The sequence below is a fragment of the Salinicola peritrichatus genome, assembly GCF_003206715.1.
GTDB classification, from domain to species: Bacteria; Pseudomonadota; Gammaproteobacteria; order Pseudomonadales; family Halomonadaceae; genus Salinicola; species Salinicola peritrichatus.
On the sequence record NZ_PZJU01000004.1, the window covers coordinates 84,067 to 141,737 of the forward strand.

Here is a 57,671-nt window from a genome sequence, read left to right on the forward strand (position 1 = left end):
ATCGATGCGTTGACGCGTGACACGCTGCGGGCGCTATCGGCTCAGGGGCACGTGATCGCGCTGGCTTCCGGGCGCCACTACCAGGATATCGCCGCGATCCGCCGCCGGTTGGAGATCCCGGCGTGGATCATCAGCAGCAATGGCGCACACGTGCACGATGCCGACGATCGGGTGGTCAGCGAAACCCTGGTGCCGACCGAGCTGGTCAAGGCGCTGGTGGCGCTGCCGAGGCCGGAGTCGGTGCGGCTCAATCTCTATACCCGGGATCGCTGGTTGATCGACGCCGAAGCGCCGGAACTGCTGCCGTTGCATGCGATGACCGGATTTACCTACCAGGTCGACGACATGCGCGATCTTGAGCGTGAACATGTCGGCAAGGTACTCTACATCGGCGAGCCGGCCTTGCTGACGCCGCTCGAACGGACGCTGCGCGAGCGCTACGGCGAGGCGCTGCATATTACCTATTCGGCGGCCGACTCGCTGGAGGTGATGCAGCGGGGCGTCAACAAGGCCACGGCCTTGAGCCGGGCGCTGGCGGCGCTGGATCTGCCGGTGGAAAAGACGCTGGCGTTCGGCGACAACTTCAACGATATCGAGATGTTGACCCTGGCCGGCCACGCCTACGTCGTCTCCAATGCCCATCCCGAGGTGATCGACCAGTTGCCGTTCGCGGAGCGCATCGGCGCCCACCACGAGGCGGCGGTGGCGCAGACGCTGCGTCGGTTCTTCGCTCTCGATTGATTAGGGCGGTCTCAGCCTCGATGGCAAGTCTATTTTGGCCGTAGCGGCTGATTTTGGCTCGGCAAGTTCACCACTGGCCTAGCTTTAACCACCCTTTTGCTCGTTATTGTGAAGGGCAAGCCCCTCACACTCCCCCTTTTGACGCCACAGAACGGCAGACTCTGAACGCTTGATCGCTGAACTCGGGTCGGCGCGAAAGGGCATCCCTGCCCAACGCGCCTCTTGCGACATCCCTGTCGCAAGACCCGGTTCCTCGCTCATCGTTCAGCGCCGTTCTGGAGACGTCATTAAGGTAGAATTCAATGTGGTGGCTTGAGTAGTCTTTGACCGCTCGGGCGGCTCTCAATTCGTCTTCGAGGCGTCGTCCAGGCGCCGCAGTTGCTGCCATACCTCGCGCCGAAGATCGGCCAGTCGGGGCTGTTCGTCGCGTTCGAACGCGACCGGGCGGATGGTGCGCATGGCGCGCAGGCCGAGTCGCGCGGTCAGTAGCCCGGCGCCCAGTCCTTGGCCGGCACGGGTCGAGAGCTTGGCGGCCAGATTCATCGACAGCAGATCCATGCCGGCGTCGCCGATCATCTCGCTGGCGCCGGCGAACGCCATGTTGCGCAGCACTTCCCGAAATAGCCGCAGACGGCTGGCATAACCGAGCTGCAGGCCATAGAGCGCGGCGATACGATCGAGCATGGCGATGTTGCGCCAGGCCATCAGCGACATGTCGACCAGCGTCAGCGGGCTGACCGCGACCATCACCGCGGTTTCCCCCGACATGCGGGTCACCAGGCGGCGGGCGGCCTGGTCGCGTGGGCGCAGCACGTGATGGGCGAGCAGCTCGCGGGTCTCTTGAGCGCTGTGGTGGGATTGATGCGCGCGCAGGAACGCCTGCCAATGCGGGTGATCCTTGGACAGCCTCATCTGGCTGCGCAGTTCATCGGCCAGCGCCATGGGGTCGTCGGCGGTGGAACCGTTGTCGCCATCGACCCATTCGTCGTCGAGTCGCTGACGCAGACGAGCGTGTCGACGCAGCTTGCGCAGTCGCCAGAGTTCGCCGAGCAGCGCCTTGCCGCCAAGCCCGATCGCCAACAGCCCGACCGCGCTCCAGGCGCCCGCGAGCCAGTCACCGCCGAGCGTCGAGACATAGAGTGTCCGGACGGCTTCGACAGTGCCCAGACCGAGCGCGCCACCCAGCACCGCGAGCAGCCCCCAGCGCCGCTTCCTGGGCGGTGCGATGGCCGCATCCAGGGCCGGAGAGGAGGCTTCCTCGGGCTCCGCCATCGGCTCGGAGGCCTGGTCGGGGAGATAGCTGCGCGCGCCTTTCAAGGTTCCATCGGACAAGGCGTCGCCGTCGATGTCGCCAGGCGGGTCATCGAGCGTGAAACGCTGTCCGGGCCGAGGATCGCTCATCTCAGTTTGTCTCCCAATAGCCACTCCAGCGCCGCGTCCATGCGAATATGAGGCAGGGCGGTATCGCCGCTCCGTGGTGGACGGAAGGCGGTGAAGGCGAAGCCCTGACGCTGCCAGAAGTCGGGGCTGGGCAGCTTGGCCGGAACGTCGCCGGGGTAGAGCAGCAGCGGTTCGTTATCCAGGCCATGACCGCGCAGCGCGGGCAGCCGTTTGCCGTTGTCCTCGACCTCGCGATTTTCGGTGGCCCGAATCGAGGCCAGCGAAAAGCCGCGTACCGGCACGTCGGCGTAGCGCAGATCCTTGAGCGGTTCGGCCAGCAGCGCCTCGAGCAGCGCGACCAGATTGGCATGCTGATCCGGCGTCACGTGGTCGGCCTTGGTGGCGGCGATCGCCAGGCGGTCGATACGCGGCGAGAACAGCCGGTTGAGCAGGCTGCGCTTGCCGTAGTCGAAGCTCTTCATCAGCGTCGCCAGGGCGCGGGAGAGATCTTCGAAACGTTCCGGACCGGCATTGAGCGCGCCGAGCACGTCGACCAGCACGATCTGGCGGTCGAAGCGACGAAAGTGTTCGCGATAGAAGGGCTTGACCACGTGCTGTTGGTAATAGCGAAAGCGCTTGGCCAGCGTCTGGTAGAGGCTCGACGACGGCAAGGCTTCCAGCGACTGGCGATCTTCCGTATCGATACCGGGGAGCGGGAAGAATTGCAGTACCGGCGCGCCCTGTAGATCACCGGGCAGCAGGAAACGCCCCGGTTGCAGATGCGAGAAGCCGGCCGCCCGGGCCTGGCGCAGCGAGGACGCATAGAGGTCGGCGAGCTCGGCCAGGCGTGCCTCGTCGACCGTCTCGTCGGGCCGGTGCGCGGCGACGGCCCGTCGCCACTCGGCGGCAAAGCGCTGGCGCTCCGGACCCATCGCTTGCATCTGGGCCTCGCTCCAAGCGAGGAAATCATGCTCCAGCAGCGGCAGGTCGAGCAGCCATTCGCCGGGGTAGTCGATCAGGTCCAGCGTCAGGGTGGCGGTATCGCCCAGCAGGCCGCGGGCTCGCCGGGTCTTGTAGCGCAGCTGCAGGCGCAGCTCGCTGATGCCGCGGGTGGGCTCCGGCCAGTGGGGCGGTGTCGAGGCCAGCGCCGACATCGCTTCGTCGTAAGGAAAGCGCGGGATGCCCAGGTCCGGCTGCGAGACGCGCTGGGCGCCGAGCAGGCGCGATTCCCTGGCCGCTTTCAGCAGGTCGAGGCGGGCATCGATGCCGGCATGGCGCAGCTGGTTGACCAGTGACGTCAGAAAGGCCGTCTTGCCGGCGCGCGACAGCCCCGTGACGGCCAGGCGCAACTGGCGGTCGCGGCCGCGGTCGATCAGGTTCTGCAGTTCGTGGGTCAGGTGTCGGCGCATCGCCTCTTTTCCGAAGAAAGCCTATCCGCATGTTAACCGAAATGTGCGGGCAAACCGGCAAGGATAGCGATGACAACCTGATCGAGGGAAGAGGGAAGAGCTATGGGTTGCGGGCTATGAGCCACGAGCAGGGAGTTGCCAGCCGGAAGCGTCGGCCTTCATGCTACCGAAGCCGCTCTCGATGAACCACCGAAGCCCCATGGCGTGGGGCTTCGGTTGTCGGCGCGGCGAGCGTCAGTGGGCGAAAGCGAAGTAGATCGCGAACACCAGCACCAGCAGCACAATGCCCACCGGTACGGCGCCCTTCCAGGGAGTAAGGTCTACGGCCTTGACGTCCTCGTGCACCCAAGCCTCGCGACGCGGGGCGACCTTGCCGATCAACAGCATGCCGAGCACCAGTATGACGAACACGCCGGCGACGAAGTGATACTGGTTGGTGAATTCGAGAATGCCGTTGAACGGCGGCACGAAATAGCCCAGCGCAATCAATATGATGCCGCCGATCAGGCCGAAGATCGCCGCCGCTTCCGGCACCCGCTTGGTCAGCAGGCCGACGATCACCACGGCAAGGATCGGAATGAAGTAGATGGCGTTCATCGTCTGCAGGTAATCGAACAGGCTGTCCTGGCCGGCCAGCAGCGGGGCGATCGCCATCGAGGCGACAGCCATGATCCAGCCGAAGACCTTGCCCGCATTGACCACTTGCTGTTCGCTGGCGTCCTTCTTGAACACCGCCTTGTAGATACCCAGGCTGAACAGGGTCGTGGTGCTGTTGAGCGCGGAGTTGAACGACGACAGGATGGCACCGACCATGACCGCGGCGAAAAAGCCGGTCAGCCACGGCGGGAGCAAGTGGAAAACCAGGTAGCCGTAGGCCTGGTCGGCGGCGATGCCATCATCGGCGTAGAGCTGATAGGCGATGATGCCGGGCAGCACCAGGTAGAGCGGACCCAGAAGCTTGAGGAAGCCGGTCAGCAGGACGCCCTTCTGGCCTTCGGAGAGGCTTCTGGCGGCGAACGTACGCTGGATGATCTGCTGGTTGGTGGCCCAGTAGAACAGGTTGATCAGGAAGACCCCGGTGAACAGCGTGGGCCAGGGGACTTGCTGATCCGGTCGGCCGAGGGAGTTGAGCCGTCCGGGCTGTGCTTCCTGAATCGCGTGCCAACCGGCGGCGATGCCGTTGCCGTCACCGACGGCGTTGAGACCGAGATAGACGATCAGGAAGCCGCCGACCAGGAGACCGATCGCATTGATGGTATCGGAGACGGCGACCGTGCGCAGGCCACCGAAGAGCGCATAAACCGCACCGATCAAGCCGACCCCCCAGACCGTCAGCCAGAGCAGCGTGGTATTGGACTCGATGCCGGTCAGCACCGGCAGGTCGAGCATGCCCTGCAGGCCGACGGCGCCGGAGTAGAGAATGATCGGCAATAGGATGACGGCGTAGGCGACCAGGAAGATCACGTTGCAGATCAGCTGGGTGGTCGGCCCGAATCGCTCCTGCAGCAGCTGCGGCACCGTGGCGATACCGCTGCGTAGGAAGCGCGGCAGGAAGAACAGCGCCAGCAGCACCAGCGCGACCACCGCAACCACTTCCCATGCCATGACGCTCAGACCATCGGCGAACGCGGAGCCGTTCAGTCCGACCATCTGCTCGGTCGACAGGTTGGTCATCAGCAGCGACCCGGCGATCAAGGGGAAGCTGAGATTGCGTCCGGCGAGAAAATAACCGCGCGTATTGCTGAGATCGTCACGGTGCGTGATGCGCCAAGTGATCAAGGCGACCAATCCCGTGAAGAAGAGAAACGAGATTAGAGTCCATGCATGCATAGGAGTGTCCTTGTTGAATGCATCCCAGTGGCGGCTGGGGTGAAGGTAGCCGCCACGTTACCTGCGGCAGTTTTAGTTAATTAACGACGAAACGCCATTCGCCATTTGTCTGACATAGCCTAGTCAATGTGTAGGCGTTTGCGCCCGACGCTGAACCTCAGCGGACATTCGCGACGAAACGGGGAGCAAGGCCAGGGCGCACGCCGTTCAATCGTCTATCGGCAACTCCGTTGCCGTCATCGCAAGGTGGCAACTGCCACTCAGTGCAACGACGTAGGTCGCCTCGAAACGATAGAGGGTGTACCAGGCGCGACGGACAAGCGGTGTGAGCGATTGACAGCGCGTTTCGAAGCGCCGGCGCAATGCCAGGTCGTCATTGAAATCGAAGGCGGCCGGTAAGCCCCGGCGATAGAGATCCTGATACCCCCACCAGTAAAAGCCGTCGAGATAGCGGAAGATCAGCTCTTCGATCAATGGATGCGCGGCGATGGCGTTACGCGTTGCGCGGGTATAAGGAAGCGCCCCATCGATAACCAGCGGTGCCGCCTCGGGCTGTGTGGTGAGGTCGTCGATCAGGCGCATCGACACGTAATCGGCAAACAAGGCTTGCTGGCGCTGAGCGTTGCCGTAGGCATAGGAGAGCGTCAGCGGCATGCCGAGAGCGACGATGACCAGCGGCCAGCCGGCCCATGGCCAGCGCGAACGACCTATCCAGCGCAGCACGCAGAACAACAGACCCGCATAGAGCGCGCCGAAGCCGATCATCACCCGCGGCCGCCAGATGGGGTCCGCCAACGCCGCCAGAAAGCCCAGACCCGCTAATGGCAGAAAGAGGATTACCAGGATCAGCACCGGCAGCCCCGCCCATTGGCGACGCTTCGAGGTTTCGATGACCAGCCAGATGATCGTCACCGTCGCCAGGCCAAGCACTAGCCACCACGTCAGCGAGTCGAGCTGGAGCGCGGCGTAGCGCCAGAAACGCAAGGTCTGTTCAAAGATATTGGCCGGCAGCATCGCGGCGGGCGCGAGCATGCTGTGCGCCAGGCTATAGTTGCCGCCGACCAGCCAGTTCGATATCCCTTTCGAGAGGAACAGGGCGATGACGCCAATGACCAAGGCGCCAAGTTGCCTGGACCACGCCGGCCGCCCCGTCTGCGCCACGCTCAGGGCCACGTGAAAGGCGAGCAGAACGAAGTAGACGTTGGCTGCCGGTTGATAGAAAAGCAGCGCGGCGAGTACGCCGGCACCGCCCGCTGCCCAGCGAAAACGGGCCTGCCAGCGCCTGCCGTCGCGCGGATCCAGGGCACAGGCGATGCCGACCACTGCGCTGGCCAGCGCCAACGACATCGGCAGGGCGTCGAAACGGTAGGAGAGGTTCTGTAGAAAGAAAGGCTGTACGACCAGAATCAGCATTGCTACCCAGGCATAGCCGGTATCGAATGCCTCGAGACGCCGCCGCCAGAGCAGGATCGCACAGGCCAGCGCGGCTAAACCCAGCCACAGGGGAAGGGGAGCCAGATCGGCTAGGCGAGGCCCGCCGTTGAGGATCAGCATGACCAGGCTGGAGAGCGGACGACCGTTGGAAACCCAGCCCATTTCACCGTGGAAGCTGCGCCAGATATCGTCGCGGTAGAGGCGGTCGGCATGGATCAGGGGGTAGCTGAAAACGACCAGATACGCCATTATGCCCAGCCAGCGGCGTAACCGGGGTGTCATCATCATATATTGGGCCCGAATCGATACGCATGTCGTGTCATTGTTCATGGGGCCCACCGGCGGCGAGCCGGGACTGCGAGGGTAAGGGCTGTGACCCCAGTCTTTCCCTGTCAGCAGTGTAGCGTATGCTAGACTGCGGCTGTACGAAGCACGGAGGCTTCTCTATCCCGTCCCCGTCGCTCTTCATCGCAAGTTATGACCGCGTTGCCGCTCTTGGGCAGCGTGGTACCGATTTTCGGCACGGCTTCGAACGGTTTGAGCTTGTTGATACCGGCCAAGATAGTCAGACAGGAGTATTAGAGTGAGTGCATCGATCCGGCGAAGTAACCTTGAAAAACGCAAGGCGCTTCTTCCGGTGGTGGCCCTGACCGGGCTGCTACTTAGCGGTATCGCCCAGAACGTGTTGGCTTTCGGTTTCGACGATGTCGCCAAGAAGGCAGAGGATCTTTCCCAGCAGGGTTATAGCGAACCGGAGCGAAACCTCCCCGATGAATTGCGCAACTTGGATTATGCTCAATACGAGCAGATCCAGTTCAAGCGCGACCGTGACGTCTGGAGCGGTGATGGAATGCCTTTTACGCTGAGCTTCTTCCACGAGGGGATGCACTACGATAGCGCGATTCAATTGCACAGCGTGGACGATCAGGGGGAGGTGCACGATTTTGCCTACAATCCAGATGATTTCACCTATGGCAACCTGGAACTGTCCGATGGCGTCAAGAACAGCGATGACCTGGGTATTGCCGGCTTCAAGGTGAATTACGCGCTCAACGATGCCGATCGCAAAGACGAGACCATGGTGTTTCTGGGGGCGAGTTACTTTCGGGTCGTCGGCAAGGATCAGGTCTACGGCGTCTCCGGTCGCGGTCTGGCGGTAGATACCGGCCTGCCTTCCGGCGAAGAATTTCCGCGCTTCAAGGAGTTCTGGGTCGTCAAACCGAGCCAGAGCAGTCAATACCTGACGATCTTCGCGCTGCTCGATTCGCCCAGTCTCACCGGTGCCTATCGCTTCGTGCTGCGACCCGGCGCCGATACCGTCGTCGATGTTAAGTCGCGACTGTTCTTGCGTCGTCCGGTCGAGAAGCTGGGCATTGCGCCGCTGACCAGCATGTATCTGTTCGGTCCCGAGCAGCCTTCTTCCTCTCTCAACTATCGCCCGGCGATTCACGACTCCAATGGTCTCTTGATCAGCGACTCCCAGAATGGCTGGACCTGGCGTCCGTTGGCCAACCCCGCCAAGTTGATGATCAACGAGCAGACGACACCGCGCCTGCGCGGCTATGGCCTGATGCAACGCGGTCACGACTTCGACGATTATCAGGATCTTGAAAGCCGTTACGACCTGCGTCCGAGCGCCTGGATCGAACCCCAGAACGAGTGGGGGGCGGGCAAGATCGAACTGATCCAGATTCCGACGCCCAACGAGACCAACGACAACATCGTTTCCATGTGGTTGCCGGAATCCGCGCCCGAGCCGGGCTCGCCGCTGGATTACGATTATCGTTTCACCGTCACCAAGAACGAAAGCCGCTACGTCGACCCGTCACTGGCCTGGGTCGCGCAGACGCGCCGTTCGCAAGGGGAAGTGCGCAAGGACAATCTGGTACGCGAGGCCGATGGTTCCCTGGCATTCATCGTCGACTTCGATGGGCCTTCGCTCTCCGGGCTCGGCAGCGATGCCAACATCAGTGTCCAGGCCAGTGTCGGCGACAACGGCGAACTGGTCGACAGCCGCGCCGTGCCCAACCCGGCCACCGGCGGCTGGCGCGTGTTCGTCAAGGTCAAGCGCAGCGACAACAGCCAGTCGTTGGATATCCGTGCCCATCTCAACAAGGGAGATCAGCGGGTCTCCGAAACCTGGTACTACCGGTTGCCGGCCAATGGCTGAAGCGATGTCCTCACAGCGGTTGGCGTCGGCCGAGCATTATCTCGAACGGCTGGCGCTGGAGGCACAGGATCGTGAGGAGCGGCGCAAGCTGTTGGCGAGCGACCTGGACACTCACGACATGGCGACGCTGCATGCGGCGCTGGGCGGTCACGAGGTGGACCCGGAGGATCCCGCGGCACAGTCGGTTGGGCGCCGGTTGGCGCTGGCCTATGCGGAACCGCCGCTCGCGCCGCCCGACGTGTTGACCACCGACGAGCAGGGCATCACCCGGTTGCAGACCGCGCCACCGATGCGGCGAACGCCGCTGGCACCGGAAGCCTGGTCCACCAACCCGTTCGTGCGTTTCGGTCAGCGCATGAAGAACTGGGCCGATCGCGGTTTCCGCCGACGTCAACGGGAATCCAAGCCGACACCACGTTGGCAGTGGATCGCCACGGCTCGACGCTGGGTGCTGCTGGTCCTGATCTTCGGCCAGAGCGCCATTGCCGCCAATCAGATGCGAACCGTACTGCCGGGGCAAGGAGAGCAGTGGCTCGAGATCGCCATTCTCGCCCTGTTCGTATTGCTGTTCGCCTGGGTTTCCGCGGGATTCTGGACAGCGTTGATGGGCTTCTTTCAGTTGCTGCGCGGCAAGGACCGCTACGCCATCGATTCGGAAGTCGGCGACGCGCCGATTCCCGATGATGCGCGCACGGCACTGTTGGTCCCCATCTGCAATGAAGACGTTCCCCGGGTTTTCGCCGGCGTTCGCGCCACCATCGAATCGCTGCGCCATAGCGGTAACGATCGTCACTTCGATGTCTTTATCCTGAGTGATACCTACGATCCCGACATCGCCATCCAGGAGACTCACGCCTGGCTGACGTTGTGTCGCGATCTGGGGGCCTTCGGCCAGGTCTTCTACCGGCGTCGTCAGCGCCGTGTGAAGCGCAAGAGCGGCAACCTCGACGATTTCTGTCGTCGCTGGGGGGCGCTATACCGCTACATGCTGGTACTCGATGCCGACAGTGTCATGAGTGGCGCCTGCCTGACGCGCCTGGTGCAGATGATGGAGGCGCATCCCAGCGCGGGTATCGTGCAGACGGCGCCGAGAGCCTCGGGACGCCTGAATCTCTACGCGCGGATGCAGCAGTTCGCCACCCGCGTCTATGGGCCGCTGTTTACCGCCGGCCTGCACTTCTGGCAGTTGGGGGAGTCCCACTACTGGGGACACAACGCGATCATTCGTATGGCGCCGTTCATGCGCCACTGCATGCTGGCGCCGCTGCCCGGCAAGGGCTCGATGTCCGGGGAGATTCTTTCCCACGATTTCGTCGAGGCTGCGCTGATGCGTCGCGCCGGCTGGGGGGTATGGATCGCCTACGAGCTGGAGGGCAGCTACGAGGAGATGCCGCCCAATCTGCTCGATGAACTCAATCGCGATCGGCGCTGGTGTCACGGCAACCTGATGAACTTCAGACTGTTTCTGTCCAAGGGGATTCATCCGGTGCACCGCGCGGTCTTTTTGACCGGGCTGATGTCCTATATCTCGGCACCGCTATGGTTTCTGTTCCTGGTGTTGTCGACGGCGTTGCTGGCGGTGCATACCCTGAGTACGCCCAACTACTTCCCGGAACCGGGAATGATGTTTCCGGTCTGGCCGCAGTGGAACCCGACGCTGGCGGTAAGCCTGTTCGGTGCCACGGCGACGCTGCTGTTCCTGCCCAAGGTACTGAGCGTGGTGGTAGTGTGGATCCAGGGTAGCCGGCAGTTCGGTGGGCCATTCAAGGTACTTCTCAGCATGGTGCTGGAGTCGCTCTTTTCGATGGCCTTGGCTCCGGTGAGAATGCTGTTCCATACGCGCTTCGTGTTGACTTCGGTGATGGGGTGGGCGATTCAGTGGCGCTCGCCGTCGCGGGAAAACAGCGATACCACCTGGGGTGACGCGATCCGCAATCACTGGAGCCAGACGGTGATCGGTGCCGTCTGGGCGACCGGAGTCTACTTCATGGAGCCGACCTTCCTGTGGTGGTTGTCGCCGATCGTCGGCGCCATGATGCTGTCGATTCCGGTGTCGGCACTGTCGAGTCGGGTGTCGTTGGGGAGCGCATGCTTCCGAGCACGCCTGTTCCGGATTCCGGAGGAGACCCATCCGCCACGCGTGCTGCGCCGGATGGTGCGTCATCTGCGAAGGATGAATACCGCCGCGCCCACCCCGCATTTCGTGCAGGTCGTGGTCGATCCGGTATCGAACGCGTTGGCAACGGCATTGGGGACCGCCCGACATGCGCATGCCGAGCCGCTCAGGCGGCGTCGGCAGGAGCGGGTGACTCGAGCCGTCGAGCAGGGACCTGCTTCGATGAACAATCTCGAGCGGCTGGCGTTCCTGGACGATCCGGTAATGATGTCGCAACTGCATTTCCGCGTCTGGGACGATCCCGGGGCGCATGCGAGCTGGCACCAGCATGGCTTGCCGTCGCGTGAGTCGCTGCGGGTAGCGTCATTCAATTGAATAAAAGAAGGCTGTCCCCGGAACGGGCCGGTTTTGTTTGTCGGCCCGTTGCCTTCATGTATCGAAGTTTGCATGAATGGTGGCTACGCTTGGAGAGTCAGCATCGGATTGGCTGCGCAAGATGTTCATCGATAACGGGAATCAAGGAGTGACGCAATGGGCTTTATTCTGTGGCTGATCATCGGCGGGATCGCCGGTTGGATTGCCGGCAAGATCATGCGCGGTGGCGGTTTCGGCATCTTGGGCAACATCGGTGTCGGGATCGTCGGCGCAGTGATCGGGGGATTTCTGTTCAGTCTGCTGGGACTCTCCTCCAACGGCTTCATCGGCTCGCTGGTGGTGGCGACCATCGGCGCGATCATCCTGCTCTGGGTGGTCGCGAAGATCAAAAAAGCCTAGATTTTCGATTTGTGTGAGGGCCGCGCTAATGCGGCCCTCTCATGGGCATGATCTACGTATCCTTGGCAGGGAATCAGGTACACTAGCGCCTTTTGACGGCCAGGGACCTGCAAGGAATGCCTGATTCAACGACCGCCACGCGCAAGGAACGATTCATTGGCCTGGAGTGGTTGCGTTTTCTGCTCGGTCTTTACATCGTTATTTTCCACACCCTGCACAACTACCCATCGATTCGTGCCTGGTCGCACTTCGTTACCGATATCGGTTTCTTTTCCACCAGCGCCTTCTTCGTGCTTTCGGGTTTCCTGCTGACCCACGTCTACCTCGACGCCAATCAGCGCATGCGCGAGCCGGCCAAGAGCTTCTGGCTCAAGCGCTTCTCGAATCTCTACCCGATTCATATCGGCTCGTTGATCCTGGCGATGAGCGTCTCGGCACTGGTCGGCTATCTGGCGATCGCTCCCGGCGATAGCGACATCTCGCTGCGATTCGTGGTCTACGACGTCAACAACGATATCGGTCAGCTCGACTGGAAAAGCCTCAACCACACCATGAGTCCGCTGGAAACCGGCATCAATCTGCTGCTCAATTTCACACTGCTGCATGCCTGGAATCCGCTCTACCTGACCTTCAATCCGCCGTCCTGGTCGATTTCCGCCCTGTTCTTCTTTTACCTGACGTTTCCCTGGCTGGCACCCAGGCTGCGTCGCGTGATGCATCCGCGGCGTGCGATCCTGCTGGTCAACCTGATCTACCTGCTGCCGCCGATCGTGGTCATTCTCACCACCGATTACGGCGTACCGGAGACCGGCATTCTTCATCGCAACCCGCTCATCCGGTTGCCGGAATTCGCCGCTGGCATCCTGCTCTATACTTTCTACGCCCAGCGTAAGGCCAAGGGGCGCTCGATGTCGGCGGGGCAGTGCTGGCTGGCGCTGCTGGGCGTCGCCGCCAGTATCGCCATCGCGCTTTATCTGCTAGGTCGCGGTCATGCCTGGTACTATGTGTTACACAACGGATTGCTGTTGCCGGCCCAGTTGATACTGATCTACGTCGCTGCGCAGTGGGGCGAGCCTCACAGTCGCCGGCTCAAGCGCTGGGCAGCCAGGCTGGGTGGCGCTTCGCTGCCGATGTTTGCGCTTCACGTGCCGCTCTATGCGGTCTTTTCCCGTGTCGAGCGCGTGCTCTCCGGGCAGCCGGAGCGCTGTCTGACGGATTTTCGGGGTTGTCTGTCTGCGGCCGGCGAACTCCATCTCTGGCTCTATCCGTTGTTTCTGCTGCTGACCGTACTCTTCTGTATCGTATTCCAGGAGCAGTTCGTGGTCAGGGTGCGCCGCTTTCTGCTGCGCCATCTGCTCAGGCAGACCCCGAGCTCTCATACCGACAAGTTGAGCTGAGCCGGACGAGAGCGGTTCCGACCTGGACCCCCAGGCCGGGCCTGCCCGTCGGCGCGAGGAATGCTTTCCGCTATACTATGTCGCCTTGAAATGGGGTCGCCTTGAAATTAGGGCCGCCTCCCCGAACCCAGCCGGCTCTGCTGGTGGCGGTCGTGTTGTTTTCCGACAAGAGGTCTCTTTTTTGCGCGAACTCCTCGTCCAGTGGTGGGCTCAGCAACTGACGCTCTGTGGTTGGCCCAAGGTTGGCGATCCCCGCCAGGCGCTTCCGCGCGAACTTGCCCTGGAGCGCCTGGCCTCGCTCGGTATCGGCGAGCGGGACGAGTTCGCCTGGCGGCTGTGGGAAAGCGTAACCGATATCCAGGAGCCTTCGCTCTCGCGGTTGGCGTCGCTCGAATTGCTGGCTCTGGGCAGTGTGGCCGGATGGAGCGATCAGCGCACCGAGATGGCATGGTTGGCGCATCTGGCTCAGCTGATCGTCGGCGATTGCCCGTCGCTGAGGCGTTGGATCGACGATCTGGCGCGCTTGGACGATCCGGCATTGGATGCGGCAGGCCATGAACTCGCGCTAGCGGAACGCCAAGGGCGCACAGTGAGTTGGGCGGCGCTGAAGCGTCATGTCGGCGAACGCGACACGGCGATCGTCGAAGCGCTGTGGAGCGATGACCTCTGGCGTGCCCGAGCCGCCTTTGCTCCCGTACTCCGTTGGCCTTTTTCTCCCGATGAGATCGAGAGCCGAGAGCAGCGCCGCCTGCTGCGGGAAGAGCTCGAGATCGACGGGAGGGACCAGCTCATCGAGACGCTCCATTGGCTGGCCTGCCAGGGACATCGGCATGGCTGGGAGATGGATGCGGTGAGATTGGCGCGTGAAGGGGAGCCGGCAGTCCGAGAATGGCTGGCGTCGTTGGGAGATCAGCAGGATTACGGACGGGTACTGGTCCGTTTCCTGGTCGACGAAGAACCGTTCGAATGGGCGGCCTGGGACTGGCTGCGGCTGATCGATCAAGCCTACCTGGGATTCTGCGCCGGTTGGCTCACGGTCGAAGAAGCGGAGCATTTTGCCGCTCACGGCGTTGACCTGCTGCAGCAGCGCTATTCGGACTGGCACGCGGTAGCGCATGCCTATCAGCGGGGGCGCAGTTTGTTCGAGGGCCGGGATCTGCGTCCGGATTTCGATGCCGACTGGGCACGCTTGCTGGAAATGCCCGAGAGCCCGTGGGCTCTGCCGCTGGCCGAGAGTCTCGACGAAGAGCGGCGCCGAGCTGCACGCCGGACGGTACGGGAGCGCCATGTTTCGCCGGATGCCTGGATCCTGGCGATTGCCGCCGTGCGCGAGCCGGATCTGGTGCAACGTCGCCGTCTCGATGAAACGCTTGGAATGACGCGGCGTGAGGATGCCGAGCGTTATCTCGACGATGTGCTGGGGCTGCGGCGCGAGGAGGGAATCTCGGGGCTGGCCCGTTTCTGGATGCCGGCCCAGGCGCACCATCTCAATCAGCTGGCGGCCGATGCACTGCATGCCGCGGGCGCTTCGTCCGGCGCAGGGGATCGTGGTCGGCAGCGGCGGTTGGCGAATTGCGCGAACCATGCGGCGACGATCGTGATGGCCGAAAAATATGCCTTCTACCTGCTGATGGCCGCTGACAGCGGGCGCTATTCCCATGCGGACATCCAGGCACAGGCGCAGTCGTTATGCGATGTATTGAGCCGGTTCTATCCCGATGCGTCGCGACTGCTTGCGGCCTGGTCGGCGTGGGAAGCGGTGTTGAGCCAGGAGAATGCACCCGAGGAAGGCCCGCTCAAGGACGATATCGATTGGCATCTGCGCGATCCCGGCTCGCCGTTCCACTGGCTGACGCCGTCGAAGGGACTCACCTGGCACGAGCCCGGGCCACGGCCGACACTGGCACAATTTACCGCTGTCTCTCTTGCCGGTCCGCTCAACGAGGCGGCATGGCAGATGCCACAGCCGCTGGCGTTCGAGGACCGGCGCGCCCTGCAGGAGTGGATCGAACACCAATATGCGCTGCAGGGGGCGCCAGGGCTCGTCGATTTCCTCGATTTCCTGGTCGATGCGGGTGATCGTCAGGAGTACCAGATCAATTACGCTCCCTATACCCTCAACCGTCCGCGGCTGGAAGAGGAGATCGCGATCCTCGAGTCGGGAGAATGCGCGGAGGAGGAGCGCATTCACCTGCAGAGGCTGCGACATGTGCGAGACAATGCGTGCCGTTGCAACGACGAGGACCTGACCGCCTGGGATATCGCGCAGCTGGTGGATCTGGCCATGGCCGGTCGCCAACTCGACTGGCTCGATGCCGGCGAGCTGGAGCATTATCTCAAGGCGGCAACCCGGTTGGCGGAACACCACTACGGCAGCTGGCAGGCCTATGCCGAAGGGCTTTACAGCGGATTCGGGTTCTTTATGGACGACACACCCGAGCGGGAGGCCTTTCTCGCACGCTTCCGCGAGGCATTGAATGCCTGGCTGACAGCGACGCCGTTGCTGGCGGGGCCGTGGGCCAGTCTCGACTTTCCGGGACGGTCGGGGCGTCACTGGACGCCCTTGCACGTGGATGTGTTGCCGGGGGAGCCGCACCGTCTGCATTGAGCGGTTTTTCGATGCCGCGTCCCTGGCGGAGCTTCGCTGCGCGAGGTTCGAGTCCGCTCCCGGCGATTTTGCGCCGCAGGGCTCGTCAAAGGCTTTTCAATGCCATATGATCCGTTTTGTGCCATGCCCACCAGCGAGACGCGGCGTGGCTTTTCTCCCAATTTTGATCTGAACGGTCGAGTATCGAGCCGAATGCTGGCCGCTTTGGCGGTGACACCTGCGGGCGGGTGTCACCACCACAGCGACTCAATTCGCCCGATGGCCCCGCCCAGGCCGCATGTGCCTGGGCGTGTGTCGTATGAGGCGACGCCCATGGCGGCTCACAGGCGAACGAGGTTGCGCTGAATGCTTAAACGCACGGCCCTGGGGTTGGCACTGGCATGGGTCATTACCGGTTGCTCGACCCCCGCACAACAACAGGTTAATGCACAGTACGCGCTTCCTCTGGCGCAATCCCGCACCGTTGCCGCTCATGGCGCGTCGAGCGCGCCGCAAACGGCCTTCTCGACGATGCACGATTTCCGTCCGTTGCGCGTCTCGCCGATGATCATTCGGGAGGCGCTGCTAGACGAGCACCGGCGTTGGGTAGGAACGCCCTATGCGCTGGGAGGCACGACGCATCGCGGGATCGATTGCTCGGCGCTGATGCAGCACATCTTCACCGAAGCGTTCTCGCTCGAGCTACCGCGAACGACCGGAGAGCAGGTACTGGAAGGCAGTCGAGTGGCGCGTGACCAACTGAAGGCCGGGGATCTGGTCTTCTTCCGTCCGCCGGGCATTTACAATCACGTCGGCGTCTATGTTGGCGATGGGTATTTTCTGCACGCTTCGACGTCGCAAGGCGTCAAACTGTCCCGTCTCGACAATGTCTATTGGAAACGCTACTACTGGCAGGCACGCCGGCCGATGGAGCGCACACAGCTGGCGCAGCGGGCCGCGCTGGCCAGTGAAGGGTGACTGTCCGTGCAGATTGAAAACGACAAGAAGATTAAAAGAGATTAAAGCGATTCAAGAAAAGGGCAGCCGATTGGCTGCCCTTTTGCGTCGACGGTGTCGAGAGCGTGCGACCTTCAGCCGTCAATGCTGATGACCGCCTTCACCGTGAACGTGACCATGGGAGACTTCTTCCTGGGTCGCTTCGCGGACATCGGTAATTTCGACATCGAAGTTCAGCTTTTCGCCAGCCAGCGGATGGTTGCCGTCGACGGTCACGGTGTCGCCTTCGACCTTGGTGACGGTGACCATCAGCGGGCCTTCCTGGGTCTGCGCCTGGAACTGCATGCCCGGCTGTACTTCGTCGACACCCTGGAACGCATCGCGCGGGACTTCCTGCACCAGCGCCGGCTGGACCTCGCCGTAGCCTTCGCTGGGCTCGACCGCTACCTTGAGTTTGTCACCATTGGCGCGACCCTCGAGCTGCTTCTCGAGCCCCGGAATGATGTTGCCCGCGCCGTGTAGATAGGTCAGTGGATCGCGACCCTCTGAACTGTCCAGCACTTCTCCCGCATCGTTGGTCAGTGTGTAGTGGAAGGCGACCACGGAGTTCTGGGCAATCTGCATCTGAAAAAACCTTTGCGTCTGTGCATGTCTTTCACATCCTAACGTGCCATGGCCTTTCTGTCAGGTCGCGATGGGGGATTCGCGGCTTGAGGTGCGACCAATTCTTGCGCGGATAGCCGCGGTTGCGCCTCAAGGAGGCTGTGAGTACCCTGCGAAAGAAGAAGAAACCGTGTTCCGAGGGTGAGGAGAAGTTTGTCATGACCGTGTTCATCGTATGGCTCATAGCCTTCGCCGTCGTGCTATTGCTGGCGCTCAAGGCGTGGGAAGGGGCCTTGGGCAATTTGGCCAAGCGCTGGCTTCCTGCCCAGCTCCAGGGAGATCCGGCTCAGGATCGTTGGGTATTCTCCATCGCCTTGGCGGTACTGGGGGCGACCTTCATCGTCAACCCGATTTCCATGTTGCTGACGCTGATTCTGTTGGCCGTACTCACTTGGATCGGCATGCGTCTGGCCGGCTGGGCGATGCGCAGGGCCAAGCTGCACTGACCCCGCTGCGACCGGTCGCAGGCGCGAGAGCGGCTTCAAATGCAATGGGCGATGTCATGGCATCGCCCGTTTTGTGACGTTCCGGTCCGAAGCGCTCAGAGCCAGGTCGATAGCGTGATCGAACCGAATTGATCGCTCTCGTCCTGCGACTCGAACTCATGGGTGCGCCACACGGCGCTATAGGTGAGCAGCCAGCGGTCCCAGGAGAGCGCCAGTCCGAGTTGGGCATCACCAACCCACGGTTTGCGGTCGACCGAGTGGCTGTCTTCGAAGGTATTGCCGTCGAGGAGCATGTTGTAGGCCATCAGGCGGCCTTCCAGATTGGCGAAAACGTACCAGTTGAAACCGCTGTTCTCCCTGAAGAACACCTGGCTGCCCTGAGAGGGGGAGACGGCTGGAATGCCGAAGCTCTTGTCGAGACCTTGGCCCAGACGCAGTCCCAGGCCGGATGCGGCATAGGTATACAGATTGCCGAGGGCGAAGCCGACCGACGGACCATATTCGGTCTCCAGCGAGCCGAACCGTCCTTGCTTCCACCATGCGGTTTCGTAAGCGACGTTGACGAACGGCTCGTTATTGAGCTGGTTGTGCCAGCCCTTGGGATCGTCGCTATCAATCAGGTGATGAAAGTTTTTCTGCACGGTCCTGCCGCCGGCGCCGGGACCGACGAGCCCGACATCGAAATAGAGCCCGGTGGTCCGACGCCAGCCGCTCAACTGCTCGTCATCGAACAGCGAGAGCCCGGCATAGAGAACGCCCGCGTAGGGGCGGTCATCGGCGATCAGATTGCGTTCATTGATATCGTTTGGCGTGTAGATCTGCTGACCGAAGCGATAGGAGGCGCCATCGAGAGCGGCCGCGCTCCAACCAGGCAGAGCGTCGGCAAGACTGCGTGTCCAGTGATCCCGGGACGGCTCGAACGACCAGTCGAGTTCGATGCCGTTGGTATAGTGGCCGTCATCGCCGTGGGCGAAAATGTCGTTTTCCGATTTGAGTGTCAGAAGACCTTCAGCCCATGCGCTGCTCGAAACCGCCGCCAGCGCGATGAGCGTGGCTGTCCGTGCCCAAGTGTGTCCCTTCATGTTTGCGTCTCGTTCCCTTTTCCCTTTTGTCTCGTTACCTTAAACGAAGCCGGTCTTGCAATACCTACAATAGCGTATGTAAAGGGCGGGTGACACTCGAAATTGGTATCATGCTAACGAAAACGGCGCCTCTGAGGCGCCGTCAGTCTACAGAAATGCGTTGCGTGATCAGTAGGGCGCGACACTGACGCTGGAGCCACTGGCGACCAGGCGAACGCGTTGGCCCACCTGCCAGTTGCGATCGGCTTTCTGCACCACGACGACGTTCTGGCCACTGTCCTGACGAATTTCGAGTTCGTAACCATCGACGCGGTCGGTGGCCTGCTGAATCTTGCTACCGGCGACGGTGCCACCGATAGCGCCGGCGGCGGTCGCGATGGTACGGCCCGAGCCGCCCCCCACCTGATTGCCCAGCAGCCCGCCAATCACCGCGCCACCGAGGCTGCCGAGAACGCTCTCGTCGTTGCCGCCCTGAATCTGTACCGGACGCACCGACTGAATGGTGCCATAAGTCACCGATTGGGCAGTTTCGGCCTGATTGCCGCGATAGACGTCACCGGAGTAGGTCGAGGTGTTGGTACAACCCGCCAGCGCCAGCATGCTCATGGCGAGGGCTGGGAAAATGAGTCGCTTCATGGTCAATCCTCCTGAAAATCCATCTTTGGCTTCATGCCAAGCATATTAAAACAGTGTTTCCGAACTCGTCCAGCGCTTCGTCATGGCAGCCGGCCCGGCTACAGTGTAGGAGGCGTTGACGGGCTTTGCCGTGGCCCGCAGTGAGAAACGCTAGTCCTCCTCATCGAACCCGCTCAGGCTGCCGCTGTCGACCAGCGTGGCCAGCAAGCGATCGGCGTCGGGGTACGCAAGCAGTGAGGCATCGATCATCGGGCTCGAGGTCAGGCGTTGCGCCAATGCCAGATCACAGACCATGGCGTCGCCGTCGACGAACAGCGTGGCGCGGGATTCGTCCAGTTGGCGCCAGGCGAAGCGCGACCCGAGCGTACGGGAAAGTTCCCCGCCCGCTTCGAGCGCGGCCCGCAATTCTGCCGCCGGGGTCGGTTCCTCGGCGGGCACCAACTGGTCGAGATACTTGGGCTGGGTCATGGCGCGGCCGAACCACTGCGCGATCTGTTCGGGGCGGTCGATGGCGTCCAGCAACAGCCGGCGTACTCGCTCGACCGCCTGATCGTCGAGCTCGCCGGGACGGGCCGGCGGCTGCAGATCGGCATCGCCATAACGCTGGCTATCACCGAGCTGCTCGCCGATGTAGTCGGCGAAGGCGGTCACGATCTCGTCGGCCGACGGCGCGCGAAAACCGATCGAAAAGGTCAGGCAGTCGTCGGACTGGCTGACGCCGTGATGGGCGACCCCCGGCGGGAGATAGAGCATGTCGCCGGGCTCCAGTACCCAATCCTGGCCGGCCTGGACCGCGAAGTTCTCGAGAATGCGCAGATCGATTCCCGGGACCAGTCCGGCGTCGGCGCCGGGACTGCCCCCCAGCTGCCAGTGGCGGCGTCCGCTGGCCTGGAGCAGAAAGACGTCGTACTGGTCGACGTGCGGCCCGACGCTGCCGCCCGGCGGAGCGTAGCTGACCATGATGTCGTCGAGACGCCAGCGCGGCAGGAAATCGAAGCTTTCGAGCAGTTCGGCCACTTCGGGCACATAGTGATCCACCGCCTGCACCAGCAGCGACCAACCGTTCTCCGGCAGGCGCGTGAAGGTATCTTCGTCGAACGGGCCGTGGCTGACCTGCCATGCCTTGTCCGGGCCATTCTCTTCCACCAGGCGTGCCTCGACTCCCTCCTCGCAGGCGAGCCCGGCGAGATCGTCCGGTTCCAGCGGCGAGACGAAGCCGGGCAGGGCACCACGAATCAGCAGCGGTGATTTCTGCCAGTGCCGGCTCAGGAACTGGGCGGCGCTCAGGCCACCCAGCAATTGTCGTGGCGTGTTGGAGGACATGGTTACCACCTCGTTTCGGACGTAGAGGTTGCGGGGCAGCGTGGACGATTGCTTACCATACTATGTTCGTCGCTTGTTGCTCGTCGCTTAAAGCTTGCGCGCCTGCTCCACCGCGTTGCCGATGTAGCGGGCCGGCGTCAGTGCCTTGAGCTCGGCCTTGACCGCATCCGGCAGCGCCAGGGTGTCGATGAAGGCGGCGAATCCGGCCTGGTCGATGCGCTTGCCGCGGGTCAGCTCCTTGAGCTTCTCGTAGGGCTTCTCGATGCCGTAACGGCGCATCACGGTCTGGATCGGCTCGGCGAGCACTTCCCAGCTCTGGTCGAGGTCGTCGTCGAGGCGCTGCGGATTGGCCTCGAGTTTGCCGATGCCCTTAAGCGTTGCCTGGTAAGCGATCAGGCCGTAGGCCAGCCCCACGCCGAGATTGCGCAGCACGGTGGAGTCGGTCAGGTCGCGCTGCCAGCGAGAAATCGGCAGCTTGCGCGCGAGATGGTCGAGCAGGGCATTGGCCAGCCCCAGGTTGCCTTCGGAGTTCTCGAAGTCGATCGGGTTGACCTTGTGCGGCATGGTCGACGAGCCGATCTCGCCTTCCACCGTGCGCTGCTTGAAATAACCCAGCGAGATGTAACCCCAGATGTCGCGATCGAAGTCGATCAGAATGGTGTTGAAGCGGCTGATGGCATCGAAAAGCTCGGCCACGTAATCGTGCGGTTCGATCTGCGTGGTGTAGGGGTTGAAGGTGAGCCCCAGGGATTCGACGAACGTCTTGGCGTTCTCGGCCCAGTCGATCTCGGGATAGGTCGCCAGGTGGGCGTTGTAGTTGCCTACCGCGCCGTTGATCTTGCCCAGCAGCTCGACCGACTCGATCTGCTTGAGCTGACGCTTCAGGCGATAGGCGACATTGGCCATCTCCTTGCCCAGGGTGGTCGGGCTGGCGGTCTGGCCATGGGTGCGCGAAAGCATCGGTTGTTCGGCATGCTCGCTGGCCAGCCGGGCAATGGCGTCATGGACCTGATGCATGACCGGCAGCAAGGCGTCGAGACCATCGCGCAGCATCAGTGCGTAGGACAGGTTGTTGATGTCTTCGCTGGTGCAGGCGAAGTGCACGAATTCGGTGATCGCATGCAGCTCGGGCTGCCCGGCGATCGCCTCCTTGATGAAATACTCCACCGCCTTGACGTCGTGGTTGGTGGTACGCTCGATGGTCTTGATGCGTTCGGCATCCTGCAACGAGAACGCCTTAACCAGCTTGTCCAGGAACGCCTGCGCTGCGGCCGACAGCGGCGGCACTTCGGCAATGTCTGGGTGCGCCGCCAGACGCTCCAGCCAGCGCACCTCGACGGTAACCCGGGCGCGGATCAGGCCGAATTCGCTGAAATGCTCGCGCAGTGGCGTGGCCTTGTCGGCATAGCGCCCGTCGACGGGTGAAAGGGCGGTCAGTGCGGAGAGTTCGTTCATCGAAGATTCCCAAAGCGTCGCACGAGTGGAAGGCTCGTGGTTAAGAAAACGTACGGCCCGAGGATCAATGCTCGTCGAGACCGCGCAGGGCGCGTTTGATGGCGCCGCGTTGAAAGATCAGTCGCCAGCGGCGACCGCCCTGTTGATGCCAGAGCAGGGCGAAGCGTACGCCGCCGAGCAGCGCCGTGCGGATGCGTTCCGGCATCATCCGGCTCTGCAGCAGGCTCGGTTCGCCCTGTACCACGATCCGGTAACGGAACGTCGAAAGCGTTTCCTGATACAGCTCGCCGAGGCTGGCGATCACGTTCTCGTGAGTGTCGCCGAAGCGTTCGGCCTGCGCCTGTACCCGGCCCAGTCGCTCGCCCAGCGTGCGCATCATGGCGTCGTCCTTGCGCAGCTTCTGCATCAGCAGCACCATCGAGAAGGCGTAGCGCATCACCGCGGGTTCTGTCTGCTGACGCGACATCACGGCCACCAGGGTATCGATCCCCTGGCGCAGATTGTTGTGATGCCCACCATAGATCGATTCGAAGGTCGGCGGGTTGGTTTCCAGCGTGGCACGGACCAGCGTGTTCCAGGCGCGCTCGTCGCACTGGCCGGTGCGGGCGAGCTGGTCGACCACGGTCGCGGCCTGGAACACGCCTGCAAGCGCCAGGGCCTGGCGGCCGTTGGCGTCGAGCGGTGCCGATTGTATGGGCGTCGGATTCATGCCGAACGCTGGCTCCCTGTCGTCGGGGTGAGTGCGGCAGTGGCATCGCCGGCCGTTGCCGTGGCGCGGATCACGGCGCCGCCCAGACAGACGTCGCCATCGTAAAGGACCAGCGACTGCCCCGGCGTCACGGCGCGCTGAGCGTCGTCGAAGCACACCTCGAGACCGCCATCGGCCAATATTGCCACCTCGCAGGGTACGTCCTGCTGGCGATAGCGGGTCTTGGCGCTCAGGCGGGTCTCGATCGGCGGCCGGCCGGAAACCCAGGCCGCCGGCTCGCAGTAGGCGATATCGCTGTAGAGCAGCGGATGCTCGCCCTGGACGACGATCAGCACGTTGCGCTCGAGATCCTTGGCGGCGACGAACCACGGGTCCTCGCTGTGATCCTTGAGCCCGCCGATGCCGAGTCCGCGGCGCTGGCCGAGGGTGTAGTACATCAGCCCCATGTGTTCGCCGACCACGTCGCCTTCTGGCGTTTCGATGCGGCCCGGCTGGGCCGGCAGGTACTGCTTGAGGAAATCGCTGAAGCGCCGCTCGCCGATGAAGCAGATGCCGGTGGAGTCCTTCTTGCGCGCGGTGGCCAGACCATGGCGCTCGGCCAGTGCGCGAACTGCGGATTTTTCCAGCTCACCGACCGGAAACAGCGTGCGTGCAATGGCCTCGCCTGGCACGGCATGCAGGAAGTAGCTCTGATCCTTGTTGGGATCCAGCCCCTTGAGCAACTGTGCCGTGCCGTCATCGACGAGGCGCCGGCGCACATAGTGGCCAGTGGCGATGAGATCCGCTCCGAGCATTTCGGCATAGTCGAGAAAGACTTTGAACTTGATCTCGCGGTTGCACAGGATATCCGGATTCGGCGTGCGCCCGGCCTGATACTCGGCGAGAAAATGCTCGAAGACGTTGTCCCAGTACTCGGCGGCGAAATTGGCCGTATGCAGCTTGATGCCCAGGGTGTCGCAGACGGCCTGGGCGTCGGCCAGATCCGTCATCGCCGTACAGTACTCGGTGCCGTCGTCTTCATCCCAGTTCTTCATGAACAGGCCCTCGACGCGGTAGCCCTGCTCGATGAGCAGCAGGGCGGTCACGGAGGAATCGACGCCACCGGACATACCCACGATGACTTTTTCGGCGCCGTCATTCGCGGCGGCATGGGAAGGAGGGCTGACAAGCGTCATGGCGATTCTCTGCAAATAGAGGCCACGTTCGCCGGACCCAAAGCCCCACGAACGCGTACCGCCTGAATAAATGACCGGCGATTATAGCCGAAAGCGTGTCGCCGCATCGAGTCCAACGGCGCTGTCGCCGCGGCGGCGCCCGTGTCGATCGAGATCGCCGTGCTCAGCGTTCGCGGATGAGATCCAGCGGAAACCGCCGGCCGTCGCGTACGTCGCGCAGCCGCTGCATGACCACCGGGCTGCGCAGACGCCTCGCCCGCTCGAGATCGTCGATTTCGTCGAAGGTCAGCCAGTGGGCGCTGACGATGCCTTTGTCCAGCGGATTGCCGAGGTGCGCCAGCGGCAGTCCGACGAAGGCGTGACTATGGAAGGTGAGGCCGTCCGGGGTCTGATGGACGTAAAGACCTAGGTAATCGGTGATCGCCACCTGCCAGGCCGACTCCTCGCGCACCTCGCGCTCGGCGGCGCCGACCAGACGCTCGCCGCGCTCCAGGTGACCGGCGGGCTGGTTGAACAGGCTGAACGGTCCGCCGCGATCCTCCTCGACCATCAGATAACGACCGGCTCGTTCCACGACCACGGCAACGGTCACGCGGGGTGCCCAGCGATTCATGTCATCACTCTCCTGACCTCGAGATACCGGCTCGCGCATCGACGCCGCAAGCTTGTGCCGATCATACCCGGTCTGCGTCGTCGAAGACCATTATGCATGCCGGTGCATCGGCAGCTCTGCGACAGGGAGATCCGGCTCAGGCTGGGGTGTCAGCGGCTCGCGGCGCAAAAAGGCGCCCTGGTGGCTCGCGTGGTGTTGGCGATACGCTCGAGGCAGGACTATTTTTCGAGAGAGGCTTGCATACGGGCCCTATCGGCCGCATCTTCAAGGAACTTCGGGTCTTCAACGGTATCCAATACCTCACTGAGTCCCCTCGATGTGCTGAGCCGATGCATCCGGGGATTCATCCTTACTGTGCTTGAAACCGTATGTCAGAAATCGTAGATAGCGTGTTGTCTCACCCCAAAGGGGGATCGACGCACATGGGTATGACGCGTCCTCCCGAGCCTGGTCATGAAGAACAGGGTGACGTCGCCGAACAGGTGTCGGACCCGCAGCTGGCGCCGCCACCCATGTACAAGGTCGTGCTATACAACGATGACTACACTCCCATGGAGTTCGTCGTCGAGGTACTGCAGCGATTCTTCGCCATGGATAGCGAAAAGGCCGTCCAGATCATGCTGGCCGTCCATACCCAGGGCAAGGCGACCTGCGGCATCTTCACGCGAGACGTGGCCGAGACCAAGTGTCATCTGGTCAATGAATATGCACGCGAGTGTGAGCATCCATTGCTGTGCGACGTGGATGCGGCGGAGTAGGGAGCGGACGTATCGTCAACGTTTCAACGTTGAGGACTTGCGAAACCGCTGTTTGTGCCCGATTGTGAAAGTGCCGACCGACGCCCTCAGTGGCTAAAAGGGGACTGCCATGTTGAGTAAAGAACTTGAACTCACCCTGAACACGGCCTTCACCGTGGCGCGTTCCAAGCGACACGAGTTTATGACCGTGGAGCACTTGTTGCTGGCGCTTCTCGATAATGCTTCGGCAGCCGATGTGCTGAACGCCTGTGGGGCGAATCTGGAAAAGCTTCGTGCCGACCTGCAGGATTTCATCAATTCCACGACGCCGCTGATTCCCGAGGACCAGGAGGACCGGGAAACACAGCCCACGCTGGGCTTCCAGCGCGTGCTTCAGCGTGCCGTCTTCCACGTGCAATCCTCCGGCAAGAGTGAAGTCACCGGCGCCAACGTGCTGGTCGCGATCTTCTCCGAGCAGGAGAGCCAGGCAGTCTACTTCCTCAAGCAGCAGAGCGTGGCGCGGGTCGATGCGGTGAACTACATCGCCCACGGCATCTCCAAGGTGGCCGGCCATGGCCAGTCGTCGCAGCAGCCTTCCCAGGAGTCCGAGGACGGCGAGGAAGCGGCGACCGAGAACGGCCAGAGCCCGCTGACCAGCTATGCCACCAATCTCAACGAGCAGGCGCGTCTGGGCAAGATCGATCCGCTGATCGGTCGTGACCACGAACTCGAGCGGGTGGTACAGATACTGGCGCGCCGGCGCAAGAACAACCCGCTACTGGTGGGCGAGGCCGGCGTCGGCAAGACCGCCATCGCCGAGGGCCTGGCCAAGCGGATCGTCGAAGAGGACGTGCCCGACGTCATCGCCGATGCGGTGGTCTATTCCCTCGACATGGGCGCGCTGCTGGCGGGCACCAAGTATCGCGGTGACTTCGAGAAACGTCTGAAGGGACTGCTGGCCGAGCTGCGCAAGCAGGACAACTCGATCCTGTTCATCGACGAAATCCACACCGTGATCGGTGCCGGTGCGGCTTCCGGGGGAGTGATGGATGCCTCCAACCTGCTCAAGCCGCTGCTCTCCTCGGGTGAGTTGCGCTGTATCGGCTCGACCACCTTCCAGGAGTTCCGAGGCATCTTCGAGAAGGACCGGGCGCTGGCGCGCCGTTTCCAGAAGGTCGACGTGCCCGAGCCTTCCGTCGAAGACACCATCCGCATCCTCAAGGGGTTGCGCGGTCGCTTCGAGGAGCACCATCAGCTGAAATACACCGACGGGGCGCTGGAAAGTGCCGCGCGACTGGCCGATCGCTACATCAACGATCGACATCTGCCGGACAAGGCGATCGACGTGATCGACGAGGCCGGAGCGCATCAGCGGCTGCTGCCGCCAGAGGCGCGTATCGCCACCATCGACACCGACCAGGTCGAAGCCGTGGTCGCCTCGATCGCGCGGATTCCGCCGAAGAGCGTCTCCAGCTCGGATCGCAAGTTGCTCTCCAACCTGGAGCGTGATCTGAAGATGCTGGTATTCGGTCAGGACGAGGCAATCACCAGCCTGGCAGCGGCGATCAAGCTGTCACGCGCCGGTCTCAAGTCGCCAGACAAGCCGGTCGGCAGCTTCCTGTTCGCCGGTCCCACCGGGGTCGGCAAGACCGAGGTGGCGCGGCAGCTGTCGCACCTGATGGGCATCGACCTGGTGCGCTTCGACATGTCCGAGTACATGGAGCGGCACACCGTGTCACGTCTGATTGGTGCACCGCCGGGCTATGTCGGTTACGACCAGGGCGGATTGCTGACCGAGGCGATCAACAAGCAGCCGCATTGCGTACTGCTGCTCGACGAGATCGAAAAGGCGCACCCCGAGGTCTTCAACCTGCTGCTGCAGGTCATGGATCACGGACGCTTGACCGACAACAACGGGCGCGAGGCCGACTTCCGGCACGTGATTATCATCATGACCTCGAATGCCGGTGCCGAGCAGATCGCGCGTCGTTCGATCGGCTTCCAGACTCAGGACCACTCCACCGATGGTATGGAAGTGATTCGCCGCACCTTCACGCCGGAGTTCCGCAACCGTCTCGACGGCATCATCCAGTTCCATGGCCTCGAGCCGTCCATCGTGCGCAACGTGGTCGACAAGTTCCTGGTCGAACTGCAGGCACAGCTGGACGAGAAACGCGTGCAGCTGGATGTGGACGACGAGGCCCGTGCCTGGCTCGCCGAGAAGGGCTACGATCCGGAGATGGGCGCGCGTCCGATGGCCCGCGTGATTCAGGAGAAGCTGAAGAAACCGTTGGCAGAGATGATTCTGTTTGGCGACCTGGCCGAAAACGGTGGCATCGTCCATGTGCGGGTCGAGAACGACGAGCTGCAACTGGAGACCGAGGCCGAAGTGGCCTAGGCAAACACTGCCTAAACGTCTGCGCCTCGCCATGGCAACATGGCGAGGCGTTTTTCGATTCGTGTCTTGTCGATGACGCCCGCCGGATCGGCATACGGTGATCAGGGGCGCTCAAAGGTAGGCGGGAAACATCCCGGCATCAGGGCAGGAGTCTGTGAGGCGTGGTCTTTCGACTCAGCGTGAACGGTAGACGATACGGCCTTTGGAGAGGTCGTAGGGAGTCAGTTCGACCTTGACCTTGTCGCCGGTCAGGATGCGGATGTAGTTCTTGCGCATCTTGCCGGAGATGTGAGCGGTCACGACATGGCCGTTTTCCAGCTCGACGCGGAACATGGTGTTGGGCAGCGTGTCGACGACGACGCCTTCCATCTCGATATGATCTTCTCGTGCCATATAGGCGATCCCTCTTCAACGTTTGGTGTTGGACCGCACGGCCGGCGTTCAACGCAATCTGCCGCGAACGGCGGCATTGCCATCCACGGTCCCGACGAGTCAGCCCGACCCGGGCCTAAAGTGCGCGATATTATGGGCTATCTTGCTCTGGAAGGCAAAATTCGGCTCACGTCAAGGCGGCGGCCGGCACGACACGCTGCCAGCGACCGCCATTGAGATACTCCAGGGGCTGGTAATCGTGCTTGTAGCGCATTTTCTGACATGCCCGAATCCAGTAGCCCAGATAGACATGGGGGAGATTGCGCTTACGCGCCAGTTCGACCTGGCTGAGAATGGCGAAGGCGCCGAGCGAGCGGCGTTCGAAGATCGGATCGGGATCGAAAAAGGTATAAATCGCCGACAGGCCATGGCCCAGCAGGTCAGTGGCCGCGACGGCGATCAGCTGATCGCCGAGCCGGAACTCCAGTAGTTTGGCGAAGGGGTGGGCCTGGGTCAGGAACATACGGTACTGCTCGCGGCTTGGCGGGAACATGTCGCCATCGGCATGCCGCATGCGAATATAACGTGCATAGAGCGCGTAGTGCTGCTCGTCGAACTCCGTCGGCCGTAGTCGCAGCGTCAGGTCGCGATTGCGATTCATGAGCTTGCGCTGGGTGCGTGACGGCGTGAAATCCTCGACCGGAATACGCACCGAGATACAGGCATTGCAGGACTCGCAGTGGGGGCGATAAAGGTTGCCGCCGCTGCGCCGGAAGCCGAGCAGTGTGAGCGCATCATAGACATCCGGGGTCGGCGGCTCCTGGGGATCGAGAAATAGTGTCGTTGCCTCCCGGCCAGGGAGATAACTGCACGGATGCGGCACCGTCAGGAAGAAGCGAAGGTCGCGCGCCTGACGCTGCGGGCTGGAGCTATTCGCACTGTCGCTGCTCACGTCTTCTCCGTTGGCCACAAACCGGCCGGACTGGGTACGTTGACGTTGCTTTCAAGGTAGTCGATGAACGTCTCTCGGGCGATATCGCGCGCGCCCATGCTGGCCAGGTGTGCGGTATGCATCTGGCAATCGATCAAGGCAAATCCATGCCGCTCGAGGCGTTGCGCCAGGTGGACGAGCGCCACTTTGGATGCGTCCGGGCAGCGACTGAACATCGACTCGCCGAAAAACACGCGGCCGAGCGACAGGCCGTAGAGCCCGCCGACGAGTTCCCCGTCGCGCCAGACTTCGACGCTATGCGCATGCCCCAGGCCGTGAAGACGACGATAGGCGAGCTGCATGGCGTCATCGATCCAGGTGCCCTCGGCGCCCGCGCGGATATCCGCACAGTTGTGAATCACCGAGTCGAACGCGCGATCGAAAGTGACATGAAAGCCGCCGTTCCTGAGTCGTTTGGCGAGACTGCGGCGAATGCGAATTTCGCTTGGAAACAGCACCATCCGCGGGTCGGGCGACCACCACAGTACCGGCTGGCCATCGGCGTACCAGGGAAAGATACCGCGCCGGTAAGCGGCCAGCAGCCACTCCGGTGTCAGATCACCGCCTGCGGCCAACAATCCGTCTGGCTCGTCGAGCGCTTCGGAGACCGGGGGGAAAGCAACGATATGGGGCGGTAGCCAGGGCAACATGCGGTGATCCAAATGGCAGACAGGCATCAGCATAACAATCCGGCCGGTGACATTCCCGCGACACGTTTTATCTAAAGTCTGACTCAGATTCGTGTCGTTGCTGCCGATAGAGTCACTGACCCCATAATATGTGGAAAGACTCATGGCTTCACTCCGACAGCGTCTTCGCCATGCCGGCATTGGCACCAAGCTAGCCTTGATCGTGGGGCTGTTGCAGGTGGTGGTTCTGCTGGGCCTGGCTTACGCCATGGTTCAGGCCAGCACCGGCCAATTGCGCCAGGCCACCGAACACGAACTCAGGACGCAACAGGCTTCGATCGCCGATATGCTGTCACTGTTCGACTACAGTCTGCAGCAACAGGCCGATCGTTTTCTCGACATTTTTCAAAGCCAGTACATGGGGCGCTATACCCTGGATCCCGATGACCACGTGACGGTGGCGGGGCGCGAGACGCCGGTACTCAAGGATGGTCTCGAGGTGCTCAATGACAATACCTGGAAGCTCGATCGTTTCACCGAGCAGACCGGCACGCCGGCGACCATTTTTGCCCGCGACGGCGACGATTTCGTGCGCATTGCCACGTCGCTCAAAAACGCTGACGGTGAGCGCGCCATGGGCACGCTGCTGGATCGCCAGGGCAAGAGTTACGCCAAGCTGACGAAAAACGAGCCCTACATCGGCCTGGCCCAGCTTTTCGGCACGCCTTATATCACCAAGTACCAGCCGATCCAGGACGGCGACGGCCAGGTGATCGGCGCGCTGTTCGTCGGTGTCGACATCAGTGCCGAAATGGGCCAGGTCCAGGATCGCATTCGTAAAATGGCGATCGGCAACGACGGCTACACCATGCTGATCTCGGCGGCCGGCGAACATTCGGGCGAGGTGCTCGCCGGTGGACCCTACGAGGGGCAGAACCTGCTTGAAGACGCCCACGCTGACGTTTTTGCTCCGCTCTTTGCTCAGCATGAAGGGCAGCTCGAATACACCTCCGCCGATCGCGGCGACGAGCGACTGGTGTCCTATACCCGCTATCCGGACTGGCAGTGGGTCGTTGCCGGCTCGGTCTCGATGGATGAGATCGAGGCCGGCCTGATCACCGCCCGCAATCGTTTTCTGATCGTCGCCCTGGTACTCGCGGGGGGCTTGAGTCTGGCGCTCTACTGGATATTCAAGCGTCTCGTGACACGTCCGATGAATCGCGCCGTGGCGTTGGCCAGAGCGCTGGCGGAAGGCGATCTGTCGCAGCGTATCGAAACGCAACGGCGCGACGAGATCGGTCAGCTGGTGCTGGCGATGAACGGCATCGGTGATGGTCTCGAGCGCATCGTCGGGCAGGTACGTTCCGCCGTCGACGAAACCGAAAGCCATACTCGGGAACTGGCCACGGGCAACGCCGATCTCGCCTCGCGTACCGAATCCCAGGCTGCCAGTCTCGAGCAGACGGCGGCGAGCACAGAAGAGCTCAACGCGACGGTGCGCCAGAACGCCCAGCGCGCCCAGGAGAGCGACGCACAGGCTAGCCGTACCGTGCAGGCTGCCGGCGAGGCGCAGAAAACGGTCGAAGCCACCGTGGACGCCATGCAACGTATCGACGAGATGGCGCAGAAGATCGCTGAAGTCGTCGGCGTGATCGACAGCATCGCTTTCCAGACCAACCTGCTGGCGTTGAATGCTTCCGTCGAAGCGGCCAGGGCAGGGGAGCAGGGCCGAGGGTTCGCCGTGGTCGCTCAGGAAGTGCGCGGTCTGGCGGAGCGCTGTGCGACGTCGGCACAGGAAATCAAGGCGCTGATCGGGCGAACCGTCGAAGAGGTCGAGGGCGGAAACCAGCGCGCCGCCGAGGCTGGCGAACGGGTCTCCGAAATCGTCTCGCAGATCGAGCGTATCAGTACGCTGGTTTCCGAGATCCGGCTGGCTTCCGAAGAGCAATCCCACGGCATCGAACAGATCAACGTCGCCGTCTCGCAGATCGACGAAACCACCCAAAGCAACGCCGAACTGGTGCGCCAGTCCAACCGCTCGACACAGCAGCTCAGCGAGCAGAGCCGCCGGCTGACGGAGACCGTCGCGCTGTTTCGCTTGCGCGCCGGCGCCCAAGTCACCACGACACTGGCGATACCGGCCGAGTCGGCAGCAGCGGATCGCGCCAAGCGTGTCCTCGCTACCGAGCCGGCTTGAGCGGGAGCGATACGTCAGCGCGCCGTACGGCACCGGCGGCGCGCCTTTGCCCCCTGTGATGTCAGCGCGGGCCCCGGTATGATGGCGGGTTGAGGAAACCGAGCCCGCCGCTGGCCAGCTCGGTGGTTGATCGCCGTTGAGCCGGGCGGAACGGAACGCCGTCGGTGATACGGCAGTTGATTGCGCTACGCCACGCCTAACCGGGCGCGAGGGGGTTGACCGTTTGAGTGCCAAGAGTTCGGCTAACAAGAGCCGTCGTTCATCTGCGCAAGCCAAGGAACAGGCACGACACGTGATCATGCGCCTGCAGGGCGTGACACGTGAGGGTGCCGTCATCCTGTTGCTCGCCATCTGCGTTTTTCTCCTGCTGGCGCTGTTCAGTTACAACCCGGCCGATCCGGGCTGGTCGCACAGCGGGCCCGATCAGTCGATCGCCAACTGGATGGGGCGCATCGGGGCCTGGCTCTCCGATGTGCTCTATTCGCTATTCGGTGCGAGCGCCCTGTGGTGGCCGGGCATGTTCGGCCTGGGGGCGTGGCGCCTCATGCGTCAGCACCAGGTGCAGATCGCCTGGGACCCGATGTCGCTGGCCGTGCATACCGGTGGCCTGCTGCTGCTATTGATGAGCACGACGACGCTGGGGGACCTGCACTTCTACAATCCCGCCAGCGACCTCCCCAATCAGGCTGGCGGCATTCTGGGCAAGGGAATCGCCGGCTCGCTGACGCTTCTGGTCGGCATTCACGGCACCACCTTGATCGCGATCGCCGCCTTCATGTGCGGGTTCACCCTGTTTACCGGCATGTCGTGGCTCACGGTCATGGATGAACTGGGGCGTTCGCTGCATCGGCTTTTCCTCTGGTTGCGCGAACGCACGGCCGAGCGGCGTGAGGCGCGCGAGCAGCGTCGCGCCGACCGTGAACGTGAAGAAGTGCAGGCCGCGCCTCAGCCCGAAGCCGATGCCGTCGACGATGAACTGCTCAAGACGGCATGGTGGGCCAAGCTCCTGCCCTGGAAACGGGCCCCTGATCTGGAGCGCTGGGAAGAGGCGCCGAATGAGACGTACACGATGCGTCAGGAGCCGGCCTGGGAAACCGGCGGCGCCGACAACGGCTCTTCGATGTGGCGCCACGATGGGCGGACCGACATCCCCTGGGACGTGCCGGCACGCACGCCGTCGGCCAAGCGGCCCGAAGCGGCCTACGTCAATCGCCAGCGGCACGACGAGTCGCGCGAGCCGACGCTGAAGCGCATGCCGGACGAACCGTTCGAAGCGCCGGCCCCGTCGGTACGTGAAGACGCCGCGCCCGCGGGGAAGGCCTCTGCTGATGAACCGCAAACGTCCGAGCGCATGCCGTTTCGCGCCGATGTCACCCGACGCCGCATTCCCGATGCGTTTCAGGCGCCGCCGGCTGGCGATGCCGGCGGAGAAGACGCGGCGGAACCGCAGGCTCCGCTGTCGCCAACCGCCGAAGCCGAAGCGCCGGGCGATCCGGGACAGCGGCTCTCCGCCGGGGACGAAGATGCACCCGCCCAGCAGTGGGGTATCCGCGCCGAGCGCCATGAGACGGTGACCGATTGGCGTCGGGTGGCAGCACCGCGTGCTGACGATGACGCTCCGGAGGCCGCATCAATCAAGGCTGACTGGGCGCCCGATGGCGCTACCGAGCCGACGCCCGTTGCGCCGACATCGGCAGCGCAACCTGAGGCCGATCGGGACGATGCCGAGGCGGATGGCGGCAGCCGCGCCGCCACGCCGGGCCCGAGTCGCCCACTACCCGAGATCCGTCGAGAGCCGACCATCGACATCGACGGCGACCATCCGCCGGTGGCCGATGAGCCTGCCCCCGTTTTCGGTGCCTCGACATCGGCATCGCATTCGCCTCTTCCGGCGTCGTCGTCCTCGGTATCTCCGGCCGCGACACCGGCGCACGAGGGGCGTGTCGCCACCGCCGACCAGGCGAGGGCAGCGGCCGAGGATCAGCCGACGCTGTGGACCGTCGAGCATCTGCAGAGTCAGCGTCCGGTGAGCGACGAGCTGCCGGAGCCGACCGGCAATCTGCCTTCGATCCGGTTGACCACCCCGGCCGATCCCGAACAGCCGAACTATACCCCCGAGCAACTGGCGGACATGGCCGAACTGCTGGAGGTGCGGCTGCGCGAATACGGGGTCAAGGCGGAGGTCGTCGAAACCTGGCCCGGACCGGTCATCACGCGCTTCGAAATTCGGCCGGCGGCGGGGGTGAAGGTCTCCAAGATCAGTAATCTGGCCAAGGATCTGGCGCGTTCGCTGATGGTCAAAAGCGTGCGCGTGGTCGAGGTCATTCCCGGCAAGCCGACCGTGGGGATCGAAATCCCCAACCCGCATCGGGCGATGATCCGCATCCGCCAGGTGCTGGATTCCGACGTCTACCAGCAGGCCGACTCGCCGGTGACCCTGGCACTCGGACACGACATCGGCGGCAAGCCGGTAGTGGCCAATCTCAACAAGATGCCGCACCTGCTGGTGGCCGGGACTACCGGCTCGGGTAAATCGGTGGGGATCAACACCATGCTGGTATCGATGCTGCTCAAGGCAACGCCGGACGAAGTGCGCATGATCATGGTCGATCCCAAGATGCTCGAGCTTTCGGTCTACGATGGCATCCCGCACCTGCTGGCGCCGGTGGTCACCGACATGAAGGAGGCCGCCAACGCGTTGCGCTGGTGCGTCGCCGAGATGGAGCGACGCTACAAGTTGATGGCGGCGATGGGGGTGCGCAACATTGCCGGCTTCAATGCCAAGCTCGACGAAGCCGAGCGCCACGGCGCCCAGGTGCAGGATCCGTTGTGGGAGCCGCAACCGTGGGAGATGCACGAGCAGCCGCCGACGCTGGAGAAACTGCCCTACATCGTGGTGGTGATCGACGAATTCGCCGACATGTTCATGATCGTCGGCAAGAAGGTCGAGGAGCTGATCGCGCGTCTGGCGCAGAAGGCGCGTGCGGCCGGCATCCATCTGATTCTCGCCACACAGCGACCCTCGGTCGACGTCGTCACCGGCCTGATCAAGGCCAATATCCCGACCCGTATGGCGTTTCAGGTGTCGTCGAAGATCGACTCGCGCACCATTCTCGATCAGGGCGGTGCCGAGAACCTGCTGGGCCACGGCGACATGCTCTATCTGCCCGCCGGCGCCGGCATGCCGCAGCGCGTTCACGGCGCCTTCGTCGACGACGACGAGGTGCACCGCATCGTCGAGGACTGGAAGCGTCGCGGCGAGCCGGAATACATCGAGGAAATCCTTTCTGGAGGCGTTTCCGCCGATGCCCTGGCCGGCCTCGAAGCCGAGGGGAGCGGCGACGGCGAGGATGCCGAGCAGGACGCGCTCTACGATGAGGCCGTGCAGTTCGTCACCGAGACGCGCCGGGCCTCGATCTCCGCCGTCCAGCGCCGCTTCAAGATCGGCTACAACCGCGCCGCGCGCCTGGTCGAAGCGATGGAGCAGGCCGGTGTCGTTTCCTCGATGGGCAACAACGGCTCGCGTGAGGTGTTGGCGCCGCCACCGGTCGGCAACTGATCCCGACAGATCGGCCGCGGGCAAGGACTCTGCTCCAAACCCGGCGGCCGTTTTGCTGTCCAACGGACATCGATTCAAGACAAGGAATGCATATGCGCATGATGAAGACGCTGGCCCTGGCCGGTTCGATGTTGCTGGCGCCATCGCTGATGGTCCAGACGGCCCATGCTGATCAGGCCTCGGCCGACCGGCTGACGCATCTGCTGGAGCCGCTGAAGACCTACTCGGCGGATTTCGAACAGCAGATCCTGGATGCCTCCGGCTCGAGCTTGCAGGACACCAGCGGCCACATGTGGCTCTCGCGTCCGGGGCATTTTCGCTGGGAAGTCAACGAGCCCTATCGCCAGTTGGTGGTATCCAACGGCGACGAGGTGAGTCTCTACGACCCCGATCTGGAACAGGTCACGATTCAGCCGCTGGACGACCGGGTCACCCACACCCCGGCGCTGCTGCTGTCGGGCAGCGCCTCGGAGCTCTCGCAAAACTACGACGTCACCCGTCAGCAGCAGGGGGCGAGCGAGACCTTCACCCTGGTCCCCAGGGCCAATGACACCTTGTTTGAACAACTGAAGCTGACGTTCTACAGCGAGCAGCTCGGCATGCTGCAGATGACCGACAGCACCGGGCAGCGTACTGCGATCGATTTCAACGATGCCGAGAGCAACGTCGACATCGACCCCGTCAAGTTCGAGTTTCAGATTCCGGAAGGGGCTGACGTGATTCGCGAGCAATCGCCCGCGGCGCCGTGACCGGGTTGCCGCTTTGTCGCCTTGTGGCCACAGGGCAGGATCAGGTGGCCGACAAGGCTACAAATTCGGGCAGGATCAGCTCACCAGCCAACAAGATCGAATTCGCCATGGCTACAAATTCGAGCAAGGGCAGCTCACCACTGTTGAAGTATTGGCCATCCTTCCGCTCGTTATTGCGAGGGGCAAGCCCCTCGCGCTCCCCTTTTTGACGCCACAGACGGCGAAACCCTGAACGCCAATCGCCCGCGCTCGGGTCGGCGCGAAAGGGCATCCCTGCCCAACGCGCCTCTTGCAACATCCCTGTTGCAAGACCCGGCGCGAGCGATCGTCATTCAGCGCCGTTCTGGAAGGCGTCATTGGGGTGACAAATTCGATCTTGTTGGTTGATGAGCCGAATTTGTCGCCTTGGCAAAAATCCTCAGGAAGACCTGTTCAAGGCCTCCCATCAAGAGCCCTCATCCGCCTGTCGGTCCAGTTCGGCACGCCATGCCTGCATCTGCTGGAAGCGCTTTTCCTGACCGAACTCGCTGGGATCGTAGAAGCGGGTCTTGGGCAGATTCTCTGGCCAGCAGTCGTGCCTGCTGCCGGCGGGATAGCCGTCGGGTTCGTTGTGGGCATAGCGATAGCCTTCGCCATAACCCAGTGACGACATCAGCTTGGTCGGGGCATTGCGCAGGTAGATCGGTACCTCCAGGTCGGGATGCTCGGCGACGAACGCCTTGGCCTGGTTCCAGGCCTGATCGATACGGTTGCTCTTGGGGGCGATCGCCAGATGGATCGCGGCGTGGGCGATGGCGCGCTGGCCTTCGTAATCGCCGAGGCGAAGATAGGCATCCCACGCGGCGATCACCAGCGGCAGGGCACGCGGGTCGGCGTTGCCGACATCCTCGGAAGCGATCGCGGCCAGCCGGCGTACCACGTCGAGCGGATCGCCGCCGCCACTGACGAACTGGGCGATATAGAGCAGCGCGGCGTCCGGTCGCGACGAGCGCACCGATTTGTGAATGGCCGACAGCAGGTCGTAGTAGTGCTCGCCCTGCTTGTCGAAGGCGGCGGCCTGGTGACCAATCACCTCGACCACCGCGTCGCAATCCAGATGTTCGCCCTGTTCATCGGTCTTGACGAAGTCGCAGGCAGTCTCGAGCAGCCCCAGCGCCCGGCGGGCATCGCCGGAAGCCGCTCGCGCCAGGATCGACAGCGCTTCGGCGCTGGCACGGATATGGCGTTCGCCGAGGCCGTGAGTTTCATCGCTCAGGGCGCGCTCGAGCACCGTGATCAACTCCTCTTCGTCGAGCGGTTTCAACACATAGACGCGGGCCCGCGAGAGCAGCGCCGAATTGACCTCGAAGGAGGGGTTTTCCGTGGTCGCCCCGACCAGCGTCAGCAGGCCCGACTCCACGTGGGGCAGCAGGGCGTCCTGCTGGCTCTTGTTGAGGCGGTGGATCTCATCGAGGAATAGCAACGTCTGACGCTCGCGCAGGCGAGCCTCCCGGGCGCGCTCGACCGCGGCACGAATCTCCTTGACCCCGGCCATCACCGCGGAGAGCTGCTCCAGGCGCGCGCCGGAGGCCTCGGCGAGTATTTCGGCCAACGTCGTCTTGCCGACGCCCGGCGGCCCCCACAAAATCATCGAACGTACGCTGGCGCTCTCCGCCATTCGCCGCAGCGGCTTGCCCGGACCCACCAGCGCCTGTTGACCGACATAATCCTCCAGCCGTCGCGGACGCATCCGGAAGGCCAGCGGCGCATGATTTTGTGAAGCCCTGTCTCGGGAATGGTCGGCGGCAAAGAGATCCATGGCATCTTCCAGGCTTGCTGTCGGCAACGAAAGGGTACATTTCGCTACAACGATTCAGACATTAGGCGTAGAGCGTTTGGCGAAAAAACCGCTAGGGTATGAAATTCTAGCGCGTCGTTCGTGGTCGGCCCAATCACCATGAGGGATTCGCAGACGGTGTGATAGGGCCTGGTAATAAACGGTACCGGCAAAAACCGTACAGTTGCGACGTCGATCGCCAAAACAAACACTACAATAGGCTCTTGATGGCGGTGTTCGTCGACACTGCCACTGCACGGACAGGAGAACTCCCATGCCCATGCTGACTCAATTGCGCCAGGACCATGCCAACATGGCGCGCCTGCTCCACGTGTTGCAACTCAAGCACAAGACGCTGGCCAGTGGCGAGCGCCCCAACTTCCGGCTGATTCGCGAGGTCGTGGATTACATTCTCGACTATATGCGCGGCTTCACCATTCCGCTGGAACGCATTTGCAGCAAGCAACTGGTGGCCCGCGAATCGCAGATCGACGAGCTCAGCACTCGTCTGGCCGACGACTATCAGCATCTGCACGTGCAATTGATGCGTCTGTCGCAGGACATCGACATGATCCTGATGGACGGTGTCATGCCGATGGACAAGTTCGCCGACGATCTCAAGGCGTATCTCGAGGCCCATCGGGCTTATCTGCGTGCCGAACGCGAGGAGCTCTTTCCGCTGATTCGTGAGCATTTCGACGAGGACGATCTCGCCCGCCTGGCCAGCGAACTCCCGGCGCAGGCCGAATCCGAACTCGCCCGCCTGCAGGAAGCCTATCCCGAGCTCTACACCGAGTTCCGCGACGCTCCATCGCCCCTCGCTTCCTGACACTAGCGTCGTGCCGTTCTGGCACATGCCGATACCTGCCCCGACGGTGATCGCGACTGCGCGGTCGCCGTCGCTTGCGTAGAATATGCGCATGAACACCGGCGGTAGAGCGCTATCCCGCGCCGCGACCGCTCGAGGTCGACATGCCGGCCGTCAGTATCGGCTGACACACTCTCTTTTATTTCCCTTCGTCATCGAGGAGCTTCGTTTGGTCATTCCCGTTATCGAACCGTCGCGTTATGCCGCCCAACTGGAGGCCAAGCGCGAGCGGATCGAGCGACAATTCGCGCCCTTCGCGCCGCCGGCTCTGGAAGTGTTCGCCTCGCCGTCCGAGCACTATCGCATGCGCGCGGAATTCCGCGTCTGGCACGAAGGCGACGATCTGTTCTATGCCATGTTCGAGCCCGATCCCGACGCGCCCCCACAGCGAGGTCGAATGGCCCAGCGGATCGTGCGCGTGGACCGCTTCCCGGTCGCCAGCCGACGCATCAACGACCTGATGCCGGTGCTGCTGGAGGCGATCCGCGACGACTCGCTGATGCGCCGCAAGCTGTTTCAGGTGGAATTTCTCACCACCCTGAGCGGCGAAGCACTGGTCACGCTGATCTACCACAAGCCACTGGACGAAACGTGGGAAGCAAGAGCGCGCCAGTTGCAGGAAACGCTTGGCGTGTCGCTGATCGGCCGCTCGCGCAAGCAGCGCCTGGTGCTCGATCGCGATCATGTCTGGGAACGGCTCGAAGTGGATGGGCACGAGTTCGTCTATCAACAGGTCGAGAACAGCTTCACTCAGCCCAATGCCGAGATATGCCGTTCGATGCTGAGTTGGGCCCGCGACGTCACCCGGGACAGCCACGGCGATCTGGTCGAGCTCTACTGCGGCAACGGCAACTTCACCATTGCCCTGGCGGAAAACTTCCGGCGCGTCGTTGCTACCGAGATTTCACGCACCTCGGTGGCCTCCGCCCAGGCCAATATCGTAGCCAATGGGCTCGACAACGTGCATGTCACGCGGATGTCGGCGGAGGAGTTTTCCCAGGCCCTGGCGGGGGAAAAGCAGGGCCGTCGGGTCGCCGCCATGCGGCTCGACGAGTGCGAGTTCTCCACCGTGCTGGTCGATCCGCCGCGGGTCGGGCTGGATGCCGCAAGTTGCGAGCCGCTGATGCGTTACGAGCGTATCGTCTATATTTCCTGCAATCCCGATACCCTGGCCATCAACCTGACCCAGTTGACCCAGACGCATCGGATCGCACGAATGGCGCTGTTCGACCAGTTTCCGTGGACCGGCCACTGTGAATGTGGCGTATTGCTGGAGCGCCGCCAGACGACCTGAATTTGTCAATAGCCAACGGCGTCGGGCAGTGTTGCCGATGATGCGCAACCGACATGCGCCATGACGAAGCTTCAATTGAATAGGGCGTCCAAGAGCGCTGGCGTAAGCTTCAACCTATTGAATGCGACCGCCATGTCGACGGTCGACGTCAGCCGAGGTGATAGATGCAACACGTCGCGATCGAGGGAAAAACGGAATTTCTGGAGCAGCTGAGAGAGAGGTTGTCGAAGCGGCTGCCCGAGGAGAAGGTAGCGCGGATTACCGCTTTCGCCGAGGATCTCTACGCCACGGCGCCGTTCGAGGAGGCCGCCGACCGTCAGTTGGACGACATCTACGGCGCGACGCTCGCGGCCTGGCACTTCATGCGCACCTTCGATCCCGACGACGCCAAGGTTCGCGTCTTCAATCCCAACTTCGAGGAGCACGGCTGGCAGTCGCCGCATACCGTGGTCGCGGTGTTGCATCGGGACATGCCGTTTCTGGTCGACTCGGTGCGCATGGAGCTCAATCGTCGCGGCCTGACGCTGCATGCGATCCACAACGCCGTGCTGGCGGTGGAACGCGATGCCCGCCACCATGCGCTGCGTATCACCGGCACCCGGGCCAAGCAGGCCCCCGAGGGGCGCGAGTCGATCATTCTGATCGAAGTCGACCGCCACACCGATGCCGAAACGCTGGACGATCTCGAACAAGGACTGCAGGAAGTGCTGCTCGATGTGCGCACCGCGGTCGCCGATTTCGAGCCGATGTGCGACAAGGTGCGCGAGGTCGTCGAAGCGCTGGAGAGCCAGCAGGCGGGCGGCATCACGGCGGCGGACCGGAAAGAGACGATCGCATTTCTCAAGTGGCTGCTAGACGAGCATTTCACCTTTCTCGGTTACGTCGAGAGCCGTATCGTCAGAAGCGGCAAGCAGGTTCGGCGCGAGCGAGTCGACGGCAGCGAACTGGGCGTGTTCAAGCTCGACCAGCCCCGCTACGCCGAGCAGGTGCGTTTCGAGGCGGGCGACGAAGCGGGGCCAACGCCGGAACTGCTGCGATTCGCCAAGAGTGCCTATCACGCCCGTGTCCATCGACCGACCTATCCCGATCATATCGCCGTCACCCGCTACGACCAGAAGGGCAAGGTGATCGGTGAGTGGCGCTTCTTCGGGCTGTTCACCTCGCTGGTCTACAACGAATCGCCGCGTACGGTGCCGGTATTGCGGCGCAAGGTGCAGGCGGTGATCGATGCCGCCGGAGTCAACCCCAAGGGCCACAACGGCAAGTTGCTGTTGCAGATTCTGGAGGTGCACCCACGCGACGAGCTGTTCCAGAGCACCATCGAGGAGCTCAGTCGGACCGCTTTCGGTATTCTCAACATTCGTGAGCGTCGCCGGGTGCGACTGTTCATTCGCGAGGATCGCTGTGGGCAGTTCTACTCCTGCCTGGTGTTCGTGCCGCGCGATATCTTCTCGACCGAACTGCGCCTGCGCATCCAGAACCTGCTGTGCGAGGAACTCGACGCCAGCTTCGCCGACTTCAATCCGTACCTGTCCGAATCGGTGCTGGCGCGGATCCAGTTCACCTTGCGCTTCAACGGCGACAAGCCGGTCGACTTCGACCACCGGGCGCTGGAGAAGAAGGTCATCAATCTGGCCCGCAACTGGCGCGAGGACCTGCATGGCGCGCTGATCGAAAGCTTCGGCGAGGAGCAGGGCAACCGCCAGGCGCAGGCCTTCCGCGATGCCTTCCCCGGTAGCTACCGCGACGACTTCTCGGCACGTACCGCGACCAATGACATTCGTCATCTGCAGGAACTCGATGCCGGCGCGCCGATCGGCGTCAGCCTCTATCACCTGGCCGAGAGCGCCGCCGAGAGCGTCAATCTCAAGCTCTACCACCGCGAGACGCCGATTCCGCTCTCCGACATGCTGCCGGTGCTCGAGAACCTCGGCCTGCGCGTGATCAGCGAGCGGCCGTACCGTATCGCCACCGAGCGCCAGACCTACTGGATTCATGATTTCACCTTCGAGTACCGCGGTGTCGGCGAGGTCGATCTGCGCGGAATGCGCGACAACTTCATCGACGCCTTCACCCGCATTTGGGTTGGCGACGCCGAAAACGATAGCTATAACCGTCTGATCATCGGTGCCGGCCTGGATTGGCGTCAGGTGGCGGTGCTGCGGGCCTATGCACGCTATCTGAAGCAATTGCGCATCGGGCTGGCCCAGGACTACATCGCCAATACGCTGGCGGCATATGCCGACATCACCCGCGGGCTGGCGCGTCTGTTCACGCTGCGGTTCTCCCCCGGAGAGGAACAGGCGCGGGAGTCGCAGTGCCAGGCCTGCATCGACGAGCTCAACGCCATGCTCGATCAGGTCGCCAGCCTCAACGACGATCTGTTGCTGCGCCGCTACGTCGACCTGATCCAGGCCACCGTACGCACCAATTTCTTCCAGCCGCGGGAAGATGGTAGCGCCAAGGAATACATCTCGTTCAAGCTCGAGCCGAGCAAGGTGCCGGGCATGCCCAAGCCGCGGCCGATGTTCGAGGTCTTCGTCTATTCGCCGCGCATGGAAGGCGTCCATCTGCGCGGTGGCAAGGTCGCCCGCGGCGGTTTGCGCTGGTCCGATCGCAACGAGGATTTCCGCACCGAGATCCTGGGGCTGATGAAAGCGCAGCAGGTGAAGAACTCGGTCATCGTGCCGGTGGGCGCGAAGGGCGGCTTCATCTGCAAGCGGATGCCGGGAAACGCCGATCGCGACGCCATTCAGACCGAGGGGATCGAATGCTACCGCGTCCTGATCCGCGGGCTGCTGGATATCACCGATAACCTCGACGGTACCACGGTCGTGCCGCCGCGTTCGGTGGTGCGCCACGATCCCGACGATCCCTACCTGGTGGTCGCCGCCGACAAGGGCACCGCGACCTTCTCCGACTACGCCAATGCGATATCGCTGGAGTATGACTTCTGGCTGCGCGACGCCTTCGCCTCCGGTGGGGCCCAGGGTTACGACCACAAGGGCATGGCGATAACCGCCCGTGGCGCCTGGGAGTCGGTCAAGCGGCATTTCCGCGAGATGGGACTGAACACCCAGAAGGAGACCTTCACGGTACTCGGCATCGGCGACATGGCCGGCGACGTGTTCGGCAACGGCATGTTGCTGTCGGATAAGATCCTGCTGGTCGGCGCCTTCAACCACCGCCATATCTTCGTCGATCCCAAGCCGGATGCGGCCAAGTCGTTCGCCGAGCGCAAGCGGCTGTTCGACCTGCCGCGTTCGAGCTGGTCCGACTACGACGACAAGCTGATCTCCGAGGGCGGCGGAGTGTTCTCACGCGATGCCAAGTCGATTCCGATCTCGGCGCCGATGAAGCAGGCATTTGGCATCAAGGACGACAAGCTGTCGCCCAACGACCTGATCAACGCCATGCTCAAGTCCAAGGTCGATCTGATCTGGAACGGCGGCATCGGCACCTACGTCAAGGCTTCCAGCGAGAGTCACGCGGACGTCGGCGACAAGGCCAACGACGGCCTGCGCATCGACGGGCGCGAGCTCAACTGCCGAGTGGTCGGCGAGGGCGGCAACCTTGGCCTGACCCAGCGCGGACGCATGGAGGCGGCGGCAAAGGGCATCCGCGTCAACACCGACTTCATCGACAACGCCGGCGGCGTCAACTGTTCCGATCACGAGGTCAACATCAAGATCCTGCTCGACGGCATCGTCCAGCGCGGCGACATGACCGAGAAGCAGCGCAATCAGCTGCTGGCCGAGATGACCGACGAGGTGGGCGAGCTGGTGGTGCGCGACAACTATCGCCAGACCCAGGCACTGTCGCTCTCCGAGCTGCAGTCGAAAGAGGGGCTGGGGCCGTATCGCCGCTTCATCAACGAGTTGGAAGCCGCCGGCAGCCTCGATCGCGAGCTGGAATTCCTGCCCAGCGACGAGCAACTGATCGAGCGCGGCAATGCCGATGGCGGTTTGACCCTGCCCGAACTGAGCGTGCTGATCTCGTATGCCAAGAGCACGCTGAAGAGCGATCTGATCGCCGCCGACTTGCCGCCCGATCCGCAGTTGCAGCAGTTCGTGACCAAGGCGTTTCCGGCCACGCTGGCCGAGCGCTACCCGGACGATCTCAATCAGCATCGACTGAAACGCGAGATCGTGGCGACCCAGATCGCCAACGACCTGGTCGATCACATGGGCGTGACCTTCGTGCGCCAGTTGCGCGACTCCACCGGCGCCTCCCGGATGGAGATCGCCCAGGCCTACGTGATCGCCCGCGATAGCTTCGGCCTCAACCGGCTGTGGGAGCAGATCGAGGCGCTCGACTATCGCGTCGACAGTCAGACCCAATACCGCATGATGCTCGACCTGATGCGCCTGTTGCGTCGTGCCACGCGCTGGTTCCTGCGCCACCGCGGCTCGCTCAGCATCAAGGAGTGCGTCGAACAGTTCGGGCCGCAATTGAGCCAGTTGCAGGAAGACATCGGTAACCGTCTCAAAGGCGAGGAGCGCGATACCTGGATCACCCGCCGCGATGAGCTCGTCGAGGCGGGGGTGCCCGAGGCCCAGGCGGCGGTGGTGGCGGCGGCGCCGAGTCTGTACGCCGGTCTGGGCATCATCCAGGCAGCCCGTGCCAGTGGCGAGAAGATCCAGCGTGTCGCCGAGGTCTACTACGCCATCGGCCAGCGTCTGGAGCTGCCGTGGATGATGCAGCAGATCAACAGCCTGGAGGTCCGCGACGGTTGGGAAGCCCAGGCGCGGGAGACCTTCCGTGACGACCTGGATCGTCAGCAACTGGCATTGACCGTCAAGGTGCTCGGCATGTCCGAGGCCCCGCGCGAGGTCGAGCTTCGGGTCGAGCGCTGGCAGGAACAGCACGCGCCGCTGTTCGAACGCTGGAACGCGTTGCGGGCCGAGATCAGCACCGGCAGCCAGGTCGGCTTCCCGCTGGTGGCGGTGGCGCTCCGTGAATTGGTCGACCTTGCCGAGAGTGAAAGCGACGGCTAAGGTGGCTGCAGGCCGGGTGGCGCCCCGGCCTATGGCAGCGGTGGCCGCTTGCGGTACCCGGCCAGATGAAAACGAATCACAAACGACGCTTGCCGGGAATCGCTTAAGGTCCCCCGGCGAGCGTCTCTGTTATGCTGTCGCCCATTCGGTCGCAGCCAACGCAGAGAGGCCCCATGAAGCATCGTGTGTTTTCCACCCTAGTCGTGGCGTTGAGCCTGGCAGGTACCACCTTGCCAGCCGTCGCGCAGAGCGAAGCGCTGAAGAAGGCGCAGGAAGCAGCCGGTAAGGTTGACCTGACCAAATTCTTCAAGTCCAGTTCGGACGCCCGCAGCCAGAGCTTTTTCTTCGGCGACGTGCAGCAGCACCCGTTCACGGTGAATAAAGCCGGTCGCTACCGTTTTGCCAGCTCCACGCTGCCCGGCGAGTCGCAGGACTACAAGATCACCGCCAAGCTGCTCGATGCCAACGGCAACGTGCTGGCGCGTGGCTCGGGGCTCGGCAACAGCGGTGGCCTCGAGATGGAGCATCAACTGGAGCCGGGCGACTATACGCTGCAGGTTTCCGGACAGAAATTCGGCACGACCAAGACCGGCGGCAACAGTTTCAACGTGACCGTGGCCGAACTCGATGCCAGCGGCAATGTCGTCTCCAGCGACGAAGGCGGCGTGGATAACGGCGGCGGCATCATGTTCGGCGGGCCGGGCACCAGCGGTCGCACTACCGCCTTCGTCGATGGCAAGGACGAAGTCGCCACGCTGAGCGCACCGGGCCGCGAAGCAGCCAATGACGTGGCCGCGGCCGGTGCGGGAGCCACCGCGACTCAGGCCAACACCGGCGCCGCCGCGACGCCAGGCGCCGATGATCAGCAGACGATCGCGACGCAGGAAGCGCAGAGCCAGCCACGGGCCGGACGCCCGCCGGAGCCGCAGATGCCCGACGGCTTCGATGAAGTCGTGGCCGACATCCGTATCCTGCAGGAAGGTGAAGTATTGACCTTCAAGGTGGCTGACACGGGCACGGTTGCGGTGACGAGTTCGACTTTTCCGGGCAACGAAGGCACCTACCGCCTGCAGGCCAGGATTCTCGATGCCGACGGCAACACCGTCGCCAGCGACGAAGGCTCCATGGCCGACGGCGATTTCGATATCGAGACCGTTCTGCAGCCGGGTCAGTACACGGTCTGGGTCAAGGGGCAGCGCTTCGGATCGGCGATGAGTGCCGCCAATCGCTATACCCTTCGCGTGCAGCAGCTGGACGCCCAGTAAGCGCGATCTGGGCGACGATGACCCGGCGCCACGGCGCCGGGTTTTTCGTCTGTACCGGGCGTGGGTTCGTCCCGCTATCCGAGTTGGGCTATACTCGCACGCCGCTCATCTTCCTTTACGTTACCGACGAGACCTTTCATGTATCCGGTCGTTCGTTCCCTGCTGTTCCGGCTCGAGCCGGAGAGCGCTCATCGCCTCACGCTGAGCGCATTGGACGTCGCTCACCGCGTGCATCTGTCCGGTCTGCTCGGCGATACCGACACGAAGTCGACGCCGGCCGCGGTCATGGGGCTGACCTTTCCCAATCGGGTGGGATTGGCGGCGGGTCTGGACAAGAATGCCGATCATCTGGATGCCTTGGGTGCGCTCGGTTTCGGCTTCGTCGAAGTGGGCACGGTCACGCCCAAGCCGCAGCAGGGCAACCCGAAACCGCGCCTGTTCCGGCTGCCCGGCCCGCAGGCGATCATCAATCGCATGGGGTTCAACAACGCCGGCGTGGATCACCTCGTCGCCAATGTGCGCAAGAGCCGCTATCGCGGCGTGATCGGCATCAATATCGGCAAGAACCTGACCACGCCGGTGGAGCGGGCGGTCGACGATTATCTCGTCTGCCTGCGCAAGGCACACGCCGCGGCCCACTACGTCACGGTCAATATCTCCTCGCCCAATACGCCCGGGCTGCGCAACCTGCAGTTCGGCGAGCACCTCGATGGCTTGCTCAGCGCACTCAAGAGCGAAGTGACGCGCCTGGATGCGGAGCATGGACGGCGGGTGCCGCTGGCGGTCAAGATCGCCCCGGACATGACCCGTGACGAGATCGCGCTGGTGGCCAAGACGCTCGAGGCCAACGCGATCGATGGCGTGATCGCCACCAACACCACCGTTTCGCGGGAAAACGTGGCCGGTATGCCGCATGCCCACGAGGCGGGAGGGCTGTCCGGGGCGCCGCTGTTCGCGACCTCGACCGCAGTGGTAAGAGAGTTGCGTCGCCTGTTGCCGGATATGCCGATCGTCGGCGCCGGAGGCATCGACAGCGGCGTGCGGGCGAGCGAGAAGTGTCAGGCGGGGGCGGATCTGGTACAGCTCTATACCGGCTTCATCTATCGCGGGCCGGAGCTGATCGGCGAGTGTGTCAGGGCGACGCAGGGCGTCGGCGATAGCTGATCCGGAGGCCGCCGGAACGAAGACGAAAAAGGCCCGCCGTTGGCGAGCCTTGAGTGATGATGGTGATGATTGCAGCCTACGTCATCACCACGGGGTTCTTGTGGATGCCCGAAACACCCGTCATTCCGGCCCACTGGTCCCCGCGACCTTCACGCCAACCGCTCATCCAGTTTTCGCGCAGGTTGATGTCCTGGCTCGGGCATTCGTCGCGTGAGCGACCGGCGACCCCCGCCTTATAGCCGTGCAGATATGCCCGCTGGTTGCGATCACGTTTCTGTCGTTTCATCGTATGGCCTCTTGTCAGAACAAGTGCATCTCCGTTGGGACAAACACAGACTGCCGGGCGGTGTTCGATGGCCGCTCCAACAGACTGCCCGTGAAACCGTCCGGACAGGCTATACGCATGCGTTGTTTCGTAGCTACGTCTGTTAGCTTTAGCCGAAACGAGAAACGATGTCGATAAGCGTTTTGGCATAAGACCCGACTTCAAGTGCACCCATAGGAATATGACCGTCGTGCGACGATCCAGTGACGCCATCATGAAAGACGATAACTCTCTGTTGAGCCTTCATATCACCTGCCCTTGGGGTGTCGAGCCGCTGCTGGCCGAGGAGATCGCCGGCCTGGGTGCCGAGATACAAAAAACTACCGTTGCCGGACTGCATGCGCTGGCCGACCGGCAGACCGCGTATCGCATCTGCCTATGGTCGCGGCTGGCCAATCGCGTCATTCTGACCCTGGGGCGGGAGAGCAGGTGCGACGAGCCGGCGGCGATCGTCGAAGCGGTCAAGACACTACCCTGGGCCGATTTCCTGCGCGACGGCCGGACCCTGGCGGTCGATTTTCATGGCCAGTCGCCGACGATCCGGCATACCCGTTTCGGTGCCCAGGTGGTCAAGGACGGCGTGGTCGAGGCGATGCGTCAGGCCGGGCGCGAGCGACCGACGATCGAGCCGCGCCAGCCGGACGTACGTCTCTACGCGCATCTGCATCGGGGGCAACTGCTGGTGGGGATCGACCTGGCCGGCGCCAGCCTGCACCAGCGTGGCTACCGGCGCGACGGTGGACATGCGCCGCTCAAGGAGAATCTGGCGGCGGCGCTGTTGATGCGGGCGGACTGGCCGGCGCGGGCCAAGCGCGGCGAGCCGCTGGTCGATCCGATGTGCGGCGCCGGAACGCTGCTGATCGAGGCGGCGATGATCGCGGTCGACATCGCGCCGCAGCTCGACCGGGCGCATTTTGCGTTCGAGCGGCTGGCGGATTACGACGTGGCGGCCTGGCGCGAGCTGACCCGTGAAGCGAAGATCAGGGCCGATCTCGGCCGGCGGCGGGCGAAGTCCCGGTTCTGGGGATTCGACCAGAGCCCGCAGGCGATCGCCGCGGCCCGGAGCAACGCCATGCGTGCCGGCATTCCGGCGCTGATCACGCTGGCCGGCGGTGCGGTGAAGTCGCTAAAGCGTCCACCCGAGGCCGAGGGTGGCGGGCTGGTCATCACCAATCCGCCTTACGGCGAACGTCTCGGCGAATTGCCGGAGCTGGTCTCGCTCTACGCCGACCTCGGCGAACGCGTCAAACGCGAGTTCGGCGGCTGGACCCTGGCGCTGTTCACCGGTAACCCGGATCTGGGTCACCGCCTCGGGTTGCGGGCGCACAAGCAGTATGCGCTCAAGAACGGTCCGCTCGACTGCAAGCTGCTATTGGCCGATGTGTCGCGGCGCGAGGCGGATGATGCCGGCTCGACCGACGTCTCCTCGGCGCCGATGGAGGCGAGGCTGAGCGAGGGCGCGCGGATGTTCGCCAACCGCCTGCAGAAGAACCGCAAGCGGCTCAACAAGTGGCTCAAGCGGGCGGGAGAGCAGTGCTACCGACTGTATGATGCCGACATGCCGGAGTATGCCCTGGCGATCGATGTCTACGGACATCAAATCCACGTTCAGGAGTACGCGCCGCCGAAATCGGTCGATCCGGCCAAGGCGCAGCGGCGTCTGCTCGATGCCTTGAGCGCGATTCCGGTGGCGCTGGGCATTCGGCCGGAGCAGATCCACTACAAGCAGCGCGAGCGTCAGAGCGGCAAGGCGCAGTATCGCAAGCAGAGCGACAGCGGCGAGCGTTTCGTGGTCGAGGAAGGATCGGCTCGAGGAGCGCCGGCGAAATTCTGGGTCAATCTCAAGGATTATCTCGATACCGGACTGTTCCTGGATCACCGGCCGGTACGCCGCCTGCTGCGCGAGCGGGCGGCGGGCAAGCGCTTTCTCAATCTGTTCTGCTACACCGGCACGGCCACGGTGCATGCCGCCCTCGGCGGTGCCAGCGATAGTCTGAGCGTGGACCTCTCGAACACCTACCTCGACTGGGCACGGGACAACTTCGCCCTCAACAAGCTCGACCCCAGTCGTCATCGGGTGGTACGCGACGACTGCTTCCACTGGCTGGAGACGGCGGGCGGCAGCTTCGATCTGATCTTCCTCGACCCGCCGACCTTTTCCAATTCCAAGCGGATGGAGGGCACGCTGGACATTCAGCGCGATCACGCCCGCCTGGTCGCGCTGGCGATGGCACGGCTGGCACCGGCGGGAGAACTGATCTTCTCCAACAACCAGCAGCGCTTCAGCCTGGATTCGACATTGGAAGCGGCGTATCGGGTCGAGGAGATCACGGCACAGACTTACGACCCGGACTTCACCCGGCGGGCCAATCTGCACCACTGCTTCCGCATACGTCACCGCGATTGATGAAGACCGGCTGGGCTTCGTACGAAAAGTCGGCGGGCGCAGGCAGGTTTCGTACGAAGCCTAATCGAGTAGCGAAAGCTGGGCCACCGCCCGCTTGCCTTCGGGGCTGTCGTCGTCGGTCTCCAGCACCTTGCGGAAGCCCCTGGCCAGCTGGATATGGGAAAGGTCCTCGAGCCACAGCATGGCTTGCTCGTGGCTGTCGGCGACGGCGTGCTTGAGGCCACCGTACTGGGTACCGATCTGGCCCCAGGCGCGGCTGTAGATCCAGTCACCGAACATGTCCTGATGCAGATGCACCAGGACGTAGTCATGCTCACTTTCCCAACGAACGATCACGCGAACTCCTGCTGCGGTTGGCGCCCCCGGCTTGTCCGTGGCGGGTGGCAGGCCTAATATGGCTGCGCCGAGCGTGGCGTGGCATATCGGTGAGGCGCCGCTCGGTGCCAAGTGCCATTGTAAAGCAAGTCAGTGCTTGGCGCTGAATCGACAAGAGGGTTTCCATGCGCATCCTGGTGGATGAAAACGTCCCGCTGGCGGAAGAGTTCTTCGGCGAGTTGGGTGAGGTCACGCGCCAGCCCGGCCGTGAAATGACGGCTGCCAGCGTCCGCGATCACGATGTCCTGGTCGTGCGCTCGATCACGCGGGTCGACACGTCGCTGATCGACGGCTCCCGGCTCAAGTTCATCGGTACCTGTACCATCGGCACCGACCATGTCGATCTCGAGGCGCTGCACGAACGCGGCATCGGCTTTGCCAGCGCCCCGGGCAGCAATGCCGATTCGGTGGTCGACTATGTGTTGTCGAGCCTGTTGCTGCTGGCCGAGGAGGATGGCTTCTCGTTGAGCGGCAAGACGGTCGGCATCGTCGGCGCCGGCAACGTCGGTGGACGCCTGGCGGCGCGTCTCGACAATCTCGATGTCGAATGCCTGATCTGCGATCCGCCGCGGGCCGAGGCCGAGAATCGCGAGGATTTTCTCGATCTGGATATGCTGATCGAACGCGCCGACATCATCTGTCTGCACACACCGCTGGTCAGTGACGGTGAGCATGCCACCCATCACTTGATGAATCGGCAGCGTATCGAGGCGCTCAAGCCCGGCAGCGTGCTGATCAATGCCGGCCGTGGAGACTGTCTCGACGGCCAGGCGCTGCGCGAGCGGCTCGAGCGCGCCCACGACCTGCGTACGGTGCTCGACGTGTGGGAACACGAGCCCGGTATCGACGAGGCGCTGTACGAGCTGGTCGATATCGGCACGCCACATATCGCCGGCTACAGCGTCGACGGCAAGATGCTCGGCACCGAGATGATCTACCAGGCGGCGATGCGGCATTTCGGCCTACCGGCGCGCAAGAAGCTCGGTCAGCTCAAACCTGACCCGTGGCTGCGCAAGATCGTGCTGCATAGCTGGACGCCGCCGCTCGAGGCGCTGTCGCTGTGCGCCCGCGCCTGTTACGACGTGCGCCGGGACATGTTGGCGTTCGATCGTTATCGTCGTCGCCTGGGCATGGCGGCGGGTTTCGACGCCTACCGCCGCGAGTATCCGCCGCGGCGCGAGTTCCAGACCCTGCGGGTCGAACTCAAGAAGAACAAGGGCGGGCTGCGCGATGCGCTCGAAGGTTTCGGCTTCAGCGTCAAGCTGGGCAAGTGAAGCCGGCTCACGATCCGCTAAGGAAACACTGCATAAATGTCTGCGCAGGCGAATCGCTGCGTTGCGCGGTGCTCGAAGACTCGCCTAACCCCATGTTATGTCTCGCCTTCTGTGCTCCGTGTGCCTTGCGCTTCAGCCTGCTCGCCGATTTATTCAGCATTCCCCTAAAGCCCTTGTAAACGCTCTGGAGCGGCCAGCCCGGCCGGGATCGTGAACGGGGCCTGCATGGACGTCTCAGGCGCCCTGGCGTTCCTCGCTCGCGGCGTCCTGCTGTTTGAATTTGCGATGTCCATCCTCGCTGGTACCCAACTTCCAGTAGCTCGAAATGTACATTTCACGTTTGTCCACGCCGCGCTCATCGATCAGATGACGGCGCAGTTTGCGCATGGCGGAAAATTCGCAGGCGACCCAAATACCCGGCTTGCCCGGCAGCCACTCGGAGTCCTTCAGTGCGTTCAATAAATGCTCGCTGTCGCTGCCGGGATGCGGATTGATCAGCCAGTCGATGCGCATGCCTGGTGGCAGGTCGAAGGCTTGAATGTCCGCCTCGCTGGTGATCTCGATGATGGCACGGCCCTTGGCGTTCGCCGACAGGCGCTCCAGGTTGGCGCCGATCGCCGGCAGTGAGGTCATGTCGCCGATCAGCAGGTTCCAGTCGGCATCCTCGGGCAGACGTTTGACCGGCCCGGGGCCGGCGATCAGGATGGTGTCGCCGGGCTGCGCGTTCGCCGCCCAGGTCGAGGCCGGGCCGCCGTCTTCGTGGAGTACGAAATCCACGTCGATTTCGCCGTCGCGCTGGCTGCGAACGGTGTAGGTGCGCATGGTATTGCGTTCCTCACCGGGGCGGGGAAAGACCAACTTGATGTGGGCGCTGGGCTGGTCAGCGGGAAAGGTCGCCATGCTCTCTCCTCCCAGCGTCAGTCGCAGCATGTTTGGTGTGATCCGTTGGCGTGCCAGTACGGTGAACGGACGTGGTGGTGTCTTGGCCATGGTGAATTCCGATTAATGAAGGTTGTCGACCATCAAACGTGACAGACGTACGAAGGTCTCGAGATCGGCGGCATCGAGGCCGGCCGCTAGCCGCTGGTGGGCGTGGCGTTCGCTCTCATCGATTTGCTCCATGACGCCGTGGCCATGAGCCGTGAGAGCGAGTATCCGGCTGCGGCGATCTTCCGCGTGGGGGCGCTTGGCAATGATGCCGGCGTCGAGCAGGTCATGCAGTAGCCGGGTGATCTGGGCCTTGTCGCGCTGCGTGCGCTGGGCGATACGCTGGGCGGTGCACGGCGCCAGGCTACGAATCGCCTTGAGGGTGCGAATGTGGGAGACGGTCAGCGTCAGCCCCGCATCGGCATAGGCCTGGCGCAGGGCGCGCTTATAGGCATGCATCAATTGATGCAGGGATTCGCCGATGAGTGTGTCGGGCATGTCCGAGCCTTCGGTTGACAATGTCAACTAATTGAACGGCACTCTTCGCAGGAATGTCAACCATTCTCATCGAGATATTATGCTTCGTGCCGTTCGGCCCGTCAGCCGGTTCTCTACCACCGGAGAGAACGATTGAGGATTTTTCTCACGCCGGCTCAGGCAGGCGTGACGGCAGGCAGCGGCAGCACAACGGATACAGGATGAGAGCCAGCGCAATGCCCACCAACGGCGGAGCCCAGGGAGCGAACCAGGCGCATAGCGTCGCCAGCGCATAGGCGGCCAGGCCGGGAAGATGAAAGGCGGCCAGTTCGCTCTCCGCAAGCCGCGGGTAGCGTCCACGACGCTGGAACAGATAGTCGGCGATGATCACACCGCCCAGCGGTGGAATGCAGGTGCCCAGGGCGATCAAGAATGGCACCAGCAGGGCATCCATGCCGGCGATGGCCAGCAGCGTGCCGATTGCCGCGCCGCCGAGCGTGACCCAGCCGCGCTGGCGGGTGCGCAGCAGATTGCACCCCGCGGCGGCGAAGTTGTAGATGGTGTTGTCCTGCGTGGTCCACAGATTGAGAAACAGCATGGCCAGTCCGACGGCAGTCAACCCCTGCAGGATCAATACTTCGACGATATCCGGCTGGGCATAGACGAACGCACCGATGGCGCCGATCAGCACCATCAGTCCGTTGCCGATGAAGAATGCCAGCAGCGTTGCCGACACCGCCTGTCGCGGGGAGCGGGCGAAGCGACTCCAGTTGCTGGCCTGGGTGGCGCCGGAAACGAAAGTGCCGAAGATGATGGTGATTCCGGCGGCCCAGCCGAGGCTTTCCGTCGGCGAACGCGAGGCCAGCCCTTGCCAGCCGCCACCGTCGCGCCAGGCGATGACCATGCTGATCGCGATCAACACGGCCATCGCCGGCACCGCCACGTTGGATAGCAGCGCCAGTCCGCGATAACCGACGAACGCCGTAAGACAGAAACCGAAGCCGAACAGCACCATCAGCGGTAGCGCCCAGCCAGGCGAGAGATCCAGCGTCGACACCAGTACCTTGGCGATGGTTGCCACGCCCCAGGCATACCAGCCGACCTGGGTGATACCGAGCAGCAGGTCGGACAGCGCGCTGCCGCGTTCGCCCAGGGCGAAGCGCGCCATCAGCGCGGTACTGAGCCCCGAGCGGGCGGCGATCCAGGCGATCACGGCGGCGTAGACGCCCAGCAGCAGGTTGCCCACCAGGATCAGCGCCAGCAACTCCTCGAACGCGAAAGCCGCGCCGAGCTGCCCGCCGGCGAACATGGTCGCGGTGAAGAAGGTGAACCCGAGCAACAGCAGCGCGAGCGAAACATACGGCTTGCGCGCGTCATCGGGGACTTCGCTGAGCGGGTAATCGTTATCGGCTTGAGGAAGGGCCATGGCGGAGGGCCTCGAAAAGGTCGTTGATGGTTTTGACAAGCAAAGTGCGTGCCGTTGCCAGCTGGCGGGCATCGCCCCGGCCCGGGGCGAGAGCGCAGTCGACACCTGCACCAGCAAGGGGCGAACGGGATCGATCGGGCAAGAAAAACGCCCCGCGCGATTGCAAGGATCGGGCAGGGCGTTGGAGACTGCAGCGAGTGCGATCAGTCGCGATAAGCGGACTCTTTCAGCGCGCGGATGCGGTCGTCCAGCGGCGGGTGGCTGGCGAACAGCTTTTCCATGATCTTGCGCGTCTGGCCGGTGGTGATGGCGAATGCGGTGAGCGAATCCGGCATCTGGTCCGGCTGGTTGGTTTCGGCCTTCAGTCGCGAGAGTGCGTTGATCATCGCACCGGCGCCGGCGTATCTGGCACCAGCGGCATCGGCGCGATACTCGCGGAAGCGCGAGAACCAGGCGACGATGATCGAGGCGACCAGGCCAAACACGATCTCGGCGACGATCACCACCGCGAAATAGCCCATGAAGCCAAGACCGCCGCCATTGTCACGGCCACGCAGGAAGCCATCGACGACCTGGGCGACCACGCGGGCGAAGAATATCACGAAGGTGTTGAGCACGCCCTGGATCAGCGCCAGGGTGACCATGTCACCGTTGGCGACATGGCCGATCTCGTGGGCGAGCACTGCGCGCACTTCTTCGGGTCGCATGCGCTCCAGCAGCCCCTGGGAAACGGCGACGAGGGCGTCGTTCTTGTTCCAGCCGGTAGCGAAGGCGTTGGACTGCTGGGCCGGGAAGATCGCGACTTCCGGCATCTGGATGCCGGCCTGCTGCGAAAGCTCGCGTACCGTGTCGAGCAGCCATTGTTCAGTGGAATTGCCGGGCTGCTGGATCACCTTTGCCCGGGTGCTCATCTTCGCCATCCACTTGGAGATGAACAGTGATACCAGCGAACCTGCCATGCCGAACACGAAACTGAAGATCAGCAGGCCGTTCATGTTCATGCCGTTGGCATTGAGATAGGGCTCGACGCCCAGCAGTCGCAGCGTGACGCTGGCGACGAGTACCACCGCCAGATTGGTGGCCAGAAACAGGATGATTCGCATCATCGGTCATTACCCTCAGTCGTGGAAGCGTCAATCCCGCCCGAACGAGCCACCGTTCGGACGATTGTTCGTTTGCTATCGTTATCGCCCAGTAATCAGGTGGTTATGAACCGTTAGATACGACTTTCGCGAATAGGTTTCAAGGGGGAGGCCGACTGCGCGGTGCAACCCGTGGCCGGCCAGTCGACGCCTGCAGTCACTGACGATAGCGGGAAAGGAAGCGGCCGAATCGATCCAGCGCGTCGCCCAATTGATCGGCCCAAGGCAGGGTGACGATGCGGACATGGTCCGGGGTCGGCCAGTTGAAGGCGGTGCCCTGTACCAGCAGGATACGCTCCTGCAGCAGCAGATCGAGCACCATCTGCGCATCGTCGTGGATCGGGTAGACTTCCGGGTCGAGCCGTGGGAAGGCGTACAGCGCCCCCTTGGGCTTGACGCAGGAGACCCCGGGAATCGCGTTGAGCTTGTCGAAAACGACGTCGCGCTGGGCGAGCAGGCGGCCGCCAGGTAGGATCAGGTCGTTGATCGACTGATAGCCACCGAGGCCGGTCTGGATCGCGTGCTGAGCCGGTACGTTGGCGCATAGCCGCATCGACGCCAGCATGGTCAGGCCCTGGATGAAATCCTCGGCGTTCTGTTTGCCCTGTCCGCCGGAAAGAATCATCCAGCCGGAGCGGAAGCCGGCACAGCGATAGCTCTTGGAGAGGCCATTCATCGTCACGACGAGCTGATCGTCCTCTGCCAGCGCGCCGGTGGAAACGTGCTCGACGCCGTCATAGAGAATCTTGTCGTAGATCTCGTCGGAGAATACGACCAGTCCGTGCTGACGTGCGATCGCCAGCAGCTCCTTGACCACGGTCGGCGGATAGACCGCTCCGGTAGGATTGTTGGGATTGATCAGCACGATGGCGCGGGTACGCGAGGTGATCTTGTCGCGGACGTCTGCCAGATCCGGCGACCAGTCGGCATTCTCGTCGCACAGGTAATGCACGGCACGGCCGCTGGAAAGATTGGTCGCGGCCGTCCACAGCGGATAGTCCGGCGAAGGGATCAGTACCTCGTCGCCGTCATCCAGCAGCGCCTGCATCGCCATGACGATCAGCTCGGAGACGCCGTTGCCGATATAGATGTCCTCGACGCCGACGCCGGGAATGCCCTTGCGCTGGCACTCCTGCATGATCGCCTTGCGTGCCGAGTAGAGCCCCTTGGAGTCGCAGTAACCCTGTGCCGTCGGCAGATTGCGCATGACGTCCTGAAGGATCTCCTCAGGCGCTTCGAATCCGAAGGGCGCGGGATTGCCGATATTGAGTTTGAGAATGCGATGGCCTTCGTCCTCGAGCCGTTTGGCGTGATCGAGAACGGGCCCGCGAATGTCGTAGCAGACATTGTCGAGCTTGTGCGATTTCCGAATGGGGCTGTTCATG

The 57,671-nt window shown here is 63.1% G+C and carries 44 protein-coding genes; 20 read left to right on the forward strand and 24 right to left on the reverse strand.

Annotated features, from left to right (window positions below):
* Positions 1-9 precede the first annotated feature (9 nt).
* The gene (locus DOM57_RS01230) at positions 10-741 is read left to right on the forward strand and encodes an HAD-IIB family hydrolase (RefSeq protein ID WP_239496067.1); all 732 of its coding nucleotides are present in this window, start codon (positions 10-12) and stop codon (positions 739-741) included.
* Between the two features lie 342 nt (positions 742-1,083).
* On the opposite strand, the gene DOM57_RS01235 is transcribed toward DOM57_RS01230, so the two are convergent.
* The 4 genes from DOM57_RS01235 to DOM57_RS01250 form a co-directional block, all read right to left on the reverse strand.
* Positions 1,084-2,142, reverse strand: a complete 1,059-nt coding sequence (locus DOM57_RS01235) for a YcjF family protein (protein ID WP_110647420.1) — start codon at positions 2,140-2,142, stop codon at positions 1,084-1,086.
* A complete protein-coding gene (locus DOM57_RS01240) occupies positions 2,139-3,530 on the reverse strand; it encodes a YcjX family GTP-binding protein (RefSeq protein ID WP_110647421.1) in 1,392 nt (463 codons plus the stop codon). Before DOM57_RS01240 ends, DOM57_RS01235 begins: the two co-directional genes overlap by 4 nt.
* A 234-nt stretch (positions 3,531-3,764) precedes the next feature.
* Positions 3,765-5,360 carry a solute:sodium symporter family transporter gene (locus DOM57_RS01245; RefSeq protein WP_110647422.1) on the reverse strand — a complete coding sequence of 532 codons (1,596 nt, stop codon included), beginning with the start codon at positions 5,358-5,360 and terminating at the stop codon, positions 3,765-3,767.
* 207 nt (positions 5,361-5,567) lie between these two features.
* On the reverse strand, positions 5,568-7,082 hold the full coding sequence (locus DOM57_RS01250) for a glucosyltransferase domain-containing protein (protein WP_162619407.1): 1,515 nt from the start codon (positions 7,080-7,082) through the stop codon (positions 5,568-5,570).
* A gap of 295 nt (positions 7,083-7,377) precedes the next feature.
* Between DOM57_RS01250 and DOM57_RS01255 the strand changes: the two genes are divergently transcribed.
* From DOM57_RS01255 to DOM57_RS01280, 6 genes are all read left to right on the forward strand, one after another.
* A complete protein-coding gene (locus tag DOM57_RS01255) occupies positions 7,378-8,964 on the forward strand; it encodes a glucan biosynthesis protein G (protein WP_239496068.1) in 1,587 nt (528 codons plus the stop codon).
* The gene (gene mdoH / locus DOM57_RS01260; protein WP_204352824.1) at positions 8,957-11,455 is read left to right on the forward strand and encodes a glucans biosynthesis glucosyltransferase MdoH; all 2,499 of its coding nucleotides are present in this window, start codon (positions 8,957-8,959) and stop codon (positions 11,453-11,455) included. The genes DOM57_RS01255 and mdoH overlap by 8 nt, the downstream gene beginning before the upstream one ends.
* 156 nt (positions 11,456-11,611) lie before the next feature.
* The gene (locus DOM57_RS01265; RefSeq protein WP_110647425.1) at positions 11,612-11,854 is read left to right on the forward strand and encodes a GlsB/YeaQ/YmgE family stress response membrane protein; all 243 of its coding nucleotides are present in this window, start codon (positions 11,612-11,614) and stop codon (positions 11,852-11,854) included.
* Positions 11,855-11,970: 116 nt separating this feature from the next.
* Entirely contained in the window at positions 11,971-13,251 is a 1,281-nt protein-coding gene (locus DOM57_RS01270) for an acyltransferase family protein (protein ID WP_110647426.1), read from the forward strand.
* A gap of 181 nt (positions 13,252-13,432) precedes the next feature.
* Entirely contained in the window at positions 13,433-15,859 is a 2,427-nt protein-coding gene (locus DOM57_RS01275) for a DUF1266 domain-containing protein (RefSeq protein WP_110647427.1), read from the forward strand.
* A 345-nt stretch (positions 15,860-16,204) separates the two neighbouring features.
* Positions 16,205-16,816 carry an NlpC/P60 family protein gene (locus tag DOM57_RS01280; RefSeq protein ID WP_110647428.1) on the forward strand — a complete coding sequence of 204 codons (612 nt, stop codon included), beginning with the start codon at positions 16,205-16,207 and terminating at the stop codon, positions 16,814-16,816.
* Between the two features lie 120 nt (positions 16,817-16,936).
* Here the strand turns inward: DOM57_RS01280 and slyD are convergent, their stop codons facing one another.
* Positions 16,937-17,419, reverse strand: coding sequence for a peptidylprolyl isomerase (gene slyD / locus DOM57_RS01285; protein WP_110647429.1), 483 nt, complete (start codon positions 17,417-17,419; stop codon positions 16,937-16,939).
* Between the two features lie 197 nt (positions 17,420-17,616).
* Between slyD and DOM57_RS01290 the strand changes: the two genes are divergently transcribed.
* Positions 17,617-17,904: a hypothetical protein gene (locus tag DOM57_RS01290; RefSeq protein ID WP_110647430.1), complete on the forward strand. Its 288-nt coding sequence runs from the start codon at positions 17,617-17,619 to the stop codon at positions 17,902-17,904.
* Between the two features lie 95 nt (positions 17,905-17,999).
* Here DOM57_RS01290 and DOM57_RS01295 read toward each other — a convergent pair whose 3' ends face one another.
* From DOM57_RS01295 to DOM57_RS01325, 7 genes are all read right to left on the reverse strand, one after another.
* Complete coding sequence (locus tag DOM57_RS01295; protein ID WP_110647431.1) at positions 18,000-18,986, reverse strand: lipid A deacylase LpxR family protein; 987 nt, start codon at positions 18,984-18,986, stop codon at positions 18,000-18,002.
* 168 nt (positions 18,987-19,154) lie between these two features.
* Complete coding sequence (locus DOM57_RS01300; protein ID WP_110647432.1) at positions 19,155-19,622, reverse strand: outer membrane lipoprotein; 468 nt, start codon at positions 19,620-19,622, stop codon at positions 19,155-19,157.
* A 150-nt stretch (positions 19,623-19,772) separates the two neighbouring features.
* Entirely contained in the window at positions 19,773-20,945 is a 1,173-nt protein-coding gene (locus DOM57_RS01305; RefSeq protein ID WP_110647433.1) for a cupin domain-containing protein, read from the reverse strand.
* An 87-nt stretch (positions 20,946-21,032) separates the two neighbouring features.
* Positions 21,033-22,400 carry an adenylosuccinate lyase gene (purB, locus tag DOM57_RS01310; RefSeq protein ID WP_110647434.1) on the reverse strand — a complete coding sequence of 456 codons (1,368 nt, stop codon included), beginning with the start codon at positions 22,398-22,400 and terminating at the stop codon, positions 21,033-21,035.
* 64 nt (positions 22,401-22,464) lie between these two features.
* Positions 22,465-23,109, reverse strand: a complete 645-nt coding sequence (gene hflD, locus DOM57_RS01315) for a high frequency lysogenization protein HflD (protein ID WP_110647435.1) — start codon at positions 23,107-23,109, stop codon at positions 22,465-22,467.
* The gene (gene mnmA / locus DOM57_RS01320; protein ID WP_110647436.1) at positions 23,106-24,284 is read right to left on the reverse strand and encodes a tRNA 2-thiouridine(34) synthase MnmA; all 1,179 of its coding nucleotides are present in this window, start codon (positions 24,282-24,284) and stop codon (positions 23,106-23,108) included. Before mnmA ends, hflD begins: the two co-directional genes overlap by 4 nt.
* 163 nt (positions 24,285-24,447) lie before the next feature.
* Positions 24,448-24,897, reverse strand: a complete 450-nt coding sequence (locus DOM57_RS01325) for an NUDIX domain-containing protein (RefSeq protein ID WP_110647437.1) — start codon at positions 24,895-24,897, stop codon at positions 24,448-24,450.
* A gap of 422 nt (positions 24,898-25,319) precedes the next feature.
* On the opposite strand from DOM57_RS01325, the gene clpS reads away from it, so the two are divergent.
* Positions 25,320-25,655 carry an ATP-dependent Clp protease adapter ClpS gene (gene clpS / locus DOM57_RS01330; protein ID WP_110647438.1) on the forward strand — a complete coding sequence of 112 codons (336 nt, stop codon included), beginning with the start codon at positions 25,320-25,322 and terminating at the stop codon, positions 25,653-25,655.
* A 109-nt stretch (positions 25,656-25,764) separates the two neighbouring features.
* Positions 25,765-28,032, forward strand: a complete 2,268-nt coding sequence (clpA, locus tag DOM57_RS01335; RefSeq protein ID WP_110647439.1) for an ATP-dependent Clp protease ATP-binding subunit ClpA — start codon at positions 25,765-25,767, stop codon at positions 28,030-28,032.
* A gap of 174 nt (positions 28,033-28,206) precedes the next feature.
* Here the strand turns inward: clpA and infA are convergent, their stop codons facing one another.
* The 3 genes from infA to aat all read right to left on the reverse strand — a co-directional run bounded on the left by infA (position 28,207) and on the right by aat (position 30,045).
* Positions 28,207-28,425 carry a translation initiation factor IF-1 gene (gene infA, locus DOM57_RS01340; RefSeq protein WP_013332816.1) on the reverse strand — a complete coding sequence of 73 codons (219 nt, stop codon included), beginning with the start codon at positions 28,423-28,425 and terminating at the stop codon, positions 28,207-28,209.
* 166 nt (positions 28,426-28,591) lie between these two features.
* Positions 28,592-29,356 (reverse strand): arginyltransferase, encoded by a 765-nt coding sequence (locus DOM57_RS01345; protein WP_110647440.1) that lies wholly within the window; start codon positions 29,354-29,356, stop codon positions 28,592-28,594.
* A complete protein-coding gene (gene aat / locus DOM57_RS01350; RefSeq protein WP_110647471.1) occupies positions 29,353-30,045 on the reverse strand; it encodes a leucyl/phenylalanyl-tRNA--protein transferase in 693 nt (230 codons plus the stop codon). The genes DOM57_RS01345 and aat overlap by 4 nt, the downstream gene beginning before the upstream one ends.
* 142 nt (positions 30,046-30,187) lie before the next feature.
* On the opposite strand from aat, the gene DOM57_RS01355 reads away from it, so the two are divergent.
* The 3 genes from DOM57_RS01355 (at position 30,188) to lolA (ending at position 36,529) form a co-directional block, all read left to right on the forward strand.
* Positions 30,188-32,221, forward strand: coding sequence for a methyl-accepting chemotaxis protein (locus DOM57_RS01355; protein ID WP_110647441.1), 2,034 nt, complete (start codon positions 30,188-30,190; stop codon positions 32,219-32,221).
* A 298-nt stretch (positions 32,222-32,519) separates the two neighbouring features.
* Positions 32,520-35,780: a DNA translocase FtsK gene (locus tag DOM57_RS01360; protein ID WP_110647472.1), complete on the forward strand. Its 3,261-nt coding sequence runs from the start codon at positions 32,520-32,522 to the stop codon at positions 35,778-35,780.
* Positions 35,781-35,872: 92 nt separating this feature from the next.
* On the forward strand, positions 35,873-36,529 hold the full coding sequence (gene lolA / locus DOM57_RS01365; RefSeq protein ID WP_110647442.1) for an outer membrane lipoprotein periplasmic chaperone LolA: 657 nt from the start codon (positions 35,873-35,875) through the stop codon (positions 36,527-36,529).
* A 40-nt stretch (positions 36,530-36,569) separates the two neighbouring features.
* Here lolA and DOM57_RS01370 read toward each other — a convergent pair whose 3' ends face one another.
* Together DOM57_RS01370 and DOM57_RS01375 are read right to left on the reverse strand one after the other, a co-directional pair.
* Positions 36,570-36,800, reverse strand: coding sequence for a hypothetical protein (locus DOM57_RS01370; protein WP_162619408.1), 231 nt, complete (start codon positions 36,798-36,800; stop codon positions 36,570-36,572).
* A gap of 174 nt (positions 36,801-36,974) precedes the next feature.
* Complete coding sequence (locus DOM57_RS01375) at positions 36,975-38,327, reverse strand: replication-associated recombination protein A (RefSeq protein WP_110647444.1); 1,353 nt, start codon at positions 38,325-38,327, stop codon at positions 36,975-36,977.
* A 298-nt stretch (positions 38,328-38,625) separates the two neighbouring features.
* On the opposite strand from DOM57_RS01375, the gene DOM57_RS01380 reads away from it, so the two are divergent.
* The 5 genes from DOM57_RS01380 to DOM57_RS01400 all read left to right on the forward strand — a co-directional run bounded on the left by DOM57_RS01380 (position 38,626) and on the right by DOM57_RS01400 (position 47,933).
* Entirely contained in the window at positions 38,626-39,174 is a 549-nt protein-coding gene (locus tag DOM57_RS01380) for a hemerythrin domain-containing protein (protein WP_110647473.1), read from the forward strand.
* 208 nt (positions 39,175-39,382) lie between these two features.
* Entirely contained in the window at positions 39,383-40,507 is a 1,125-nt protein-coding gene (gene trmA, locus DOM57_RS01385; protein ID WP_110647445.1) for a tRNA (uridine(54)-C5)-methyltransferase TrmA, read from the forward strand.
* A gap of 164 nt (positions 40,508-40,671) precedes the next feature.
* Entirely contained in the window at positions 40,672-45,504 is a 4,833-nt protein-coding gene (locus DOM57_RS01390) for an NAD-glutamate dehydrogenase (protein WP_110647446.1), read from the forward strand.
* Between the two features lie 173 nt (positions 45,505-45,677).
* Entirely contained in the window at positions 45,678-46,769 is a 1,092-nt protein-coding gene (locus tag DOM57_RS01395; RefSeq protein WP_110647447.1) for a hypothetical protein, read from the forward strand.
* Between the two features lie 138 nt (positions 46,770-46,907).
* Positions 46,908-47,933 (forward strand): quinone-dependent dihydroorotate dehydrogenase, encoded by a 1,026-nt coding sequence (locus tag DOM57_RS01400; RefSeq protein ID WP_110647448.1) that lies wholly within the window; start codon positions 46,908-46,910, stop codon positions 47,931-47,933.
* 76 nt (positions 47,934-48,009) lie between these two features.
* Here DOM57_RS01400 and rmf read toward each other — a convergent pair whose 3' ends face one another.
* Entirely contained in the window at positions 48,010-48,219 is a 210-nt protein-coding gene (gene rmf, locus DOM57_RS01405) for a ribosome modulation factor (RefSeq protein WP_110647449.1), read from the reverse strand.
* A 253-nt stretch (positions 48,220-48,472) separates the two neighbouring features.
* On the opposite strand from rmf, the gene rlmKL reads away from it, so the two are divergent.
* Positions 48,473-50,665 carry a bifunctional 23S rRNA (guanine(2069)-N(7))-methyltransferase RlmK/23S rRNA (guanine(2445)-N(2))-methyltransferase RlmL gene (gene rlmKL / locus DOM57_RS01410; protein WP_239496069.1) on the forward strand — a complete coding sequence of 731 codons (2,193 nt, stop codon included), beginning with the start codon at positions 48,473-48,475 and terminating at the stop codon, positions 50,663-50,665.
* Positions 50,666-50,725: 60 nt separating this feature from the next.
* On the opposite strand, the gene DOM57_RS01415 is transcribed toward rlmKL, so the two are convergent.
* Positions 50,726-51,001 (reverse strand): WGR domain-containing protein, encoded by a 276-nt coding sequence (locus DOM57_RS01415; RefSeq protein WP_110647451.1) that lies wholly within the window; start codon positions 50,999-51,001, stop codon positions 50,726-50,728.
* Positions 51,002-51,165: 164 nt separating this feature from the next.
* On the opposite strand from DOM57_RS01415, the gene pdxB reads away from it, so the two are divergent.
* Positions 51,166-52,314: a 4-phosphoerythronate dehydrogenase PdxB gene (gene pdxB, locus DOM57_RS01420; RefSeq protein ID WP_110647452.1), complete on the forward strand. Its 1,149-nt coding sequence runs from the start codon at positions 51,166-51,168 to the stop codon at positions 52,312-52,314.
* 234 nt (positions 52,315-52,548) lie between these two features.
* Here the strand turns inward: pdxB and DOM57_RS01430 are convergent, their stop codons facing one another.
* From DOM57_RS01430 to DOM57_RS01450, 5 genes are all read right to left on the reverse strand, one after another.
* Positions 52,549-53,304 carry a siderophore-interacting protein gene (locus DOM57_RS01430; RefSeq protein WP_110647453.1) on the reverse strand — a complete coding sequence of 252 codons (756 nt, stop codon included), beginning with the start codon at positions 53,302-53,304 and terminating at the stop codon, positions 52,549-52,551.
* Positions 53,305-53,316: 12 nt separating this feature from the next.
* Complete coding sequence (locus DOM57_RS01435; protein ID WP_110647454.1) at positions 53,317-53,739, reverse strand: MarR family winged helix-turn-helix transcriptional regulator; 423 nt, start codon at positions 53,737-53,739, stop codon at positions 53,317-53,319.
* Positions 53,740-53,884: 145 nt separating this feature from the next.
* Positions 53,885-55,144, reverse strand: a complete 1,260-nt coding sequence (gene codB / locus DOM57_RS01440; RefSeq protein WP_110647455.1) for a cytosine permease — start codon at positions 55,142-55,144, stop codon at positions 53,885-53,887.
* A gap of 203 nt (positions 55,145-55,347) precedes the next feature.
* Positions 55,348-56,250 (reverse strand): protease HtpX, encoded by a 903-nt coding sequence (gene htpX, locus DOM57_RS01445; protein WP_110647456.1) that lies wholly within the window; start codon positions 56,248-56,250, stop codon positions 55,348-55,350.
* Positions 56,251-56,443: 193 nt separating this feature from the next.
* Positions 56,444-57,670 (reverse strand): pyridoxal phosphate-dependent aminotransferase, encoded by a 1,227-nt coding sequence (locus DOM57_RS01450; RefSeq protein WP_110647457.1) that lies wholly within the window; start codon positions 57,668-57,670, stop codon positions 56,444-56,446.
* Position 57,671 lies beyond the last annotated feature (1 nt).

Bases quoted from the DNA above. Each gene is read 5' to 3' on its own strand.
- infA (WP_013332816.1), bottom strand. From the start codon at position 28,425: ATGGCACGAGAAGATCATATCGAGATGGAAGGCGTCGTCGTCGACACG.
- pdxB (WP_110647452.1), top strand. From the start codon at position 51,166: ATGCGCATCCTGGTGGATGAAAACGTCCCGCTGGCGGAAGAGTTCTTC.
- DOM57_RS01430 (WP_110647453.1), bottom strand. From the start codon at position 53,304: ATGGCCAAGACACCACCACGTCCGTTCACCGTACTGGCACGCCAACGG.
- DOM57_RS01450 (WP_110647457.1), bottom strand. From the start codon at position 57,670: ATGAACAGCCCCATTCGGAAATCGCACAAGCTCGACAATGTCTGCTAC.
- DOM57_RS01245 (WP_110647422.1), bottom strand. From the start codon at position 5,360: ATGCATGCATGGACTCTAATCTCGTTTCTCTTCTTCACGGGATTGGTC.
- DOM57_RS01355 (WP_110647441.1), top strand. From the start codon at position 30,188: ATGGCTTCACTCCGACAGCGTCTTCGCCATGCCGGCATTGGCACCAAG.
- DOM57_RS01380 (WP_110647473.1), top strand. From the start codon at position 38,626: ATGCTGACTCAATTGCGCCAGGACCATGCCAACATGGCGCGCCTGCTC.
- purB (WP_110647434.1), bottom strand. From the start codon at position 22,400: ATGAACGAACTCTCCGCACTGACCGCCCTTTCACCCGTCGACGGGCGC.
- hflD (WP_110647435.1), bottom strand. From the start codon at position 23,109: ATGAATCCGACGCCCATACAATCGGCACCGCTCGACGCCAACGGCCGC.
- DOM57_RS01325 (WP_110647437.1), bottom strand. From the start codon at position 24,897: ATGAATCGCTGGGCACCCCGCGTGACCGTTGCCGTGGTCGTGGAACGA.
- DOM57_RS01300 (WP_110647432.1), bottom strand. From the start codon at position 19,622: ATGAAGCGACTCATTTTCCCAGCCCTCGCCATGAGCATGCTGGCGCTG.
- DOM57_RS01400 (WP_110647448.1), top strand. From the start codon at position 46,908: ATGTATCCGGTCGTTCGTTCCCTGCTGTTCCGGCTCGAGCCGGAGAGC.
- codB (WP_110647455.1), bottom strand. From the start codon at position 55,144: ATGGCCCTTCCTCAAGCCGATAACGATTACCCGCTCAGCGAAGTCCCC.
- DOM57_RS01235 (WP_110647420.1), bottom strand. From the start codon at position 2,142: ATGAGCGATCCTCGGCCCGGACAGCGTTTCACGCTCGATGACCCGCCT.
- slyD (WP_110647429.1), bottom strand. From the start codon at position 17,419: ATGCAGATTGCCCAGAACTCCGTGGTCGCCTTCCACTACACACTGACC.
- DOM57_RS01240 (WP_110647421.1), bottom strand. From the start codon at position 3,530: ATGCGCCGACACCTGACCCACGAACTGCAGAACCTGATCGACCGCGGC.
- DOM57_RS01435 (WP_110647454.1), bottom strand. From the start codon at position 53,739: ATGCCCGACACACTCATCGGCGAATCCCTGCATCAATTGATGCATGCC.
- DOM57_RS01390 (WP_110647446.1), top strand. From the start codon at position 40,672: ATGCAACACGTCGCGATCGAGGGAAAAACGGAATTTCTGGAGCAGCTG.
- clpS (WP_110647438.1), top strand. From the start codon at position 25,320: ATGGGTATGACGCGTCCTCCCGAGCCTGGTCATGAAGAACAGGGTGAC.
- rlmKL (WP_239496069.1), top strand. From the start codon at position 48,473: ATGAAAGACGATAACTCTCTGTTGAGCCTTCATATCACCTGCCCTTGG.
- lolA (WP_110647442.1), top strand. From the start codon at position 35,873: ATGCGCATGATGAAGACGCTGGCCCTGGCCGGTTCGATGTTGCTGGCG.
- DOM57_RS01250 (WP_162619407.1), bottom strand. From the start codon at position 7,082: ATGATGATGACACCCCGGTTACGCCGCTGGCTGGGCATAATGGCGTAT.
- DOM57_RS01265 (WP_110647425.1), top strand. From the start codon at position 11,612: ATGGGCTTTATTCTGTGGCTGATCATCGGCGGGATCGCCGGTTGGATT.
- DOM57_RS01280 (WP_110647428.1), top strand. From the start codon at position 16,205: ATGCTTAAACGCACGGCCCTGGGGTTGGCACTGGCATGGGTCATTACC.
- htpX (WP_110647456.1), bottom strand. From the start codon at position 56,250: ATGATGCGAATCATCCTGTTTCTGGCCACCAATCTGGCGGTGGTACTC.
- DOM57_RS01395 (WP_110647447.1), top strand. From the start codon at position 45,678: ATGAAGCATCGTGTGTTTTCCACCCTAGTCGTGGCGTTGAGCCTGGCA.
- aat (WP_110647471.1), bottom strand. From the start codon at position 30,045: ATGTTGCCCTGGCTACCGCCCCATATCGTTGCTTTCCCCCCGGTCTCC.
- DOM57_RS01360 (WP_110647472.1), top strand. From the start codon at position 32,520: ATGCGCCTGCAGGGCGTGACACGTGAGGGTGCCGTCATCCTGTTGCTC.
- mnmA (WP_110647436.1), bottom strand. From the start codon at position 24,284: ATGACGCTTGTCAGCCCTCCTTCCCATGCCGCCGCGAATGACGGCGCC.
- DOM57_RS01375 (WP_110647444.1), bottom strand. From the start codon at position 38,327: ATGGATCTCTTTGCCGCCGACCATTCCCGAGACAGGGCTTCACAAAAT.
- mdoH (WP_204352824.1), top strand. From the start codon at position 8,957: ATGGCTGAAGCGATGTCCTCACAGCGGTTGGCGTCGGCCGAGCATTAT.
- clpA (WP_110647439.1), top strand. From the start codon at position 25,765: ATGTTGAGTAAAGAACTTGAACTCACCCTGAACACGGCCTTCACCGTG.
- rmf (WP_110647449.1), bottom strand. From the start codon at position 48,219: ATGAAACGACAGAAACGTGATCGCAACCAGCGGGCATATCTGCACGGC.
- DOM57_RS01270 (WP_110647426.1), top strand. From the start codon at position 11,971: ATGCCTGATTCAACGACCGCCACGCGCAAGGAACGATTCATTGGCCTG.
- DOM57_RS01305 (WP_110647433.1), bottom strand. From the start codon at position 20,945: ATGTCCTCCAACACGCCACGACAATTGCTGGGTGGCCTGAGCGCCGCC.
- DOM57_RS01370 (WP_162619408.1), bottom strand. From the start codon at position 36,800: ATGCCCTTTCGCGCCGACCCGAGCGCGGGCGATTGGCGTTCAGGGTTT.
- DOM57_RS01295 (WP_110647431.1), bottom strand. From the start codon at position 18,986: ATGAAGGGACACACTTGGGCACGGACAGCCACGCTCATCGCGCTGGCG.
- DOM57_RS01290 (WP_110647430.1), top strand. From the start codon at position 17,617: ATGACCGTGTTCATCGTATGGCTCATAGCCTTCGCCGTCGTGCTATTG.